53 protein-coding genes, 1 pseudogene and 1 riboswitch are annotated in these 52,341 nt (G+C 61.7%); of the genes and pseudogenes, 35 read left to right on the forward strand and 19 right to left on the reverse strand.

Annotated features, from left to right (window positions below; translation table 11 throughout):
- The coding region (locus tag BZK31_RS15580; protein ID WP_083183904.1) for an AraC family transcriptional regulator at nucleotides 1–852 on the reverse strand (852 nt) is incomplete at its 3' end.
- Between the two features lie 208 nt (nucleotides 853–1,060).
- The gene (locus BZK31_RS29475; RefSeq protein ID WP_157900750.1) at nucleotides 1,061–1,234 is read right to left on the reverse strand and encodes a hypothetical protein; all 174 of its coding nucleotides are present in this window, start codon (nucleotides 1,232–1,234) and stop codon (nucleotides 1,061–1,063) included.
- Here BZK31_RS29475 and BZK31_RS15585 point away from each other — a divergent pair.
- The 8 genes from BZK31_RS15585 (at nucleotide 1,227) to otnI (ending at nucleotide 10,337) form a co-directional block, all read left to right on the forward strand.
- Nucleotides 1,227–2,534 (forward strand): ABC transporter substrate-binding protein, encoded by a 1,308-nt coding sequence (locus tag BZK31_RS15585; protein WP_083183855.1) that lies wholly within the window; start codon nucleotides 1,227–1,229, stop codon nucleotides 2,532–2,534. The genes BZK31_RS29475 and BZK31_RS15585 overlap by 8 nt on opposite strands.
- A gap of 42 nt (nucleotides 2,535–2,576) precedes the next feature.
- Complete coding sequence (locus BZK31_RS15590) at nucleotides 2,577–3,350, forward strand: L-iditol 2-dehydrogenase (RefSeq protein WP_083183856.1); 774 nt, start codon at nucleotides 2,577–2,579, stop codon at nucleotides 3,348–3,350.
- A 105-nt stretch (nucleotides 3,351–3,455) separates the two neighbouring features.
- Entirely contained in the window at nucleotides 3,456–4,277 is an 822-nt protein-coding gene (locus tag BZK31_RS15595; protein ID WP_083183857.1) for a DeoR/GlpR family DNA-binding transcription regulator, read from the forward strand.
- Between the two features lie 791 nt (nucleotides 4,278–5,068).
- On the forward strand, nucleotides 5,069–5,974 hold the full coding sequence (gene ltnD, locus BZK31_RS15600) for an L-threonate dehydrogenase (protein ID WP_083183858.1): 906 nt from the start codon (nucleotides 5,069–5,071) through the stop codon (nucleotides 5,972–5,974).
- Between the two features lie 10 nt (nucleotides 5,975–5,984).
- A complete protein-coding gene (gene otnK, locus BZK31_RS15605) occupies nucleotides 5,985–7,274 on the forward strand; it encodes a 3-oxo-tetronate kinase (RefSeq protein WP_083183859.1) in 1,290 nt (429 codons plus the stop codon).
- Nucleotides 7,274–7,912 (forward strand): 3-oxo-tetronate 4-phosphate decarboxylase, encoded by a 639-nt coding sequence (otnC, locus tag BZK31_RS15610; protein ID WP_083183860.1) that lies wholly within the window; start codon nucleotides 7,274–7,276, stop codon nucleotides 7,910–7,912. The genes otnK and otnC overlap by 1 nt, the downstream gene beginning before the upstream one ends.
- Nucleotides 7,913–8,074: 162 nt before the next feature.
- Nucleotides 8,075–9,532 carry a GntT/GntP/DsdX family permease gene (locus BZK31_RS15615; RefSeq protein ID WP_083183861.1) on the forward strand — a complete coding sequence of 486 codons (1,458 nt, stop codon included), beginning with the start codon at nucleotides 8,075–8,077 and terminating at the stop codon, nucleotides 9,530–9,532.
- 22 nt (nucleotides 9,533–9,554) lie between these two features.
- Nucleotides 9,555–10,337: a 2-oxo-tetronate isomerase gene (otnI, locus tag BZK31_RS15620; protein WP_083183862.1), complete on the forward strand. Its 783-nt coding sequence runs from the start codon at nucleotides 9,555–9,557 to the stop codon at nucleotides 10,335–10,337.
- Nucleotides 10,338–10,420: 83 nt separating this feature from the next.
- Here the strand turns inward: otnI and BZK31_RS15625 are convergent, their stop codons facing one another.
- Nucleotides 10,421–10,816, reverse strand: coding sequence for an acyl-CoA thioesterase (locus BZK31_RS15625; RefSeq protein ID WP_083183863.1), 396 nt, complete (start codon nucleotides 10,814–10,816; stop codon nucleotides 10,421–10,423).
- Nucleotides 10,817–11,093: 277 nt separating this feature from the next.
- Nucleotides 11,094–11,204: riboswitch (S-adenosyl-L-homocysteine riboswitch) on the forward strand.
- Nucleotides 11,205–11,227: 23 nt separating this feature from the next.
- Between BZK31_RS15625 and ahcY the strand changes: the two genes are divergently transcribed.
- From ahcY to rhlE2, 3 genes are all read left to right on the forward strand, one after another.
- A complete protein-coding gene (gene ahcY, locus BZK31_RS15630; RefSeq protein ID WP_083183864.1) occupies nucleotides 11,228–12,637 on the forward strand; it encodes an adenosylhomocysteinase in 1,410 nt (469 codons plus the stop codon).
- A 181-nt stretch (nucleotides 12,638–12,818) separates the two neighbouring features.
- The gene (gene metF / locus BZK31_RS15635; RefSeq protein ID WP_279628806.1) at nucleotides 12,819–13,679 is read left to right on the forward strand and encodes a methylenetetrahydrofolate reductase [NAD(P)H]; all 861 of its coding nucleotides are present in this window, start codon (nucleotides 12,819–12,821) and stop codon (nucleotides 13,677–13,679) included.
- A gap of 312 nt (nucleotides 13,680–13,991) precedes the next feature.
- Nucleotides 13,992–15,887 (forward strand): RNA helicase RhlE2, encoded by a 1,896-nt coding sequence (gene rhlE2, locus BZK31_RS15640; protein WP_083183866.1) that lies wholly within the window; start codon nucleotides 13,992–13,994, stop codon nucleotides 15,885–15,887.
- A 599-nt stretch (nucleotides 15,888–16,486) separates the two neighbouring features.
- Here rhlE2 and BZK31_RS15645 read toward each other — a convergent pair.
- The 3 genes from BZK31_RS15645 to BZK31_RS15655 form a co-directional block, all read right to left on the reverse strand.
- The gene (locus BZK31_RS15645; RefSeq protein WP_083183867.1) at nucleotides 16,487–17,065 is read right to left on the reverse strand and encodes a YceI family protein; all 579 of its coding nucleotides are present in this window, start codon (nucleotides 17,063–17,065) and stop codon (nucleotides 16,487–16,489) included.
- A 27-nt stretch (nucleotides 17,066–17,092) separates the two neighbouring features.
- Nucleotides 17,093–17,641: a cytochrome b gene (locus BZK31_RS15650; protein WP_083183868.1), complete on the reverse strand. Its 549-nt coding sequence runs from the start codon at nucleotides 17,639–17,641 to the stop codon at nucleotides 17,093–17,095.
- Between the two features lie 383 nt (nucleotides 17,642–18,024).
- The gene (locus BZK31_RS15655; protein ID WP_083183869.1) at nucleotides 18,025–19,911 is read right to left on the reverse strand and encodes a flavin monoamine oxidase family protein; all 1,887 of its coding nucleotides are present in this window, start codon (nucleotides 19,909–19,911) and stop codon (nucleotides 18,025–18,027) included.
- Nucleotides 19,912–20,121: 210 nt separating this feature from the next.
- On the opposite strand from BZK31_RS15655, the gene BZK31_RS15660 reads away from it, so the two are divergent.
- Both BZK31_RS15660 and BZK31_RS15665 read left to right on the forward strand, forming a co-directional pair.
- Nucleotides 20,122–21,528 (forward strand): adenosylmethionine--8-amino-7-oxononanoate transaminase, encoded by a 1,407-nt coding sequence (locus tag BZK31_RS15660; protein ID WP_083183870.1) that lies wholly within the window; start codon nucleotides 20,122–20,124, stop codon nucleotides 21,526–21,528.
- Between the two features lie 219 nt (nucleotides 21,529–21,747).
- The gene (locus BZK31_RS15665) at nucleotides 21,748–22,467 is read left to right on the forward strand and encodes a 16S rRNA (uracil(1498)-N(3))-methyltransferase (protein ID WP_083183871.1); all 720 of its coding nucleotides are present in this window, start codon (nucleotides 21,748–21,750) and stop codon (nucleotides 22,465–22,467) included.
- 47 nt (nucleotides 22,468–22,514) lie between these two features.
- Here the strand turns inward: BZK31_RS15665 and BZK31_RS15670 are convergent, their stop codons facing one another.
- The 3 genes and pseudogenes from BZK31_RS15670 to trhA form a co-directional block, all read right to left on the reverse strand.
- Nucleotides 22,515–22,802 carry an XRE family transcriptional regulator gene (locus BZK31_RS15670; RefSeq protein WP_083183872.1) on the reverse strand — a complete coding sequence of 96 codons (288 nt, stop codon included), beginning with the start codon at nucleotides 22,800–22,802 and terminating at the stop codon, nucleotides 22,515–22,517.
- Nucleotides 22,799–23,155 (reverse strand): annotated as a pseudogene (locus tag BZK31_RS15675) (type II toxin-antitoxin system RelE/ParE family toxin). Before BZK31_RS15675 ends, BZK31_RS15670 begins: the two are co-directional and overlap by 4 nt.
- Nucleotides 23,156–23,253: 98 nt before the next feature.
- Nucleotides 23,254–23,868, reverse strand: coding sequence for a PAQR family membrane homeostasis protein TrhA (gene trhA, locus BZK31_RS15680; protein ID WP_083183873.1), 615 nt, complete (start codon nucleotides 23,866–23,868; stop codon nucleotides 23,254–23,256).
- A gap of 154 nt (nucleotides 23,869–24,022) precedes the next feature.
- Here trhA and BZK31_RS15685 point away from each other — a divergent pair, with 154 nt between their 5' ends.
- Entirely contained in the window at nucleotides 24,023–24,949 is a 927-nt protein-coding gene (locus BZK31_RS15685; RefSeq protein WP_083183905.1) for a LysR family transcriptional regulator, read from the forward strand.
- 41 nt (nucleotides 24,950–24,990) lie between these two features.
- Here BZK31_RS15685 and madM read toward each other — a convergent pair whose 3' ends face one another.
- From madM to mdcA, 9 genes are all read right to left on the reverse strand, one after another.
- Nucleotides 24,991–25,755 carry a malonate transporter subunit MadM gene (gene madM / locus BZK31_RS15690; protein ID WP_083183874.1) on the reverse strand — a complete coding sequence of 255 codons (765 nt, stop codon included), beginning with the start codon at nucleotides 25,753–25,755 and terminating at the stop codon, nucleotides 24,991–24,993.
- 1 nt (nucleotide 25,756) lies between these two features.
- Nucleotides 25,757–26,173 (reverse strand): malonate transporter subunit MadL, encoded by a 417-nt coding sequence (gene madL / locus BZK31_RS15695; protein WP_083183875.1) that lies wholly within the window; start codon nucleotides 26,171–26,173, stop codon nucleotides 25,757–25,759.
- A gap of 69 nt (nucleotides 26,174–26,242) precedes the next feature.
- Nucleotides 26,243–27,178 (reverse strand): malonate decarboxylase subunit epsilon, encoded by a 936-nt coding sequence (mdcH, locus tag BZK31_RS15700; protein ID WP_083183876.1) that lies wholly within the window; start codon nucleotides 27,176–27,178, stop codon nucleotides 26,243–26,245.
- Complete coding sequence (locus tag BZK31_RS15705; protein WP_083183877.1) at nucleotides 27,175–27,813, reverse strand: malonate decarboxylase holo-ACP synthase; 639 nt, start codon at nucleotides 27,811–27,813, stop codon at nucleotides 27,175–27,177. The genes mdcH and BZK31_RS15705 overlap by 4 nt, the downstream gene beginning before the upstream one ends.
- Complete coding sequence (gene mdcE / locus BZK31_RS15710; RefSeq protein ID WP_083183878.1) at nucleotides 27,807–28,607, reverse strand: biotin-independent malonate decarboxylase subunit gamma; 801 nt, start codon at nucleotides 28,605–28,607, stop codon at nucleotides 27,807–27,809. Before mdcE ends, BZK31_RS15705 begins: the two co-directional genes overlap by 7 nt.
- Nucleotides 28,604–29,455 (reverse strand): biotin-independent malonate decarboxylase subunit beta, encoded by an 852-nt coding sequence (locus tag BZK31_RS15715; protein WP_083183879.1) that lies wholly within the window; start codon nucleotides 29,453–29,455, stop codon nucleotides 28,604–28,606. The genes mdcE and BZK31_RS15715 overlap by 4 nt, the downstream gene beginning before the upstream one ends.
- Entirely contained in the window at nucleotides 29,448–29,747 is a 300-nt protein-coding gene (locus BZK31_RS15720; protein ID WP_029244352.1) for a malonate decarboxylase subunit delta, read from the reverse strand. Before BZK31_RS15720 ends, BZK31_RS15715 begins: the two co-directional genes overlap by 8 nt.
- 1 nt (nucleotide 29,748) lies before the next feature.
- On the reverse strand, nucleotides 29,749–30,636 hold the full coding sequence (locus BZK31_RS15725) for a triphosphoribosyl-dephospho-CoA synthase (RefSeq protein WP_083183880.1): 888 nt from the start codon (nucleotides 30,634–30,636) through the stop codon (nucleotides 29,749–29,751).
- Nucleotides 30,636–32,312: a malonate decarboxylase subunit alpha gene (gene mdcA / locus BZK31_RS15730; protein WP_083183881.1), complete on the reverse strand. Its 1,677-nt coding sequence runs from the start codon at nucleotides 32,310–32,312 to the stop codon at nucleotides 30,636–30,638. Before mdcA ends, BZK31_RS15725 begins: the two co-directional genes overlap by 1 nt.
- Nucleotides 32,313–32,571: 259 nt before the next feature.
- Here mdcA and BZK31_RS15735 point away from each other — a divergent pair, with 259 nt between their 5' ends.
- On the forward strand, nucleotides 32,572–32,961 hold the full coding sequence (locus tag BZK31_RS15735; protein ID WP_083183882.1) for a PAAR domain-containing protein: 390 nt from the start codon (nucleotides 32,572–32,574) through the stop codon (nucleotides 32,959–32,961).
- An 83-nt stretch (nucleotides 32,962–33,044) separates the two neighbouring features.
- Here the strand turns inward: BZK31_RS15735 and BZK31_RS15740 are convergent, their stop codons facing one another.
- The gene (locus BZK31_RS15740) at nucleotides 33,045–33,824 is read right to left on the reverse strand and encodes a ParA family protein (RefSeq protein ID WP_083183883.1); all 780 of its coding nucleotides are present in this window, start codon (nucleotides 33,822–33,824) and stop codon (nucleotides 33,045–33,047) included.
- A gap of 331 nt (nucleotides 33,825–34,155) precedes the next feature.
- On the opposite strand from BZK31_RS15740, the gene BZK31_RS15745 reads away from it, so the two are divergent.
- Genes BZK31_RS15745 through BZK31_RS15840 form a run of 20 tightly spaced genes read left to right on the forward strand, consistent with a single transcriptional unit; the run spans nucleotide 34,156 to nucleotide 52,163 of the window.
- The gene (locus BZK31_RS15745) at nucleotides 34,156–34,875 is read left to right on the forward strand and encodes a beta-ketoacyl synthase chain length factor (protein WP_083183884.1); all 720 of its coding nucleotides are present in this window, start codon (nucleotides 34,156–34,158) and stop codon (nucleotides 34,873–34,875) included.
- Entirely contained in the window at nucleotides 34,851–35,663 is an 813-nt protein-coding gene (locus BZK31_RS15750) for a lysophospholipid acyltransferase family protein (RefSeq protein WP_083183885.1), read from the forward strand. Before BZK31_RS15745 ends, BZK31_RS15750 begins: the two co-directional genes overlap by 25 nt.
- Nucleotides 35,638–35,898 carry a phosphopantetheine-binding protein gene (locus tag BZK31_RS15755; protein ID WP_083183886.1) on the forward strand — a complete coding sequence of 87 codons (261 nt, stop codon included), beginning with the start codon at nucleotides 35,638–35,640 and terminating at the stop codon, nucleotides 35,896–35,898. The genes BZK31_RS15750 and BZK31_RS15755 overlap by 26 nt, the downstream gene beginning before the upstream one ends.
- 9 nt (nucleotides 35,899–35,907) lie before the next feature.
- Complete coding sequence (locus BZK31_RS15760) at nucleotides 35,908–36,162, forward strand: acyl carrier protein (protein ID WP_083183887.1); 255 nt, start codon at nucleotides 35,908–35,910, stop codon at nucleotides 36,160–36,162.
- Nucleotides 36,159–36,704, forward strand: a complete 546-nt coding sequence (locus tag BZK31_RS15765) for a COG4648 family protein (protein WP_083183888.1) — start codon at nucleotides 36,159–36,161, stop codon at nucleotides 36,702–36,704. Before BZK31_RS15760 ends, BZK31_RS15765 begins: the two co-directional genes overlap by 4 nt.
- A gap of 10 nt (nucleotides 36,705–36,714) precedes the next feature.
- Entirely contained in the window at nucleotides 36,715–38,397 is a 1,683-nt protein-coding gene (locus tag BZK31_RS15770; protein ID WP_167377990.1) for an acyl-CoA synthetase family protein, read from the forward strand.
- Nucleotides 38,390–39,124 carry a glycosyltransferase family 2 protein gene (locus tag BZK31_RS15775; RefSeq protein ID WP_083183890.1) on the forward strand — a complete coding sequence of 245 codons (735 nt, stop codon included), beginning with the start codon at nucleotides 38,390–38,392 and terminating at the stop codon, nucleotides 39,122–39,124. The genes BZK31_RS15770 and BZK31_RS15775 overlap by 8 nt, the downstream gene beginning before the upstream one ends.
- On the forward strand, nucleotides 39,121–40,068 hold the full coding sequence (locus BZK31_RS15780) for an LpxL/LpxP family acyltransferase (RefSeq protein WP_083183891.1): 948 nt from the start codon (nucleotides 39,121–39,123) through the stop codon (nucleotides 40,066–40,068). Before BZK31_RS15775 ends, BZK31_RS15780 begins: the two co-directional genes overlap by 4 nt.
- On the forward strand, nucleotides 40,049–41,596 hold the full coding sequence (locus BZK31_RS15785) for an HAL/PAL/TAL family ammonia-lyase (protein WP_083183892.1): 1,548 nt from the start codon (nucleotides 40,049–40,051) through the stop codon (nucleotides 41,594–41,596). The genes BZK31_RS15780 and BZK31_RS15785 overlap by 20 nt, the downstream gene beginning before the upstream one ends.
- A complete protein-coding gene (locus BZK31_RS15790; RefSeq protein ID WP_083183893.1) occupies nucleotides 41,586–42,011 on the forward strand; it encodes an acyl-CoA thioesterase in 426 nt (141 codons plus the stop codon). The genes BZK31_RS15785 and BZK31_RS15790 overlap by 11 nt, the downstream gene beginning before the upstream one ends.
- Nucleotides 42,008–42,622, forward strand: a complete 615-nt coding sequence (locus BZK31_RS15795; protein ID WP_083183894.1) for an outer membrane lipoprotein carrier protein LolA — start codon at nucleotides 42,008–42,010, stop codon at nucleotides 42,620–42,622. The genes BZK31_RS15790 and BZK31_RS15795 overlap by 4 nt, the downstream gene beginning before the upstream one ends.
- Nucleotides 42,606–44,954 (forward strand): MMPL family transporter, encoded by a 2,349-nt coding sequence (locus BZK31_RS15800; RefSeq protein WP_167377992.1) that lies wholly within the window; start codon nucleotides 42,606–42,608, stop codon nucleotides 44,952–44,954. The genes BZK31_RS15795 and BZK31_RS15800 overlap by 17 nt, the downstream gene beginning before the upstream one ends.
- A complete protein-coding gene (locus BZK31_RS15805) occupies nucleotides 44,951–46,123 on the forward strand; it encodes a cation:proton antiporter (protein ID WP_083183896.1) in 1,173 nt (390 codons plus the stop codon). Before BZK31_RS15800 ends, BZK31_RS15805 begins: the two co-directional genes overlap by 4 nt.
- The gene (locus BZK31_RS15810) at nucleotides 46,110–47,357 is read left to right on the forward strand and encodes an NAD(P)/FAD-dependent oxidoreductase (RefSeq protein WP_083183897.1); all 1,248 of its coding nucleotides are present in this window, start codon (nucleotides 46,110–46,112) and stop codon (nucleotides 47,355–47,357) included. Before BZK31_RS15805 ends, BZK31_RS15810 begins: the two co-directional genes overlap by 14 nt.
- On the forward strand, nucleotides 47,354–48,088 hold the full coding sequence (locus BZK31_RS15815) for a class I SAM-dependent methyltransferase (protein ID WP_083183898.1): 735 nt from the start codon (nucleotides 47,354–47,356) through the stop codon (nucleotides 48,086–48,088). Before BZK31_RS15810 ends, BZK31_RS15815 begins: the two co-directional genes overlap by 4 nt.
- Nucleotides 48,085–48,567, forward strand: a complete 483-nt coding sequence (locus BZK31_RS15820; RefSeq protein WP_083183899.1) for a hypothetical protein — start codon at nucleotides 48,085–48,087, stop codon at nucleotides 48,565–48,567. The genes BZK31_RS15815 and BZK31_RS15820 overlap by 4 nt, the downstream gene beginning before the upstream one ends.
- Nucleotides 48,564–49,760: a beta-ketoacyl-[acyl-carrier-protein] synthase family protein gene (locus tag BZK31_RS15825; protein ID WP_083183900.1), complete on the forward strand. Its 1,197-nt coding sequence runs from the start codon at nucleotides 48,564–48,566 to the stop codon at nucleotides 49,758–49,760. Before BZK31_RS15820 ends, BZK31_RS15825 begins: the two co-directional genes overlap by 4 nt.
- Complete coding sequence (locus tag BZK31_RS15830) at nucleotides 49,757–50,212, forward strand: hotdog family protein (protein ID WP_083183901.1); 456 nt, start codon at nucleotides 49,757–49,759, stop codon at nucleotides 50,210–50,212. The genes BZK31_RS15825 and BZK31_RS15830 overlap by 4 nt, the downstream gene beginning before the upstream one ends.
- Nucleotides 50,209–50,937, forward strand: coding sequence for a 3-oxoacyl-ACP reductase FabG (gene fabG / locus BZK31_RS15835; RefSeq protein ID WP_083183902.1), 729 nt, complete (start codon nucleotides 50,209–50,211; stop codon nucleotides 50,935–50,937). The genes BZK31_RS15830 and fabG overlap by 4 nt, the downstream gene beginning before the upstream one ends.
- Complete coding sequence (locus BZK31_RS15840) at nucleotides 50,937–52,163, forward strand: beta-ketoacyl-ACP synthase (RefSeq protein WP_083183903.1); 1,227 nt, start codon at nucleotides 50,937–50,939, stop codon at nucleotides 52,161–52,163. Before fabG ends, BZK31_RS15840 begins: the two co-directional genes overlap by 1 nt.
- Nucleotides 52,164–52,341 lie beyond the last annotated feature (178 nt).

The raw sequence follows: 52,341 nt of genomic DNA on the forward strand, positions 1-52,341 counted from the left end.
TTCAACACGAAAGTGTCGGTTGAAATTGGATAGATTGGCGTAACCGACCTCGAAACAGATGTCCGACACCGACATGTCGGACTGCAACAGCAGTCGGCAGGCGCGCTGAATCCTCAGTTTGCGCATCAGATCGATGAAACCGTGACCGGTAATACGCTTGAAAAAGCGCGAAAAACCGGGATCTGTCATGTCCAGACGTCGGGCAATCACTGACAGGCGAATATCGTTGGTCAGCTCGGTTAGCAAATAGTCGAACGCTTTATTGATGCGCTCGGAACTGCGGGCATCCAGCGTCGGCGCGTAACAACTGCTGGCGAGCAGGTGCGCTTCCTGCGCCGGGGCTTTCAGCAGTGTGTTGATCAGTTGCAGAAACAGGATCAGCCGCTCCAACCCTTGCGCAGCACCGATGCTTTCCAGCAATCGGGCTGCCTGCACGGCGCTGGCTCCCGTGAATTCAAGGCCACGACGCGCCTGCTCGAACAACCGCTGCAGTTCGCCCAGCTCCGGCAGCGTATTGCGCAACGCGAGCAGGGCCGCGCCATCGAACTGCAACACCACGTCACGCCCACGCAAATGCTCTCCCGGCACCACATCACCTATCCAGTCATGGGGCAGGTCGGGCCCGATCAGCGCCACATGGCCTGCGCCGAACTCACCAATGTAGTCGCCCGCGACCAGCTTGCCGCTGCCGTGCCGGATCAGGTGAATCTCGAATTCGGGATGATGATTCCAGCGCGCCAGATCGTAGGGATAGTCGTGCTCGTACCAGCGAAAGCACTGATCAGGCTCGGGAAGAATGACTTCCAGTTCCGCAGGACGCTGCTCGAAAAGAGCTGCTCGGCTGTCAGGCATCGGATGCCCCTTTTTTTGTTTTGGGTGCTTCTTGTTGTAGGCGCCTCTTGCTGCCAAGGGCGCTTCGCAGGCGCTCAACATACGCCGTCCCGCCCCCGACCCGCTAGCAGTGAGAACGCCCGGCGCTGATACTTTTTTGATTTCAGACGACTGGAGTGCCTGCGGTTAAAAAAGTATCGGTCGGGGATTCACCCTGCGTTTGTCCGGGTCATTGCCGACTGCTGTAATCCATCCGTCCCCATGGCTGCGGCATGGACAGGTTCACGAGCAGGCTCAGTTCCACATAGCGCCCATCGAGGGCCGTTCTCCAGCCATGGTCAACAACAAAAATAACAGCTCCCGTCGTTACCCGGCGCGGAGTGGAGAGCACGACGATGAACATTCACAACGCGCTTTTGCTGTCCGCTGGTCTTTCCTTCGCACTGGTCAGCCACGCGGCTGAAACGGTGACCATCGCCACCGTGAACAACGGCGACATGATCCGCATGCAGCGGCTATCAAAACTGTTCGAACAACAGCACCCCGACGTGAAGCTCAATTGGGTGGTGCTGGAAGAAAACGTCCTGCGTCAGCGCCTGACCACCGACATCGCGACCCAGGGCGGTCAGTTCGATGTGCTGACCATCGGCACTTATGAAACGCCGCTGTGGGGCGCCAAACAGTGGCTGGAGCCGATTTCCGGATTGCCGCCCGAATACGACCTGCAAGACATCTTCCCCGCCGTGCGTCAGGGCCTTTCGGTCAACAATACGCTGTACGCCCTGCCGTTCTATGGCGAAAGCACCATCACGTACTACCGCACAGACCTGTTCAAGCAGGCCGGCCTGAGCATGCCGGAACACCCGATCTGGACCCAACTGGGCGAATTTGCCGCAAAGCTGCATCAGCCGGACAAAGGCCTGTATGGCATGTGCCTGCGTGGCAAGGCTGACTGGGGCGAAAACATTGCGTTGCTCAGCACCATGGCGAATGCATTCGGCGCACGCTGGTTCGATGAGCAGTGGAAGCCGCAACTGACCAGCCCGGAGTGGACCAAGGCTGCGAATTTCTACGTGGACACCCTGAAAAAATACGGCCCGCCCGGGGTGACCAGCAATGGCTTCAACGAAACGCTGGCCTTGTTCAACAGTGGCAAATGCGCGCTGTGGGTGGACGCCAGCGTGGCGGGTTCCTTTACAACCGACAAGGAGCAAAGCCGGGTTGTCGACAGCGTCGGCTTTGCACCGGCGCCGACCGAAGCGACTGACAAGGGTTCTTCCTGGCTGTACGCATGGTCGCTGGCAATCCCGGTTTCCTCCAGGCACAAAGATGCCGCCAAGGCGTTCATCACCTGGGCGACGTCGAAGGAATACATCCAGTTGGTCACCGAGAAGGACGGCATCAGCAACGTCCCGCCAGGCACTCGCGCCTCGACCTACAGCGATGCCTATCTGCAGGCGGCGCCGTTCGCCAAAGTGACCCTGCAAATGATGCAGCACGCAGACCCGGCGCAACCATCCGCCCAGCCGGTGCCCTACGTCGGCATCCAGTACGTGACCATTCCGGAGTTTCAGGCCATCGGCACCTCGGTCGGCAAACTGTTCACCGCCGCCCTGACCGGCCAGACCTCGGTCGAGCAGACCCTCGCCGCCGCGCAGGCCGTGACTGAACGGGAGATGAAGCGCGCCGGGTATCCGAAGTAATCCGCAGCCCCTTCGACACACTTTAAAGATGGATCACGACTCATGAAAAGACTGGAAGGTAAAAGCGCGCTGATCACCGGATCGGCCCGCGGTATCGGGCGCACCTTTGCGCAGGCGTACATCCGGGAAAGCGCGACGGTGGCCATCGCGGATATCAATCTGGAACGCGCGCAGGCCACCGCCAACGAACTGGGACCGAACGCCTATGCGGTCAAAATGGACGTGACCGATCAGGCCTCCATCGATCAGGCAATTGCGGCAGTGGTGACACAGACGGGCAAGCTGGACATCCTGATCAACAACGCCGCGATGTTCGATCTGGCGCCTATTGTCGACATCACCCGCGAGAGCTTCGAGCGTTTGTTCTCGATCAATGTCGCCGGCACGCTGTTTACCCTGCAAGCCGCAGCCCGACAGATGATCGCTCAGGGGCACGGCGGCAAGATCATCAACATGGCCAGTCAGGCAGGCCGCCGAGGTGAAGCGCTGGTGGCGGTGTATTGCGCGACTAAAGCGGCAGTCATCAGCCTGACCCAATCGGCCGGTCTGGACCTTATCAAGCATCACATCAACGTCAACGCCATCGCACCCGGCGTGGTGGATGGCGAACACTGGGATGGCGTCGATGCGATGTTCGCCCGCTACGAAAACCGGCCGCTGGGCGAGAAGAAAAAGCTGGTCGGCGAACAGGTGCCGTTCGGTCGCATGGGCACGGCGGACGACCTGACCGGCATGGCAATCTTTCTCGCCTCGGCGGACAGCGAATACGTGGTGGCGCAGACCTACAACGTCGATGGAGGCAACTGGATGAGCTGATCCTGTGAACAAAAGCCGGTCGCCACTTCCATTGATGGGGCGATTGGCTAAGATGCCCGGACCGCACGTTGTGATCCGCGGCATCACCGAAGCACAGGAGCTGCAATGTCCACCGAAGAGGAGCTCGCCATTTCCGGCGGCACACCGATGATCCCCGATCAGCGCCGGGAACTGATGCTGCGCCAGTTACGCAAGCATCAGGTGCTCAGCGTGCATCAGTTGATGGAGATGTTCGACTGCTCGCACATGACCATCCGCCGTGACATCGCGTTGCTGGAACAGGAAGGGCGCGCCTATTCGGTAACCGGCGGCGTGCGTATCGCAAGCCAGGTGCACAGCGAACCCAGTCATCAGTCCAAGGCCGTGGTGGAACTGCCGCACAAGCAGGGCATGGCACGGTTGGCGGCGAGTCTGCTGCATCCGGACATGACGATCTATCTGGATGCCGGCACCAGCACGCTGGAAATCGTGCCGCACATCGTTGCGTTGTCGGGCATGACGGTGGTGACCAATGATTTCGGTGTGGTGAATGCACTGGCCGATGCGGGGCATGTGGATGTGATTCACACCGGCGGCCTGCTCGACCACCCGAACCGTTCGAGCGTCGGCGGGCTGGCGGCCGCTACATTGCGGCAACTGGCGACGGACGTGGCGTTCATGTCCACCAGCTCATGGGACCTGCAACGCGGCACCACCACACCATCGGCCCTGAAAGTCGAAGTCAAGCAGGCGGCCATGCAGTCAGCCTCGCAGACCGTGCTGGTCGCGACCAGCTCCAAATACGGCACCTTCGGCATGTACAAGGTGGCCGGGCTCGATCAGTTCGACACCATCATCACCGATGCCGCCTTGGCCGAAGCCGCCGCCGACGGCATCCGAAAACAGCGCATCGAACTGCTGCTCGCCCCGGTTGGCGGCAAGCGCTAGGCCCTTTTATTCACTGAAGATGCTGCGCCTGATCCACCGCCTTCGCGAGCGAGCTCGCTCCTACTTGTCGTACTCAGGTGCAGGCCTGTGGGAGTGAGCCAACTTTATTCAACTACCCCTTCGATAGACCTTTTTCGCGGACAAGTTGGCTCCCACGAGCACATGCCTGTGGACCTCTGTTGGAGTGGACAAGTCAGCCCCCACGGGTACGTGCCTGACCGGTGGACCGCTGTGGGAGTGGACTTGTCCACGAAGAGGTCTGTTCAGACCCCGTACTCCGCAAGCTCGCCCTCACTGGTCACCGCACCATCCGTGGGAGTGAGCTTGCTGTCTTTGACTACTCCTTGGATAGACCTTCTTCGCGGACAAGTTGGCTCCCACGAGCACATGCCTGTGGACCTCTGTTGGAGTGGACAAGTCAGCCCCCACGGGTACGTGCCTGACCGGTGGACCGCTGTGGGAGTGGACTTGTCCACGAAGAGGTCTGTTCAGACCCCGTACTCCGCAAGCTCGCCCTCACTGGTCACCGCACCATCCGTGGGAGTGAGCTTGCTCACGAATGGGCCCGTATATTCACTGAAGATGCAGCGCCTGCTCCACCGCCTTCGCGAGCGCGCTCACTCCCGCTTTTCCCCAACCCAATCAAAAAAACCCTACAATGTTAATTTATGTGAAAAATAAAAATACTTCACATTATTTACTCATTGATTCACTGTCCGATTCACAGATCAGAACAATAACGTCCGAAAGCCAGCGTCACAGGCCCGGACACTGACTTTGAGGATTACTGCATGAACACTAAGAATGTTGGCGTCATCGGCCTGGGTGCGATGGGTCTGGGCATTGCCCGTTCGTTGCTGCGCAGCGGTTTCAATGTGCATGCCTGCGACGTGCGCACCAGCGTGACCGAGGCGTTCGCGCAGGAAGGTGGTGTTGCATGTGAATCCCCGGCCGCCATGGCGGCTGCCTGTGATGTGATCATCACCGTGGTGGTCAACGCCGAGCAGACTGAAACCGTGCTGTTCGGCGAGAACGGCGCAATCGCCGCGCTGCGTCCCGGCAGCCTGGTGATCGGTTGCGCCACTGTCGCGCCGACGTTCGCGGTCGAGCTGGGCGAGCGTCTGGCCGCACAACATCTTCTGTACCTCGATGCCCCGATCTCCGGCGGCGCAGCCAAGGCCGCTTCCGGCCAGATGACCATGATGACTTCCGGCCCGGCCGAGTCGTACGCCAAGGCAGAAGCGATCCTCAACGGTATGGCCGGCAAGGTCTATCGCCTGGGCGACGTTCACGGCCTGGGCTCGAAAGTCAAAATCATCAACCAGTTGCTCGCCGGCGTGCACATTGCCGCAAGCGCCGAAGCCATGGCGCTGGGCCTGCGCGAAGGGGTCGATGCCGACGCCCTGTACGAAGTGATCACCAACAGCGCCGGTAACTCGTGGATGTTCGAGAACCGCGTGCCGCACATCCTCAACGCCGACTACACGCCGCTGTCGGCCGTCGACATCTTCGTCAAGGACCTGGGCCTGGTGCTGGATACCGCCCGCAGCAGCAAATTCCCGCTGCCACTTTCGGCCACCGCCCACCAGATGTTCATGCAGGCCTCCAGCGCCGGGTTCGGCCGCGAGGATGACTCCGCCGTGATCAAGATTTTCCCGGGCATCGAACTGCCGAAAGCCAAGACCGATAAAGCCTGAGGAGCCTTTGATGAGCCTGAATGACTCTCGCCCGCTGTTGGGCTGCATTGCCGACGATTTCACCGGCGCGACCGACCTGGCCAACATGCTGGTACGCGGCGGCATGCGTACCGTGCAGAGCATTGGTATTCCCAGCGCTGAAATGGCTGCCGGTCTGAATGCCGATGCCATCGTCATCGCCCTCAAGTCGCGCACCACGCCTTCGGCTGACGCTGTCGCCGAATCGCTGGCCGCGCTGGAATGGCTGCGCGAACGTGGCTGCGAGCAGATTTTCTTCAAATACTGCTCGACCTTCGACTCCACCGCCGCGGGCAACATCGGCCAGGTGAGCGAAGCGCTGATGGAACAACTGGGCAGCGACTTCACTCTGGCCTGCCCGGCGTTCCCGGAAAACGGCCGCACGATTTTCCGGGGCCATCTGTTCGTGCAGGATCAGCTGCTCAGCGAATCGGGCATGCAGAATCACCCGCTGACGCCAATGACCGACGCCAATCTGGTCCGCGTGCTGCAAGCGCAGACCATTCAAAAGGTCGGCCTGCTGCGCTATGACACTGTCGCCAAAGGCGTCGACAGCGTGCGCAGCAAGATTGCCGAACTGCGTGCCGAAGGCGTGAGCATGGCGATTGCCGATGCGCTGTCCGATGCCGATCTGTACACACTAGGTGAAGCCTGCGCCGATCTGCCGCTGCTGACCGGCGGCTCGGGTCTGGCGCTCGGCCTGCCAGGCAATTTCCGCAAGGCGGGCAAGCTGCGTGACATCGACGCAGCCAGGCAAATCAAGGTCGACGGCGGTGAAGTCGTGCTGGCGGGCAGTGCATCGGTCGCCACCAACGGTCAGGTCGCGGCCTGGCTGGAAGGCAACCGCCCTGCCCTGCGCATCAACCCGCTGGATCTGGCGGCTGGCAAGCCGGTCGTGGAACAAGCCATTGCGTTCGCCAAAGACGCTGGGCAAACCGTGCTGATCTACGCGACCAGCACGCCGGACGAAGTCAAAACGGTGCAGAAGACGTTGGGTGTCGAACGCTCCGGCGCGATGGTCGAAGACGCGCTGGGCCAGATAGCCAAAGGGCTGCTGGACGCAGGCGTACGACGCTTCGTGGTCGCAGGCGGTGAAACCTCCGGCGCAGTGGTTCAGGCGCTTGGCGTGCAATTGCTGCAGATCGGCGCTCAGATCGATCCGGGCGTGCCTGCCACGTTCAGCCACGGTCAGCAACCGCTGGCAATGGCGCTGAAATCCGGCAACTTCGGCGCACGCGATTTCTTCGCCAAGGCCCTCAAGCAACTGGCGGGGGACGTTTGATGATCGACGAAAACGCGCTGCGTCAGGAAATCTGCGATGTCGGCCGATTGCTGTATGGCCGTGGCTACACGGTCGGCAGCGCAGGCAACATCAGCGCCCGTCTCGACGATGGCTGGCTGATCACACCCACCGACGCCTGCCTGGGCCGCATGGACCCGGCCGATATCGCCAAGGTCAATCTGGCGGGCGAATGGGTGTCCGGCAGCAAGCCGTCCAAAACCCTGGCGCTGCACCGTGAAGTCTACGACCGCAACCCGGAGGTCGGCGGCGTGGTGCACACCCACTCCACGCATCTGGTGGCGCTGACCCTCGCGGGCGTGTGGCGTGAAGACGACATTCTGCCGCCGCTGACGCCCTATCAGGTCATGAAAGTCGGGCACATTCCGCTGATTGCCTACGAGCGTCCCGGCTCGCCCAAAGTGGCCGAGCAGGTCGCGCAACTGGCCAACAGCGTGCGCGGCGTGATGCTGGAGCGTCTTGGCCCAGTGGTCTGGGAAAGCTCGGTCGCCAAGGCCTGCTACGCCCTGGAAGAACTCGAGGAAACGGCGCGCCTGTGGCTGATGACGAATCCCAAACCTGCACCGCTGGCACCTGAGGCTCTGGAAGAACTGCGGCAGGTGTTCGGCGCCGATTGGTAACCGAAACCCATTGATCGGGAGGCGCGTCGCGCCTCTTGGCCAACCCCGGCGTGGCCGGAAAACAATAACAACAGGAATCGAGAGCATGACTTACCCACACCCCGCTTTTGTTCGGATTCGCTCGCTGTCACCCATCGTCTCTTTTAATGGGAGCGCGCAGGCATGACGCCAATCATGTTGATGGCCATCGCCGGTGCGGGCATCGCACTGCTGTTGTTTCTGGTCCTGAAGTACAAATTCCAGCCCTTCGTCGCACTGATGCTGGTAAGCATCATCGTGGCGCTGGTTGCGGGCGTTAAGCCTGCCGATCTGGTCGCCACGATTGAAGGCGGCATGGGCAAGACCCTCGGCCACATTGCGATCATCATTGCCTTGGGCGCGATGATCGGACGCATCATCGAACTCTCCGGGGGTGCCGAGGCACTGGCCAGAACCCTGATTGACCGCTTCGGCAACAAGCGCACGCCACTGGCGCTGACGGTTGCCGGTTTCATGGTTGGTATTCCGGTGTTCTTCGAAGTCGGCGTGATCATCCTCATGCCGCTGGCCTATGGTGTGGCGCGTGCCGCCCGCAAACCGCTGATGATCTTCGCCCTGCCGATGTGTGCGGCCTTGCTGGCAGTACACGCTTTTCTGCCGCCGCATCCGGGCGCTGTCGCAGCCGCCAGCCAGTTGGGCGCAGACCTGGGTCGCGTGCTGATGCTGGGCATTCCGATTGTTGCCGTGTTGTGCGTGATCGGTTATTTCGTGGCCGGGCGCATGACCCGCAAAACCTACCCGATGACCGATGATATCCGCGCCGAAGTCTATGGCCCGCACGTCACTAATGAAGACCTGGAAGCCTGGGCGCGCAACGATTATTCGAACGTGCGCGAAGCCACCGAAACCCGCACCCTGGGCGCCGAGGAAAGCGCGAGCAGTCTGGCGAGCAAGCTGCCGCCTGCGCCCGCACCGGGTTTCGGCCTGATCATCGCCCTGATTCTGCTGCCCATCGTGTTGATCCTGATGGGCACGCTGGCGACCACCCTGCTGCCCGCCGACTCCACATTACGCGCCATCCTGACCGTACTGGGCGCGCCGCTGGTTGCGCTGTTGATCGACACCCTGTTGTGCGCCTGGCTGCTGGGTTCGCGCCGTGGCTGGAGCCGCACGCAGGTTTCCGACGTGATCGGCTCGGCACTGCCGGGTGTGGCGATGGTGATTCTGATCGCCGGTGCCGGTGGTGTGTTCGGCAAGGTGCTGGTCGACACCGGTATCGGCGCGGTCGTCTCCGAGGCGCTGCGCAACACGGGCCTGCCGGTGCTGGCGCTGGGCTTTTTACTGACCCTGCTGCTGCGCGCCGTGCAAGGTTCGACCACGGTTGCGCTGGTAACCACCGCAGGCATTCTCAGCCCCCTGATCGCGACCCTGGACCTGAGCGCCAACCACCTGGCCCTGCTGTGTCTGGCCATGGGCGGTGGCGGTCTGGCGATGTCGCACATCAATGACGCCGGTTACTGGATGTTCACCAAGCTGGCAGGCCTGAACGTCGCCGACGGCTTGCGCACCTGGACCGTACTGGTCACGCTGCTGGGCACACTGGGCTTCGTGATTACCCTGCTGCTTTGGCCATTCGTCTGACCCTTTGAAGACTGGAGTTAACATGCCTCGTTTCGCCGCCAACCTCAGCATGCTCTACCCGCAGCATGACTTCCTTGAGCGCTTTGCCGCAGCCGCCGCCGACGGTTTCGGCGCGGTCGAGTACCTGTTTCCCTATGCCTGGACGCCACAGGAACTCAAGCAGCGCCTGAGCGACAACGGCCTGGTGCAGGCGCTGTTCAATGCGCCACCGGGCGACTGGGATGCGGGCGAACGAGGCATTGCCACGCTGCCGGGTCGCGAAGCTGAATTTCGCAGCGGCATCGAGCGCGCGCTGGAGTACGCACAGGTGCTGGGCAATGACCGGGTTCACGTGATGGCGGGCTTGCTGCCCAGCGAAGACCTGCGTGAGCGTCATCAGGCGGTCTATCTGGAGAACCTGGCGTTCGCGGCCGAGCAGGCCAGGGCCGCTGGCGTCACGATACTGATCGAACCGATCAACACGCGTGACATGCCGGGTTTCTTCCTCAACCGCCAGGATCAGGCGCAGGAGATCTGCAAGCAAGTGGGCGCGGACAACCTGAAAGTGCAGTTCGATTGCTATCACTGCCAGATTGTCGAAGGCGACCTGACCAGCAAGCTGCGTCGTGATTTTGCCGGGATCGGCCATATCCAGATCGCTGGCGTGCCGGATCGCAACGAGCCGGACCTGGGTGAACTCAACTACCAACACCTGTTCGACGTCATCGACGAGCTGGGCTATCAGGGCTGGATAGGCTGCGAGTACCGCCCCAAGGGTGACACCAGCCAGGGGCTGGCGTGGTTGCGTCAGTTACAGGGCAAGTAAAACCACCTGAGCGTGTGCACAGGCCCCCGGGAGGCTCTGCGTCCCGGTCGGCTCTGATCAAGCGTTCGCTCAGGATGAGAAACTCACTCCGGAATATCGAACTGATCCTTGATGTAGCGAATTTCCGTGCGGCCGTGCGGTGCAGGCTGGCCATCCTCGCCCAGATTGACGAACACCATCTTCTCGACGGTCAGAATACTCTTGCGGGTGATCTTGTTGCGGACCTGGCACTTGAGAGTGATCGAGGTGCGGCCAAACTCGGTGGCGGTGATCCCCAGCTCGATGATGTCGCCCTGGCGCGAAGCGCTGACGAAGTTGATCTCGGAAATGTACTTGGTCACCACACGCTGATTGCCCAGTTGAACGATGGCGTAAATGGCCGCTTCTTCATCGATCCAGCGCAACAGGCTGCCGCCGAACAGGGTGCCGTTGGGATTGAGGTCTTCAGGCTTGACCCACTTGCGGGTATGGAAATTCATGTTCACTCCTGAGCGTCTTCGATAAGAGAACCGCATCATGGCAGAGCCAGCCGCTCGCGCCCATGCCCGCGCCCATTGTGACTGTGTATCGTGACGATTGACGCACTGCGACCGGCTCATTTTGATAGAAGCCGTAAGCGCCTGAGGCCCAAGCACTTATCGCCAGACGCCGACCCAGACGCTCGCAAACCGACAGAAAGTCTTGGGAAGAATCGCCAGCGCGGCTATACTGCCAACCGTTTCAAACGGCCATCCACGCTGATGCCGTTCCCGCCACCTGTCCGAGGGGCGCTGCAGCAGGTTTTCCCTGTCAGGCTCGGATGGGGCGTTGTTTGACCGGTCGATGCTCGATCGGCAAGCCTTAAACGCACAACGGCGCCCATTCGCATTTTTATGGAATGGAGACTCTCAATGAGTGCTGTAATCACGCCCGCAGAATTTAACGATTTCAAGGTTGCCGACATTTCCCTGGCAGCCTGGGGCCGTCGCGAAACCATCATCGCCGAATCCGAAATGCCAGCCCTGATGGGTCTGCGCCGCAAGTATGCCGGTGAGCAGCCTTTGAAAGGCGCGAAGATCCTCGGCTGCATCCACATGACCATCCAGACTGCCGTGCTGATCGAAACCCTGGTTGCCCTGGGTGCCGAAGTGCGCTGGTCGTCGTGCAACATTTTCTCCACTCAGGACCAGGCCGCTGCCGCAATCGCCGCTGCCGGCATCCCTGTGTTCGCCTGGAAAGGCGAGACCGAAGAAGAGTACGAGTGGTGCATCGAGCAGACCATCCTGAAGGACGGTCAGCCATGGGATGCCAACATGATCCTCGACGACGGCGGCGACCTGACCGAGATCATCCACAAGAAATACCCGGCGATGCTGGACAAGATCCACGGCGTCACCGAGGAAACCACCACCGGCGTACACCGCCTGCTGGACATGCTGGCCAAGGGCGAGCTGAAAATCCCGGCCATCAACGTCAACGACTCGGTGACCAAGAGCAAGAACGACAACAAGTACGGCTGCCGCCACAGCCTGAACGACGCCATCAAGCGCGGCACCGACCACTTGCTGTCCGGCAAGCAGGCGCTGGTGATCGGCTACGGTGACGTGGGCAAGGGCTCGGCCCAGTCCCTGCGTCAGGAAGGCATGATCGTCAAAGTGACCGAAGTCGACCCGATCTGCGCGATGCAAGCGTGCATGGACGGTTTCGAACTGGTCTCCCCGTTCATCGACGGCGAAAACGACGGCACCGAAGCCTGCATCGACAAGGCTCTGCTGGGCAAGATCGACCTGATCGTCACCACCACCGGTAACGTCAACGTCTGCGACGCCAACATGCTCAAGGCGTTGAAAAAGCGTGCCGTGGTCTGCAACATCGGTCACTTCGACAACGAAATCGACACTGCCTTCATGCGCAAGAACTGGGCGTGGGAAGAAGTGAAGCCACAGGTTCACAAAATCCATCGCACCGGTCCTGGCGCATTCGACGCCCAGAACGATGACTACCTGATCCTGCTGGCCGAAGGCCGTCTGGTGAACCTGGGCAACGCCACTGGTCACCCAAGCCGCATCATGGACGGTTCGTTCGCCAACCAGGTTCTGGCGCAGATCTTCCTGTTCGAGCAGAAGTACGCCGATCTGTCGCCAGCCAAGAAGGCCGAGCGTCTGACCGTTGAAGTGCTGCCGAAGAAACTCGACGAAGAAGTGGCCCTGGAAATGGTCCGCGGTTTCGGCGGCGTCGTGACCAAACTGACCAAGACACAGGCCGATTACATCGGTGTGACCGTCGAAGGTCCGTTCAAGCCACACGCCTACCGTTACTGATTGATCTGTGTGAGCGTGCGCGGCGTTTCTGACGCTGCGCACACGCTCGCAGCAGTCAATGAACTGTAGGAGCGGACTTGTCCGCGAAGGCATTTGATCTGTCACCCGTCTTTCGTTGATAGGCAGATTTCTTCGCGGACCAGTCCGCCCCCACACTCTGCGACCTCCCGTTCGCTTCAAGATGAGATCGGCCTCCATGAGCCAAGAACGTCGCTACAGCTTCGAGTTCTTCCCCACCAAGACCGATGCTGGACATGAAAAGCTGCTGACCGTTGCGCGTCAGCTGGCAAGCTACAATCCGGATTTTTTCTCCTGCACCTATGGTGCCGGTGGTTCGACCCGCGACCGCACGCTCAACACCGTGCTGCAGCTGGAGAACGAAGTCAAAGTGCCTGCCGCCCCGCACTTGTCGTGTGTCGGTGACAGCAAGGCTGACTTGCGCAGCCTGCTGAGCCAGTACAAGGAAGCCGGCATCAAGCGTATCGTTGCGCTGCGCGGCGACCTGCCTTCCGGCATGGGCATGGCCAGCGGCGAACTGCGTCACGCCAATGATCTGGTCAGTTTCATTCGCGAAGAGACCGGCAGCCACTTCCACATTGAAGTCGCCGCCTACCCGGAAATGCACCCGCAGGCGCGCAATTTCGAAGACGACCTCAAGCACTTCGTCAACAAGGCCAATGCCGGTGCCGACAGTGCGATCACCCAATACTTCTTCAACGCCGACAGTTATTTCTACTTTGTCGAGCGCGTGCAGAAGATGGGCGTGAACATCCCTATCGTGCCGGGCATCATGCCAATCACCAACTACAGCAAGCTGGCGCGCTTCTCCGATGCCTGTGGTGCGGAAATCCCGCGCTGGATCCGCAAGCAGCTGGAAGCGTATGGCGATGACGTGCAAAGCATTCAGTCGTTCGGCGAAGACGTCATCACTGAAATGTGCGAGCGCCTGCTCCAGGGCGGCGCACCCGGCCTGCACTTCTACACCCTGAATCAGGCGGATCCGAGCCTGGCAGTCTGGAACAACCTCAAACTGCCACGCTGACAGCCGCTGCAATACCGCGATTTCCCTGACAATTTCCGGGAGATCGCGGCGCACTACACCGTTGGGCAGCAGGAAAGCAGCGTATTGCGCTCGCTCTGTTATACTCCAGCCTTCCCGCCAGGCTTACGCCCGGACGCTCGGTCTTGCAATCGTCACCTCGCTCACGCCAACAGCACACTTTCCAACAGGTGCAGGCGTCACGAGATGAACTTAAGACCCCGCAGGACCGGACGGGATCGCGTTGTCTTTACACGCCATTCGCGCCAGGCAAGACATCCCTTGAGCTTAAGCTCCAACAGAACAGGATTACTCATGTCCTTTGCTTCCCTCGGTCTCTCCGAGGCTCTAGTCCGCGCCATCGAGGCAGCGGGCTACACCCAGCCTACTCCGGTGCAACAGCGGGCCATTCCCGCCGTGTTGCAAGGTCGCGACCTGATGGTTGCGGCACAGACAGGTACTGGTAAAACCGGCGGCTTCGCCCTCCCTATTCTGGAGCGGCTGTTTCCCAATGGTGTTCCGGACAAATCCCAGCGTCATGGCCCGCGCCAACCCCGCGTGCTGGTCCTGACCCCGACCCGCGAACTGGCCGCACAGGTGCATGAGAGCTTCAAGATCTATGCCCGCGACCTGAAGTTCGTCAGCGCCTGTATCTTCGGCGGCGTCGGCATGAACCCACAGGTTCAAGCCATGTCCCGTGGTGTGGACGTACTGGTAGCCTGCCCCGGCCGCCTGCTTGACCTGGCCGGACAAGGCAGCGTCGACCTGTCCCACGTTGAAATCCTGGTGCTCGATGAAGCAGACCGGATGCTCGACATGGGCTTCGTCCATGACGTCAAGAAAGTGCTGGCCCGCTTGCCTGCCAAGCGCCAGAACCTGCTGTTCTCGGCCACCTTTTCCAATGACATCACCGCGTTGGCCGGCAAACTGCTGCATAACCCCGAGCGCATCGAAGTCACGCCGCCGAACACCACGGTCGAGCGTATCGAGCAACGGGTGTTCCGCCTGGCCGCCAACCACAAGCGTTCGCTGCTGGCGCACCTGATCACCGTTGGCGCCTGGGAACAAGTGCTGGTGTTCACTCGCACCAAGCACGGCGCCAACCGTCTGGCCGAGTACCTGGACAAGCACGGCCTTGCTGCCGTCGCGATCCACGGCAACAAGAGCCAGAACGCCCGAACCAAAGCGCTGGCCGACTTCAAGGCCGGCGATGTGCGCATCATGGTCGCTACCGATATCGCCGCACGCGGTCTGGATATCGACCAGTTGCCACACGTGGTCAACTTCGAATTGCCGAACGTCGATGAAGACTACGTTCACCGCATCGGTCGTACCGGCCGTGCAGGTCGCTCGGGTGAAGCCATCTCGCTGGTCGCTCCGGACGAAGAAAAGCTGCTCAAAAGTATCGAGCGCATGACCAAACAGAAGATCCCTGACGGCGATCTGATGGGCTTCGACATCACTGCAGTCGAGGCCGAAAAGCCTGAAGTGCGTGAGCGTCCCGATGTGCGTAATCCACGTGGCGCACGTCCTGCCCGTGGTGATGGCGACAAGAACAACGGCGGTCGTCGCGACAAGGGAAAGGATAAAGGCAAGGAAAAACCAGCCGCAGCGGCCGCCAATGGCGAGCGCCCTGCCCGCCCGCCACGCGAAAAAAAACCTCGTGAAGGCACGCCTCGCGGCGAACAACGTGCTTCGCAGGCTGCGGCACCACGCCCGCAGTCGGACCGTGCACCGGACGAGTTTCTGGATGACGAAGTGGACAACTTCGGCAACCGCGCCGACTACGTGAGTCCGTATCAGGGCAAAGGCCAGAACCGTGGCCGTCGTCCTGGCGCGGCCACCGGCGCAGCACCAGCCGCAGGTGGCGCGGCGCGTCCTGCCAATCCGGGTCGCACCGGTGGCGGCGCACGCACAGGTTCCGGCACTGGCGCACCCAAGCGCAACGGTGCTGGCGCAGGCACGGGCTCAGCACCACGCTCGCGTGACGGCCAAGCACCGCGCAACCGTCGCCCGGCCCGTGATGATCGCGCCCCACGCGAACCTCAGGAGCCGGTGGTTCGCAGCCAGCGCGATGGTCAACCACAGCCCAAGATCGTGCACAAGGAATCGAAGATCGACCGTTTCCCGTCTGCCGAGCAACTGGACCAGTTGCCAACGCGTCCGCGCGGTGAAAAACCGGCCCTGCTGACCCGCAATCGCGATAGCTGACAGCCGCTGTAAACACAAGACGCCCCGACCTGTTCGGGGCGTCTTTGTTTGTAGCCCAGCATAGAAAAATCTGGACACCATCAGGTTCTGGCAAACGCTTGTAGGAGTGGACTTGTCCACGAAAGCGGTCGCCAGGCTCTGCATCCTTATCGCGTGTACCTCTTTCGCAGACGAGTCCGCTCCCACTGGCTGGCGCATCACCCGTGGGAGTGGACTTGTCCACAAAGCAACGCATCAGACACTGCCGATGGAGAGACTGTGCACATCTCTTCGCGGACGAGTCCGCTCCCACTGACTGGCGCATACCCCTTAGGAGTGGACTTGTCCACGAAAGCAACGCATCAGGCGCTGCCGATGGAGAGACTATGCACATCTCTTCGCGGACGAGTCCGCTCCCACTGACTGCCGCATACCCTGTGGGAGTGGACTTGTCCACGAAAGCGATATGTCAGGCGCTGCCGATGGAGAGGCTGTGCACATCTTTTCGCGGACGAGTCCGCTCCTACTGTGAGCCTCCACTGGCCGTGACTTCTCTATCTGGAAGGCCACACACGAAAACGCCGACCCAAGGGTCGGCGTTTTTTCGTTCAGGCGAACGCTTACTTCTTCTGTACGCCTTCGAAGGTGATGTCCAGGTCCAGCGTCTGCGACGTCGGGCCAGGGCCTTTGATGCCGAAGTCGTTCAGGTTGAGCGTCGAGGTGCCGTTGAAGCCGGCACGGTAGCCGCCCCACGGATCCTTGCCTTCGCCGTTGAACGTAGCCTTGATAACGATTGGCTTGGTCACGCCGTGCAGGGTCAGGTCGCCGGTCACGTCGGCAGTCTTCTCGCCGGTGGACTTGATGCTGGTAGAAACGAACTTGGCTTCCGGGTATTTACCGGCGTCCAGGAAGTCCTTGCTGAGGATGTGCTTGTCACGCTCGGCATGGTTGGTGAACAGGCTGGCGGTCTTCAGTTCGACAGCGATCTTGCTGGCTTCAGGCTTGGCAGCGTCGAAGCTGAACGTGCCGTCCCAGTCCTTGAACGTACCGTGGATGAAGCTGTAGCCCAGGTGGCTGATCTTGAAGTCAACGAAAGCGTGCTGACCTTCCTTGTCGATAACATAGTCGGCTGCCATTGCCTGACCGGCGGACAACAGTGCGGTACCCAGAGCCAGAGCGGCGAGAGACTTCTTCAACATGCTTTTATTCCCGTTTTGGTTGAACAATCAATGACGACCCAGCATACGTTTGAGGGTCACATCGCGATCGATGAAGTGGTGTTTCAGTGCAGCCAGGCCATGGAGCCCCGCGAAAATCACGAGGGTCCAGGCCAGATACAGGTGAATCCAGCCGGCATTTTCCGCCTGTCCCGGAAGGCCCGAAACCAGCGCAGGTATCTCGAACAGACCGAACACTGGAATCCCCACGCCATCGGCGGTGGAGATGAGGTAACCGGCAAACATCACGGCAAACAGCGCAACGTACAGAAACAGATGACCGAACGCGGCCCCGATGCGTGTCATACGACTGTAGCTCGACAACGGCGGCGGAGGCGGACTGAGCAGACGCCAGACCACGCGAATCAGCATGATCGCAAACAGGGTGATGCCAATGCTCTTGTGCAGATCAGGCCCGGCCTTGCGCCAGGTATCGTAGTAATCCAGCCCGACCATCCAGAGCCCCAGTGCGAACAAGCCAAACACTACAACGGCTACACCCCAGTGCAGCACCATGCTGATCAGACCGTAGCGAGAGGATGAGTTACGTAGCTGCATTGCCAATACCTTGTCAGAAGTGTTACCAGACTAGCTTTTTATCTATCGAATGAAAGCGCAAAATTTCGCTTTGATGCATCGAAGAACATGATTGATCGCTGACCGGGACTTAGCCCTTTCTCGATCCGCCAAATCCTTCATGTGCCCGCAACGAGGCGTGAAAGCCTGTCAGGACGACGCAAGGCTGACCTTGCCTCATCAGCATCCCGATAATTTCAGTTCTGTAACACTTTGCCGGGACCGTCGGCCGTCCGGTGCCGATGAACGGCATCATTGCGTCCCGCAGGACCGTTCTGCCACAGGCCCCACACAAAGAACGAATACGACGCGCACAAAAAAAGGGGCGCGGTTTACACCGTGCCCCTTCGCTCGACGATTGCCCGTCAGTTCTTGACGTCAGTTGGTGCCGTGTCGGTGGCAGCCTTGGCCGGGGCCTTTTGAGCGTCATCGGTCTTGGCCGGAGCCTTTTTCACAGGTTCCTTTTTTGCCGGCTCTTTCTTGACCGGTTCTTTCTTCGCAGGCTCCTTCTTGGCCGGCTCCTTGTGCTGAGTCTTCTTCGCCGGTTCAGCCTTGGCTGCAGGCTTCTTGGCAGGCTCTGCCTTCACAGGCGGCGCAACCACAGGGACGACGGCCGGAGCGACGGGAACCGGCGCGGGCGCGGGTGCAGGTTCTGGAGCCTTCTCGACCGGTGCTGGCGCGGGTGCCGGAGCGTCCGAGCCGCCGAACCAGCGCGAGAAGAAGCCTTTTTGCTCAGCTTGCGGCTTGGCGGACTCAGCAGGCTCGGCCGGTTTATCGGATGAACCACCAAACAGATTGCTGAAGAAGTTGCCTTCCGATTTCTGCGGCGCGGGTGCCGGTGCCTTCGGTGGAGCCACCTTGACCGGCTCGAACGATTTGCCTGCCGCCAGATCCTGAACCTGACCGGCCGCACGCTGACCGCTGCGCAATGCACCTTCCAGCGTGCCCGGGTACAAGGTGTCGGTGTGCTCACCGGCAAAGGCTACGCGCTGGATCGGCCTTTCCCACAAGCGCCAGTACTTGCTGATCTGGCCGGGACCGAAAGCCAGGTATGAACCGCCGGTCGACGGATCGACGCTGTAGCGACGGATCTCGTAGCCGGTGTAGGCGCCGCGGGCTTCGGGGTAGAACGCGTGCAGACGGATCAGCACCTGATCGACCAGTTGCTTGTCACCGAACGCCTGCATGATGCGGGCATTGTCGCCGGACAGGTTGATGACGACGTTGGCGCCGCCCTTGAGCGCAGGCTCGATCCACAGCATGCCCAGACCGGTGTTGCTGAACACCTCACCCGACATGCGCGCCTTGCTGTCCCAGACCGGGGTCTTGAACTTGAGCATGATCTGGTCGCGCCAGCCGTAATTGGTGCTCTTGATCGCGCCCATGTGCTGGGCATCCAGCGCAGGCGTCATCTGAATCTTGCTCAGCGAACGCAGCGGCACGGCCATGACGACGTAATCGGCGGTGTAGCTGGTTGCACCGGCCTTGATCGTGACGTGGTCCTTGTCCTGAATGACCGCAGAAACCGGCGAGTTGGTCTTGATGGTTTTCAGCTGTTTGACGAAGGCCTGAGCCAGCACCGCACTGCCGCCGGGCAGACGCGAGGCGCGCAGATCGCGCTCGTCCACCGAACGATAGACGCTGGACTGCTGGGCGAAATACAACAGCGACAGGCGCGAAGGCTCATCGTAGCGTGTACGGATCTGCTGATTGATCAGCTGACGCGCCGTGGCAGGCAGGCTCAGGCGATCCAGCCAGTTGGCGACGTTGATCTGGTCCAGCGCAAACAATGTGCTGTTGGCTGCCGGATTTTCCGGGTCGGTGATCGAGCGGGCCAGGTTGTCCAGCGTCTCGTTGTAACGCTTGATGGCGTCGGCCGTAGCGGGTTGCTTGACCGCCAGATCCGCCTGGGTGAAATGCACACCATCGATCAGGTAGCTGGGCGTGCGCACGAACTCGGGCGCAGGCACCGTCGCCAGTTTGAACGTGTCCAGATAGCGATTGAGCACCGGCTGTGCCTTGGTGTTGCCGATCCACTCGCTGGTGGCCAGGCCCGAGCGTCCGCCCAGACCCGGCTTGGCTTCCAGCAGCGTGACCTGCCAGCCTTTGACTTGCAGTTCGTAAGCCGCCGTCAGGCCTGCCATGCCGCCGCCGACGACGATTGCAGTTCGTTGTTTTTCATCGGCGAGCGTCGAAACGCTGACCAGCCCTGTCACTATCAGCGCACACGCGCGCAGCCACCCAGAAAGCATTCCGTGAACTCCGAAAAAACAAGGGGAAGGTTGGGCCAGTCAGCCCGGAACATCGAATAGCGAGGTAGGATACGCGAGCCATCAGATAGCCGCCAGCAACGTCCGTTGCGCCTTAAAGTTGGATGAAAGGTTGTGACACAGCCGGGCATTGCATAGGCTTGCGCGATTGTTCGTCCTCGCCTTGAGCGAGTCGCTACCCGGAGATTGCAAATGGGCCTGAATGACCAGTGGATGCAACGTGACCTCAAGGTCCTGTGGCACCCCTGCACCCAGATGAAAGACCACGAAAACCTGCCGCTCATACCCATCAAGCGCGGCGAAGGCGTGTGGCTCGAAGACTTCGAAGGCAAGCGCTACCTGGACGCCGTCAGCTCCTGGTGGGTCAACGTGTTCGGACACGCCAACCCGCGCATCAATCAGCGCATCAAGGATCAGGTCGATCAACTGGAGCACGTTATCCTCGCCGGTTTCAGTCACCAGCCAGTGATCGAGCTGTCGGAGCGTCTGGTGAAGCTCACGCCTGAGGGCCTGACTCGCTGCTTCTACGCCGATAACGGTTCATCCTGCATCGAAGTGGCGTTGAAAATGAGCTTTCATTACTGGCTCAACCGCGGCCAGCCCGACAAAAAGCGCTTTGTGACCCTGACCAACAGCTACCACGGCGAAACCATGGCTGCGATGTCGGTGGGCGACGTGCCGCTGTTCACCGAAACCTACAAGGCGCTGCTGCTGGACACCCTCAAGGTGCCGAGCCCTGACTGCTATCACCGGCCCGAGGGCATGAGTTGGGAAGAACACTCGCGCAACATGTTCGCCGCTATGGAGCAGACCCTGGCCGAACACCACGCCAGTGTTGCCGCCGTAATCGTCGAGCCCCTGATTCAGGGCGCGGGCGGCATGCGCATGTATCACCCGATCTACCTCAAATTGCTGCGCGAGGCGTGTGATCGCTACGGCGTGCACCTGATTCATGACGAGATTGCCGTGGGCTTCGGTCGTACCGGCACGATGTTCGCGTGTGAGCAGGCAGGCATTCGCCCGGATTTTCTATGCCTGTCCAAGGCGCTGACCGGGGGCTACCTGCCGCTGGCCGCCTGCCTGACGACCGACGACGTCTACGACGCCTTCTACGATGACTACCCGACGCTGCGAGCCTTTCTGCATTCGCACAGCTACACGGGCAATCCGCTGGCCTGCGCGGCGGCGCTGGCGACACTGGATATTTTCGAGCAGGACAACGTCATCGAGAACAACAAGGCGCTGGCGCAACGCATGGCCACCGCCACCGCCCACCTGGCCGATCACCCCCATGTCGCGGAAGTGCGCCAGACCGGCATGGCGATTGCCATCGAGATGGTTCAGGACAAAGCCAGCAAGACCGCTTATCCATGGCAGGAACGCCGTGGCATGAAGGTTTTCCAGCACGCCCTTGAACGCGGCGCGTTACTCAGGCCACTGGGCAGCGTGGTGTACTTTCTGCCGCCCTACGTGATCACGCCGGAACAGATCGACTTTCTCGCGCAGGTCGCCAGCGAAGGCATCGACATCGCCACGCGCAGCAGCATCAGTGTGGCGGTGCGTGAGAATTTCCATCCGGACTTCAGGGATCCGGGCTGAGCTGGCGATAAAAGACCGACGCCATCGCGGACGAGTCCGCTCCCACTTTGGAACGCATACTTCGTGGGAGTCCGCTCCCACTTCGGACCGCATGGAACGCATACTTCGTGGGGGTCCGCTCCCACTTTGGAACGCATGGAACGCATACTTCGTGGGAGCGGACTTGTCCGCGAAGGCGATCTCAAGACAAACACATCCGTACGCCTACAGAGAAACACCATGAGACTGTCCCGCTTTTTCACCGACACGCCCCTGAGCCTTGGCGAGCACGAACTGCCCGAAGCCCAGGCGCACTACATCAGTCGCGTACTGCGCATGACCGAAGGCGATGCCCTGCAACTCTTCGACGGTTCCGGCAGCGAGTTTCGCGGCACCTTGCTGGAAGTCGGCAAGAAGCGTGTGCGGGTTCAACTGGATGAGCAATTTGCCGGTCAGGTAGAGTCGGGACTGCGCATTCATCTGGGTCAAGGGCTGTCCCGTGGTGAGCGCATGGATTGGGCGATTCAGAAAGCTACCGAACTGGGCGTCAGCGAAATCACGCCGATCGTCAGCGAGCGCTGTGAAGTGCGCCTAAAGGATGAACGTGCGGAAAAGCGTCAGGCGCATTGGCAACAGATTGCGATCAGCGCCTGCGAACAATGCGGCCGCTCCGTGGTGCCGGTGATCCATCCGCCCATGCCCTTGGCCGACTGGCTGAAACAGACCGACGCCGACCTGAAACTGGTCCTGCACCCCGTCGCCGAACCCCTGACCAGCCACGAAAAACCGGCAAGCCTGGCCTTCCTCATCGGCCCGGAAGGCGGCTTGAACGACACCGAAGTCGATCAGGCCAAAAACGCCAGCTTCCACGCCGCCCGCCTCGGCCCACGCGTCCTGCGCACCGAAACCGCCCCGGTTGTAGCACTTAGTGTGGCGCAGCAATTGTGGGGGGATTTCTAGCCAAGCCGGCAGTGCCCAGGCGCTGGGAACGTGCAGGTCTGCAACACTTAAACGTGAGCTTCGTCCCACTCGGGCACGAGGCGTACCTCAACCCTTTGTCCGAGCGCGCGAGCAGCGCTGGCCAGCGTAGCCAGCGTCATCCCGGCGTCGTTCTGGTCCAGAGCCCTGTCGACGGCCGAACGACTTGCTTGCATGCGTTCAGCCAACGCCTTCTTGCTCACTTTTTGACGCTTCATGGTCTCGATCACACGCTTGAGAGCAGCAGCAGACACTTCTTCAGCGAGACTTTGCTCAGCAAGAAAGTCATCGAAATCGGAACCTATATGCTTGTTCATGACTTGTTACTCTCTAATTGCGCTTTGCGTCGCTTGGCCGTCGCCAGATCAGACGCAGGGGTCTTGTCACTCTTCTTGATGAAGCCATGAAGCAAGACCATTGTGTTTCCCGAAAGCGTGAACAGCGCTCGGGCTATCGTATTTTTTAAATCGGTTCTGACCTCCCAAAGATCAGCCTCCATCTTTCTGACCACCTGCATTCCGATGGGCCAGCCAAACTGCACTGTCATGATGTCGGTACCAATGGCCTTACGGTCATCTCGGGGTAATTCGGCAAGCCATTCTCATACGGGTTCATTACCTGCCTCCGTGCAGAAAAAGCTGACGTTTAGAGTCGGGGGCTTTTTGCTCATGCGCCACCCGTACCAAAATAGGTTCACCTATCAACGCTCAATTGTCCGATGGTAAGTGAGGACTCATTCCGTCATCTGTTGTTACGCGTGACCCCGGTTCAAAGCACATAAAAGCAGATCGCCACAAAGTGCATCAGGCTGCCGCCGATCACGAACAGGTGCCAGATGCCGTGCCAGTGGCGGATGTGGTCGTAGGCGAAGAAGAGGATGCCGACGGTGTAGAGGATGCCGCCGCCTGCCAGCCAGATGAAGCCAGCCATCCCGAGCGCTGCCAGCAGCGGCTTGATGGCGACCAGGACGATCCAGCCCATCACGGCGTAGATCACGATGGAGAGTATTCGGGCTTCGGAGCGAGGTTTGATTTCCTGCAGGATGCCGATCAGCGCCAGCGCCCAGACAATACCGAACAGGGTCCAGCCCCATGCGCCGCGCAGGGTCACGAGGCAGAACGGTGTGTAACTGCCCGCGATCATCAAGTAGATCGAGAAGTGATCGACCTTCTGCATGATCGATTTCGGACGCCCTTTGACACTGTGGTAAACCGTCGAGACGCTGTACAGCGTGACCAGACAGACGCCGTAAATGGCCATGCTGACCACCTTCCAGACATCGCCATGCAGACTCGCCATGACCAGCAGCCAGATCGCTCCGATGGCTGCCAGCACTGCGCCGACCAGATGAGACCAGGCGTTGAATTTTTCTCCGTAGTACATCCGCGTATTACCTTGTTTTACCGAAGACGTTGATTGCAGAGGCTCCCGGTTATTGAAACAAAGTGCAACACGTCTGTCCGTGACAGCGATTTCAGGCAGCCAACGCTGGATGAGTTGTGCACAATCCATCCACCTCAATAACAAACGCCACGCCATGCAGATCGATGACGAACTCACGCTCAAGAAACTGGAAATCTTCCTGGCCTTCATGCGCACCGGCAATCTGGCTCGCGCCGCCGCGGAGTTGCAGACCAGCAACGTCAGTGTGCATCGCGCCATTCATTCACTGGAAAGCGCCCTGCGCTGCCCGCTGTTCAAGCACGAAGGCCGCAATCTGACCCCGCTGGAAAGTGCTTACGTACTGGAAGAGCGGGCGCAGAAGCTGGTTCAGGAGGTGCTGACCACGGTGGAGATGACGCGTCAGGCCGCCGGTTTCTCGGCAGCGCGGTTCCGGCTCGGGGCGTTGTACTCACTGACGGTCAAGACCGTGCCGCAGTTGATCATGGGCCTGAAGATCCGCCGCAGCGAGCTGAATATCGACCTGATTCTGGGTTCGAACATCGACCTGCTGTACAAGCTCAAAAACATGGAAGTGGACGCGATGCTGGTGTCGCTGGACGAGAGCACCAACGACCCGGACTGTGAGCACCTGGCGCTGTTTTCCGACGATATCTTTCTCGCCGTGCCCACCGACTCGCCGTTCGCCGGGCACAGTGAAGTGGATCTGAGCGACCTGCGCGAAGCGACATTCATCACCCTCACCCAAGGCTTCGCCACGCATCGCGACGGCATCCGGGTGTTCGAACAGGCGGGTTTCGAGCCCAAGGTGGCGATGCAGGTCAACGACATCTTCACGCTGCTGAGCATGGTCAGCTCCGGGGTCGGCTATGCGCTGTTGCCCGGGCGTATTGCAGCGGTCTATGAAAACCGCGTGCGGCTGATCCGGCTGCAGCAGCGCTACCGGATGCAGCAACACATCGGCATGGTGTTTCTCAAGTCCAAGGAGCGCGATCCCAATCTGCTGGCGCTGGTAGCGGAATGCCGAATGTACGCAAACCGGTTGCTCGAGCAGGCGACCTGAGCGCTGCGCGTCAATGGCGTGCAGAAGCCCGGATTCAATCGTTAGCCAACGATGCCACGTACGATGAAGTACAGCACCGAAGGCCCGAGCAGACAGCCCAGTCCGGTGTGAAAAGTGGCGGTCAACGCGCCGTAAGGCACAAGACGCCGATCCGTTGCCGCAAGCCCGGCCGTCACGCCACTGACCGTCCCGGCCAGACCGCCGAACACCATTGCCGAGCGCGGATTGTCCAGCCCCATCCAGCGCGCCGCCATTGGTGTGCCGACCATCACCAGAATCGCCTTGATCAGGCCAGTCGCAATCGACAGCGCCATGACGTCGGAGGAGGCCCCAAGCGCCGCGCCGGTCACCGGACCAACGATATAGGTCACAGCCCCCGCGCCGATGGTGGTCATGCTGATTGCATCCCGATAGCCGAACAGCCAGGCAATGCTCGCGCCGACGATGAACGGCACAATGGTGCCCAGCAGCAAAGCAACCGCGCCGATCATCCCGGCCTTGCGCGCTTCGGTGGCCTGGACTTCGAACGCCGTGGCGACGATGGCGAAATCACGCAGCATCGCCCCCCCCATCAAACCGATCCCGGAGAACAGCGCCATGTCGGCCAGACCTTTCTGGCCGCCGGTGAGCGTGCCGCCCACCCAGGCGAGGATAAGGCCGATGACAATGGCGATGGCCGAACCGTGCACCCGACCGAACGTCAGCCGTTTGGACAGCACCACCGACACCCACATGATGACGCCGACGAACGCGAATGCGGTGATCAGACCGTTGTGTTCAAGCCCCTTTTCGATGAGATCCCACATGTCAGCGTCCTCCTGCCGGGGTGACATCCGGTGTCAGCAGCGACTCTTCCCTGGGCAGCGGTTCGCCCCGGTTGGTGCGGCTGATGACTGCGATGGTGCAGGCGCACAACACGACCGAACCGATGGCCGCAAGCACTGCCACCGGGCCGCCTTTAAGAGCCGTGACGACGTTCTGTTGCGCTGCCATGGCGACCACCACCGGAATGTACATCGCGCCCCAGAAGCCGACGCCCATTTCACAGTCCTTGGTCATGCCGCCGTGTTTCTGCATCCAGAGACGAGCGCAAATCAGCAGGATCATGGCGATGCCGACCCCGCCGACGTTGGATTTGACGCCCAGCAGGACACCGAGCATGTCGCCGAGAATGACCCCGACCAGGGTGCAAATAGCGAGTAGAGCCACACCGTAGATAATCATTGTTGTTATTCCTCTGTTTGCATTGCTGAAGTTGTTGTTTTTGTCCTTCGTAGCAGCTGCACGGCGTTTCTATGGGGTGCGTGATCCCTCCTCTCGCGATAGCGCGACCAGACTGTCCAGACGCGCCGCCTGAAAGGCCACGGCCGTTCCCTGTTCGAATACACGGCGCGCCAGCCCGGTCAGCACGGCACCGGGCGGCAGTTCGATCTGCAGACGCACGCCACGCTCATAGGCGGTTTCCACGGTGCTGCGCCAGTCGATGACGCGGCACATGTTGAAGGCCAGGTCGTCGCGCAACTTTTCAACATCTAGCACCGGGCGCGCCGTGCTGCCGCTCAGGTAGCGCACGCTCGGCTTGTTGATCCGGACCCTGGCGAAGGCATCGGCCAGCGTCTGTGCGGGCTTTTCCAGCAGCGAGCAGTGCGACGGCACGCTGACCGCCAGACGCTTGATGGCGGCTGCACCCGCAGACCTGGCCAGCCGTCCGACCTGAAGCATCGCCTCGGTACTGCCCGCAATGACCAACTGATTGTCGGCATTGATGTTGGCGAGAAAGACCGGCGTTTCGGCACTGTGGACCTGAGCGATCATCGCTTCGACCTGTGCCTGATCCAGCCCGATGAGCGCCGTCATACCATAGCCTTCCGGGTAGGCGTCTTGCATCAGTTCGCCGCGCAGGGCCACCAGACGCAGCGCATCTTCGAAATCCAGTGCGTTGCTGATCACCGCCGCCGGATAGGCACCGATGGAAAGCCCGGCGACGTAATCAGGTGTACAGCCATGCGCCTGCAACAGCCGGGCGCAGGCCACCCCGGCGATCAGCAGACAGAGTTGAACGGCACGCGTCGATTGCAGCGCCTGGGCGGTATCCAGCGTCATGACGTCCTCACCCAGTACCGATGAGGCCTGATTCAGGCAATCACTCGTGACCGGTTCGCCCGGCAGACGATGCAGCATGTTTGCCTGTTGCGCGCCCTGGCCGGGAAACACCCAAAAGCGGCTCATGCGCACACCTCGGCCGGTTGCCAGGGATTCACAACCAGCCTGGCTCCGCTGGCGCTCTTGAGCAGAACCCTGGCCGATGGCCGAGCCCACTCGCGCAGCGCAACGGCGCCCTGTTCCAGTTGCAACTGAACGTCGACGCGGCACACCGAGGTTTCCAGCGCCTCCACCAGCTCAGCGGCAAAGTGTCGATCCATGAACTGTGGCGTGCGCAGGATCAAATCCAGATCACTGTCCTGGTGCAGTGCGCCAAACCCGCTGGCCAGTTCGAACCCGGCACTACCGCCGACGCCCCAGTTCAACGCCAACGAATCCATGACCGGGCGGACCTGACGCAAGGCCCGTAGCGCAGGCCAGTCATGCACGCCCGCGTCGACCTCATTCACCAGTTGCTCCGGACTGACCCGGCGCGTTATGTCAGCGCTGGACATGATCGCCGCATAACGCTGTTCACGAGCACGACCGCGCAGCCCCACTGCAACCTGGCCCGCCGCAACATTCTGACGCCGCACCACCACCGGCCGACAGGCAAGCACGCCTTCGACGGCCCAGCGGGGCGCGTCGTCGGGCAAAGCGGACAGCGGCATGCCCCACAACAAATCGTGGGGCAGCACTGCCGATGCTTCGCTGCTCACCATTGCGCCCGCAGAAGTTCGCGGACCCTGGCCGACGCCGCGCGATTGCTCGCACCAAGGCGGCTGCTCAGGTCGTTGCCGGTCGCCCGAACGTCCTTGATCGCACTGCTGAGCACATTACGCACCTGCGTCAGGTCTTCTGCGCCCGGCTGCTCGATCTGACTGACCGACAGGATTTCCCACAGCAGCCCGAGGCTGGCGTAATTGTCGATGTCGTAGGCCATCGGCGGTATCGTCGACGCAAGCTTTTCCAGCTCCTCGACGCTGCGCAGCGTGACACGGGCTGCCGACGCCTTGCCCATGGCATGGACCATCACGCCCGGATCACGCAACGCGATCAGCCGATTGGCCTGGTAGCCGTGCGCCAGAAAAGCCCCGGACATGGCTTTGCCGACCAGCAGGCCGATCACCGGATGGCCCGCCAGCCGAGCCCGCGCATAGCTGTCCACCGCACCTGCCAGCGCCTGATGAATGCCCAACGCTTCTTCGCGGCGGCCATAGGCCTGGCTCGGTACATCGACGATGGCGATCAACGCTCGCTTTTCGTCGCGGTGCCGATCCTGCTCGATGGCGTCGTCCACCGCACTGGCAAGCCCCCAGCCCTCCAGCAGGCCGACTTCGCCTTGGCGCGCCCGAGGAAAGCGGTTGTCCGGATCGGTCACTACCGCCAGAAAGCGCACCGGCTGATCGCCCAGCACCCCGTCGGCCACTTTAAGCGAGGCTGGCAGACCGACGACCGGCGTCGCCCCGGCGCTCAGCGCGTTGAACCAGTTCAAACCCCGTTGTTGAGCACTCATGAGCGGGCTCCTTGAAAGAGGGTACGCACGGCCTGTGGATCGATCTGCGACTCGGTCTGCAGATTCGCCAGGCGTTCCAGAAACAGCGCGTGTCGGCTGCTGCGATGCTGCGCAGGCACACCCTGTATGAGCCAGTCACTGACCTGTTGCCTGATGGCCGCCACGTCGTCGGCGGCGAAACCGTCTACCAGATCGCTGGCGAAGCGCTGCTCGCCACCGGTCAGGCTCCAGATGAAGGGCCGATCGCGGGAATCGTATTCTTCGATGCCGGCTTCCTGTTCGATCACTTGCGGACCGTTCAGACCCAGGCGAGCTTCCTGGGTCACCAACAGATAACTGCACAGCCCGGCCGCGATAGACATCCCGCCAAAACAGCCAACGCTGCCGGCCACTACACCGATGACCGGCTGGTACTGGCGCAGATCGACGATTGCGGCATGAATCTCGGCAATGGCCGCCAGACCCAGATTGGCTTCCTGTAAACGCACGCCACCGGTTTCCAGCAGCACGATGGCGGCGGTCGGAATGCCATTGCGGTTGTCCTCGGCAGCCAGCTCCAGTGCGCCGGCCATTTTCGCGCCGCCCACCTCACCCATGCTGCCGCCCTGAAATGCGCCTTCGATGGCCGCGATGACCACCGGCAGACCCTCGACCGTGCCCTTGGCGACCACCACGCCGTCATCGGCCTGAGGCACGACGCCCTGCCGAGCCAACCAGGGCGACATGACGCGGTCGAACGGGTCGATCAATTCGCGAAAGGTGCCAGCATCCAGCAAGGCACGGGCGCGCTGACGGGCACCCAATTCGATAAAGCTGTGCTGACTCAACAAGCGTGCGGTATCAGTCATGGCCGACCTCCTCGAAGCCCTGCTCCATGCGCAGCCGCACCACGCCTGGCGTCGCGCCGAAGTCGTGAATGTCGATGCTGAGTGCAGGCGGGGTCTGGCCGTCGAACATGCGCTCGAACAGGTGCTTCCAACGCAACGAGGCGCCGTTGACCGAGGTCACTACTTCGATTGTCAGCTTGCCCGGCTGTCCGGGTTCCAGCAGCACTTCCAGATCGCCGGAGCCGACACAGCCCACCAGCGCACGGCCCTTGGGCGGCTGGCCAGCGGGGAATTCAAAAGACAGGGTTTCCATATCAGGCACTCCTCGGTGCAAGACTCGATACAAGGCCGAGCGCAGACTCAAGACCATCGATAAACAGGCAGGCGGCCAGCAGATCAGCTGCACCACCGGGCGAAGCGTTGAGCGCCAGCAATTGCTGATCGAGTTCATGCAGCGCACGACGCCCCGCCAGACTGGCGCTGCCACCGGCGTCCAGCACGCGCTGCGCGCCCTGTTGCATGGCCTGCAAGCCCTCAAGCCCGGCGCGGTAGAGCACGCAGGTGTCGGCAAGCGTGGTCATGATGGCCAGCAACGCATCCAGACGTGCGTTCTGCTCGCCACTGCTGGCGGCGCGGCTGCGGTGCAACTGCGGCAGCGCGACCTTCATCACGGCGGGAAAGCCCTGTTGCGCCTGCTCGCGAGCGCCCATTGCGCCGTAGCGTCTGGCGACCACGCTGCCGTGGCTGTTGGTGGCGACGAGCTGACGATCTTCGATCAGCGCCAGTCGTGCCGCACGCTGACAAACCGCATCTGGCGTGCAGTCGTCGGCGTTCAGGGCAGCGGCGGTCACCAGCAGCCCTAACGCCCAGATGGCACCACGATGGGTGTTCACTCCGCCTGTGGTCAGCAACATCGCTGCTTCACCTTCCCGTCCCAGGCGACCCAGTTCTTCGCGCAACGGTTGGCCAATGGACTTGAACTGCGCAGCGGCCTCGGCCATCAGTTTGAACGTTGGCCACAGCGACAGCGCCGAGGCATGCATGAGCCCCAGGTGCAGATCGGTATGCGCGCCGTTGCCGCGTCGATCGACCAGCGCGGGCTTGGGCGACAGATTGACCTCGTCCATCAGCGCATCGACGGCCAGATCGGCCAGTCGCTCGGCCAGAGAAACGGGTTGCGGTGTCCGTTGAAGTGCACTCATCACCAGCTCCTGAATTTGGCAGGCGGGTTGTAGAGGCCACCGGACCACTCGACCAGATCACTGATACTTTTGGCGGCGAGCAATTCACGGCTGGCGTCGGTGCGGCGGATGCCAAGGTCTTCGGGCAGTGCGATCAGGCCTTCGCGGCGCATGCGGGCGGTGTCCTTGGGGTTGTGGCGCAAGCCGATGGCGGTCACCCCGGCGACGGCGGCGATCATCGCCTGACGCTCTTCCAGGTTGCGCGCCTTGTAGAGGTAGGCGATGCCCTCCTCAGTCAGCAAGTGCGTCACGTCATCCCCGTAAATCATGATCGGAGCCAGCGGCATGCCGCTCTTGCGGGCAACCTCCACGGCGTCGAGCGTTTCGACGAAGGTCGGTTTGCCGCCTTCCTGGAACGTTTCGACCATCTGCACCACCAGCTTCTTGCCGCGCTCCAGATAGGCGGCGGGCCCGTCATCGTTCTGCTGACGCATGTCCAGCCAGGCGGGAGTCGCATGGCGGCGGCCTCGCGGGTCGTGACCCATGTTCGGCGCGCCACCGAAGCCTGCCAGACGGCCGCGAGTGACGGTGGAGGAATGCCCATCGCCATCGACCTGCAAGGTCGCGCCGATGAACAGGTCCACCGCGTACTGACCGGCAAGCTGGCACAGTTGCCGGTTGGAACGCAGCGAACCGTCACGCCCGGTGAAGAACACGTCGGGGCGTGCGGCGATGTAGTTTTCCATACCCAGTTCGGTGCCGAAGCAATGCACGCTCTCGACCCAGCCGCTTTCAATGGCCGGGATCAGGGTCGGGTGCGGATTGAGCGTCCAGTTGCGGCAGATCTTGCCTTTCAAACCCAGCGACTCGCCGTAGGTCGGCAGAATCAGTTCGATGGCGGCGGTGTTGAAACCGATACCATGGTTGAGCGACTGGACGTTGTGCTTCTCGTAGATACCGCGAATCGCCATCATCGCCATCAGCACGTGCACCGGCTTGATATGGCGCGGATCGCGGGTGAACAGTGGCTCGATATAGAACGGTTTGTCGGCCACCACCACGAAATCCACCCACGAGGCCGGAATGTCCACGCGTGGCAAGTCGGTGACGTCCTCAACCAGTTGATTGACCTGCACGATGACGATGCCGTCACTGAAGGCGGCCGGTTCGATCAATGCTGGCGTGTCTTCGGTGCTGGGGCCGGTGTAGATATTGCCCGCCTTGTCCGCCATGAAACCGGCGGCCAGCACCACATTGGGAATCAGATCGACCACCAGTCGCGAATACAGCTCGATGTAGGTGTGAATCGCGCCGATTTCCAGCAGACCGTCTTCCAGCAACTGGCTGATGCGCAGGCTTTGCGTACCGGCGAAAGAGAAATCCAGCTTGCGGGCGATGCCCTGCTCGAACAGGTCCAGGTGCTCGGCGCGCCCGACGCTTGGCATGATCATGTGCAAGTCGTGCACCTTGGCCGGGTCGATTTTGGCGAGGGACCGGGACAGAAAGTCGGCCTGTTTCTGGTTGTTGCCCTCGAGCACGACCCGGTCACCGGACACCAACAGGGCCTCCAGCGCCGCAACGATGTTGTCGGTCGGCAGCACCACGCCGTCGGCCAGGGCCCGCACCTGTTCGAGCCGCCGCTGCTTCTCGGTACGGCGACGCGTCCAGCGCGCGTCGGGGGAAGTTGTTGTTGTCATGATCGCTCCACGATTTCGCTGTCGTGGGACACCTTAGGAGCGTTCGGGACAGGGCATCAATCAAGCAACCAGCTCAATCATTACGCCTGGAGTAACGATTGCGTGCTTAACGGCTGTGCGCGAGTTGCGGTCTGCAACATGCCTGAAACCCCCTGCCGAATTTACTGTAAGAACCGTCTCTAACGACCATTCGGGCCGGCCGAGACGACGATTTGTGCCTAGCCTTCGGACTTCCACCAGCCCAACAGGAGTCAGTGCCATGCCATACATAGTCAGGGAAGGCGATCTCACCACGCGCGGCGGACGGGTATTGAATACATCGTCCAGCGAAGTGATCGAACGGCGTCGGGTGGCCCGCATGGGTGATCCGGTCTGGTGCCCGGCGTGCAGCCGCGTGGGCTTCATCGCTCAGGGCAATCCGACCTATATCGACGAACGTGTGGCGGTCGCCACTCACGGCCAGACGGTGCAGTGCGGCTGCGAGCCGGGCAGCAATCGGCTCAGCGCGTCACAGACAAGTACCCAGGCCGACATGGACGCCGCCATCGACATCCCGCCAGATCTGGCCGAAACCGCCCGCCTGCACGCCGAAAGCCTGACTCGCACATTTCAGGACGGCAACGGCCCGCCACTTGGTCATACCGTGTGAGTAACCCGCCTGACACCTGTCCATCCGCAGAGCGCCGGGCGCTCTGCCTCGGCTCATCGTAACGAAAAGACAGAGCCTGGGGATCAGGCATGGGCATTGGTTTCCAGATGATGATGCAGGTCCACGAATTGCTGGGTCAGCTTGTGCCGTGGATCGAGATGGACCAGCGGCAGGTTGGCCTGATGGGATTCGCGCATTTTCACCGACGCGTTCAGGTAGACGGGCAACACCGGCAGCCCTTCTGCAATCAGTTCGTCGAGTATCTGCTGCGGCAGACTGGCTCGCGGCTGAAACTGATTGACGATGATGCCTTCCACTTCCAGGTCTTCGTTGTGGTCCTCTTTAAGCTCTTCTATTTCCCGCAACAGCCCATACAGCGCCTGACGGGAGAAGCTGTCGCAGTCGAAGGGGATCAACACCCGATCAGCCGCGATCAATGCAGAAACCGCATAGAAGTTGAGCGCCGGAGGTGTATCCAGATAAATCCGCTCGTAGTCTTCACTCAGTTCATCCAGCAATTTTCGCAGCTTGTTGATCTTGTGCTTGGCCTCGAGCTTGGGCTGAAGGTCAGCCAGCTCGGCAGTGGCGGTCACCACATGGAGGTTATCAAACGGCGTTTCATAGATATCGACATGGTTCTTCTTGCCGAAGGGCGTCGAAGACAGGGTCTGCTTGAAGAACTCGGCGATCCCCATGGGGATGTCGTTGCCGGCAAGGCCGGTGAGGTATTGGGTCGAGTTCGCCTGAGCATCGAGGTCGATCAACAGGGTCCGGTAGCCTTCGTTAGCGCTGACTGCAGCCAGATTGCAGGCAATGCTCGATTTGCCGACACCACCTTTCTGATTGAATACCACGCGACGCATGCTTTGAATTCCTTGAAAGATTAAGAAACGACGGGAACGACCGATAAAGACTTTGCAAGTGGTCGAGTCTAGGCAATGCATATGACAACGGCGAGCTTATCGCAAAAACAGCGCAGGTCGGCACTGCGTTTCAGCCTGTACAGCCAAGCGTCAGCTCTCCGTTTCGTTACTTGAAAACCCGCTTTTGTAAAGGCTTTATAAGTAACAAAGTTGCTAGTGATGATCCCCATCGGGATAATGCGCCCACTCTGTCAAATTACCGCACCCAGACTGATACCGTCCTGGTATCGAAGTAGCGAGAAACAGGCCCGCAGGGGCGGGAAGAGAAGTTTTGATCACGTTCAACATTGCACAATGGCGCGCCTGGGCACCTGGCCTGGCGAGCGCGGACGAGTGGGAGCAATGGAGCCGCAATCCCACGCTGTTGCAAGACAGCGACGACGCACCGGACGTGTCTTTTCTCCCCGCGATGCAACGCAGACGGCTGGGCCGCATGGCGCGCATGGCGTTTGCGGTCGGCTGGCCATTGAGCGAAGGCTACGAGCGCATGCCTCTGGTGTTCGTCTCGCGTCACGGTGAAACGCCCCGTACTTTTGACATTCTGCGCGATCTTGCCGCGAACGAGCCGGTATCGCCGACCCAATTCAGCCTCTCGGTACACAACGCCGTAATCGGCCTGTGGTCGATCCTGCGCGGTGAGACCAGTGAAATGACTGCGCTGGCGGCGGCAGGCGACGGCCTGGAATACGGCGCGTTCGAAGCGGCGGCGTTGCTGGCTGAAGGCGCTCCGGCGGTACTGCTGGTAGTGACCGAAGAGCAACCTCCGCAGGCCTACGCCAAGTGGATCGATGACGTGCCCTTCCCTTATGCGGTCGGCTTGTTGCTGACACGCGGCACCGAATGGCAACTGACCCTGAACACCGACACGCAAGGCGCGCAACGCACACAGTGGCCGCACGCCCTGAATCTGCTGCAAGCCCTGCACACCGAACAGTCCTCCTGCCTGCATCCGTGGAACGACCGATTATGGACCTGGCAACGCAGCCCTTGAACAAACGCCGCGACGCCTATTACTGGCGTCTGCTGGCGACCGGGTTCAGCTTTGCCCTGTTCGGGTTGAGCGGCCTGTGCCTGCGCCTGTTCGTCTTTCCATTGCTCGGTTGCCTGCCGGGCAGTGTCGCCAGTCATCAACGGCGTGCGCGACGCACCATCAGCCGCCTGTTCTGGCGCTTCATCCGAATCATGGCGCGGCTGGGGGTACTGACCTACGAAGTGCGAGGAGCCGAAAAACTCGGCCGCCCCGGCCAGATGATCATCGCCAACCACCCGTCACTGATCGATGTGGTGTTTCTGATCGGTCTGGTGCGCGACGCCAATTGCGTGGTCAAGCGCAGCCTGTGGGAGAACCCGTTCACCCGTGGACCGGTGCGTTCCACGGGTTACATCAGCAACGACGGCAGCATGGACATGCTCGATGCGGCGGTCGAACGCCTGCAGACCGGCCAGACGCTGATCATTTTTCCCGAGGGCACACGCACCCGGCCCGGCCAGCCACCGGCCTTTCATCGGGGAGCGGCCGCCATTGCCTTGCGCGGAGCGCGCATGATCACCCCGGTGACCATCACCGTCAGCCCGACCACCCTGACCAAAGCCGAGCCCTGGTACCGCATCCCGCTGCGCCGCGTGCATTTCACCCTGCATGTCGGTGCCGATATCGACCCGACCGTGTTCAGTGCGCTGGGCCCGCCACCTCTGGCGTCCCGCAAGCTCAACGATTACCTGCATGACTACTTCATCAAGGAGCTCGCCATAGATGAGCGATCTACACCTGGACATTAAATTGCTGATCATCGATGCCCTTGGCCTCGAAGACATCACCCCGCAAGACATCGGCAATGACCAGACGCTCTTCGGCGAAGGCCTTGGACTGGATTCGGTCGACGCACTGGAACTGGGCCTGGCCATCCAGAAGCGCTACGGCATCAAGATCGATGCCGACGCCAAGGACACCCGTAACCACTTCGCCAGCGTTGACAGCCTTGTGGCGTTTGTCAGCGCCAGACAGCCGGTCTGAGGATTGAACATGCAAACCCGTGAAGACATCTTCGAAACGCTGCGTTCGGCCATGGTCGAGTTGTTCGAACTGGAGCCGGAACGAGTGGTTCCAGAGGCCAATCTCTATCAAGACCTTGAAATCGATAGCATCGACGCCGTGGACCTGATTGATCACATCAAGCGCAATACCGGCAAGAAAATCGCTGCGGAAGAATTCAAGTCCGTCAGAACCGTCAACGATGTGGTCGAGGCCGTCTACCGACTGGTCAACGCGGCCGAATGAAACGGCTGGTAGGCCTGATCCTGCTGCTGGCCGGCGTGCTTTATCCATTTGCCGTCTATTGGGGCATCGAGCATTTCGCGCCTTGGCAATTTGCCTTGCTGCTGGGAAGCCTGTGGCTGGCGCGGATCCTGACCGGCGAACGCCAGCCTGGCAGTCTGGCCATGGCGGTGGTCGCGCTGGCGTTTTGCGTGGTGTTGGGAGTGCTCGACAGCCACGCGATGCTGCGTTGGTACCCCGTACTGGTCAGTGGATTCATGCTGGGACTGTTCGGCTCGAGCCTGATTTACGGTCCGCCGATCGTCGAGCGCATGGCGCGCATCAATCGGCCTGAACTGCCTGAGTCCGGCATCCGCTACACCCGGCGAGTCACCCAGATCTGGTGCGTGTTCTTCCTGAGCAACGGGCTGGTGGCCACGGCCCTAACGTTGTGGGCCCCGCTGTCGTGGTGGACGCTCTACACCGGCCTGATTTCCTATGGACTGATGGGCCTGCTCTTCGCAGGCGAACTGATCGTCCGCCTGCGCGTGCGGGGCGGCACATGAAATGGATTGCATGAACTGGTTAAACCTGGAAAACCTGCTGCTCGACGCTGATGCGGATCGACGACTGACCACGGCTCCCGAACTGAACCATGCCCGATGGCGTGAACAGGCGCTGAGCGTGGCAGCCGGCCTGCAAGCGCGTGGCACCCGACAAATCGCCGTACACCTTGAAGACGCTGCCGAGCTGGCCGTCGCCCTGTTCGGTGCCTGGCGCGCTGACGTGCGTGTATTGCTGCCCGCCGACCTGCAAGGGCAGACACGCCAGCGCTGGGCCGACCACGTCGATCTGTGGCTGACGGACCTGCCAGGTGATACGTCGCTCGACGAACTGCACGCCTTGCCGCTGACGCCGAGCGCACTGGATCTGGACGAATGTCGCCTGAGCCTGTGCACCTCGGGCTCCAGTGGTGAGCCGAAACTGATCGAAAAACGCCTGCGCCATCTGGCCAGCGAAGTTACCGCGCTGGAACAGCTGTGGGGCGCAGACCTGGGCCCGGCGTGCATGATCGGCAGCGTCGCCACCCAGCACATTTATGGCCTGCTGTTCCGCTTGCTATGGCCGTTATGCGCCGGGCGTTCGTTCGTGCGTCGCCAGTTGCCCTTTGCCGAAGACCTGCAGCGCGCCAGCCGTGAACACCCGTCTTTCGCCTGGGTCGCCAGCCCGGCGCTGCTCAAGCGCATGGGCGACAATCTCGACTGGACCAGCCTGCGTCCGGTGCGTCGGGTGTTTTCCTCAGGAGGCGCGCTGCCAAACGATGCCGCACGCAGCCTGAACGACCGGCTGGGACAATGGCCGACTGAAATCTTCGGCAGCTCGGAAACCGGCGGAATTGCCTGGCGTCAGGGCGAACACCGCTGGCAGCCCTTCGATGGTGTAGAACTGACGCTGGGCGATGACGGTGCGCTGTGCGTCGGCTCGCCCTACCTGCCAACCGGCCATGTCGAGCACACCGCCGACGCTGCGCGCCTCGATCACGATGGACACTTCGAGTTGCTGGGCAGGCTGGACCGCATCGTCAAGCTCGAGGAGAAACGCATTTCGCTGCCGCTTATCGAGCAGGCGCTCATGGCCCACCCTTGGGTCCGGGAAGCCCGATTGGGCGTGGTTCGGGAGAATCGTGCCTCACTCGGCGCGCTGCTGGTGCTGACTGACAGCGGCCTGATTGCACTTCGCACACAAGGACGACGTGCGTTGACCGAGGCGCTGCGCCAACACCTGCGCCCCCACTGCGAGACGCTTGCGCTGCCTCGCCGCTGGCGGCTGCTGCGACAGCTGCCGCTCAATGCGCAGGACAAGCTGCCGCAGGCCGATGTCGAGGCGCGGCTGCTGACCGAGCGCCCGAAACTGCCGGAGTTGCTCGATCAGCAGACTATCGATGATCAGGTGCAACTGACCTTGATGGTGCCGCCTGATCTGGCGTATTTCAGCGGACATTTCCCCACAGCCCCCGTGTTGCCGGGCGTGGTGCAGGTGGATTGGGCGATGAAACTGGGCCAGCGTTTGCTGGACCTGCCGCCGCGATTCGCGGGCATGGAAGTGCTTAAGTTTCAGCAACTGGTGCGTCCTGGCGACCGCCTCAGGCTGACACTGCGTTTCGACGCGCAACGCGGCAAGCTGCATTTCGCCTTTCACAACAGCGACGACGCGCCCTGCTCCAGCGGCCGGATCGTGCTGGAGGCAAGACATGCATAACCCTTGCGCGATCATTCCGGTGTTCGATCACGAGCTGGCGGTGCCCCATGTGGTCAAAGCCCTGCGCGAGGCCGGACTGCCCTGCGTACTGGTGGACGACGCCAGCAGTCCCGGTTGTGCAGCGGTGTTGCGGCAACTGGCGCAGGCCGAACAGGTTTATCTGGTGCATCTGCCGGTCAATCAGGGCAAGGGCGGCGCGGTGATGAGCGGTTTCCGCGAGGCGGCACGACTGGGCTTCAGCCATGCCCTGCAGGTCGACGCCGATGGACAGCATGATCTGAGCGACATCCCGGCCTTTATCGAGCAGTCGCGTCGGCATCCCGAGGCGCTGATCTGCGGTTACCCGCAATACGACGAGAGCGTTCCGAAAGGCCGTCTGTATGCGCGTTACCTGACCCACGTCTGGGTCTGGATCAACACCCTGTCATTGCAGATTCGCGATTCGATGTGCGGCTTTCGGGTTTATCCGCTGGCACCGGTGCTGAAGTTGATGGACAGCGCGCGGATCGGCAAGCGCATGGATTTCGATTCGGAAATCCTCGTGCGCCTGTCCTGGCGCAGGCAGGCCATACGCTGGCTGCCGACCCGCGTTCATTACCCGCAGGACGGCCTGTCGCACTTTCGCCTGTTTCACGACAATGCCTTGATCTCGGCAATGCACACCCGACTGTTCTTCGGCATGCTGGTCCGCCTGCCGGTCATCCTCTGGCGACGGTGGCGGGCATGAGCGCGAAACGACCGAGCGGGCAGCATTGGGCCAATCAAGAAGAGCGCGGCAGTTTCCTGCTCATGAAACTCACCGCGTGGGGCGTCAGGCTGCTGGGGCGACGCCTGTTGACGCCTGTACTGTACGGCATCGTGCTGTATTTCTTCCTGTTCGGTCGCCGCGCCCGCCACAGCATCCACGAGTATCAGCAGCATCTGGCGCAGTGGAGTGACCGGCCTGAACTGCGTCCGACCACACGGCGCGTGTTCGGTCAGTTCATGGCCTTCGCCGATGCGTTACTCGACAAGCTCGACGTGTGGAACGGCAGGCTGGGCATCGATCAGATCGAGATCATCGACAAGGCGCTGCTGCGGCAGAACCTGCGCGGCAGCCGCGGCCAGTTACTGGTCGGTGCGCACCTGGGCAACCTTGAAGTATGTCGCGCGCTGGCCGAACTGGGCGAAAAGGTCACCATGAACGTGCTGGTGCACACCAAGCACGCCGAACGTTTCAATCGTCTGCTGGGCGAAGCCGGTGCCACCCATCTGCGCCTGATCCAGGTCAGCGAACTGGACCCGGCGATCATGCTGCAACTGAGCCAGCGCATCGACGAAGGCGAATGGCTGGCCATCGCCGGGGATCGTGTCGCGCTGCATGGCGGGCGCAACGTGCGGGTCGATTTTCTCGGCCAGCCTGCGGCGTTCCCGCAAGGGCCGTGGCTGCTCGGCGGGCTGCTCAAGTGCCCGGTCAATCTGTTTTTCTGCCTCAAGGGTCCGCAAGGCTATCGCGTGATTCTCGAACCGTTCGCCGACGCCATCGAATGGCGGCGCAGCGACCGTGCGCAAGTCATCGAGCATTGGGCCGGGCTTTACGCTCAACGTCTGGGCCACTACTGCCTGGAAGCGCCACAGCAGTGGTTCAATTTCTACCCATTCTGGAAATCCGATGACTCATCAAGCTGCTGACACGATCACCTTCGGCGAACGGGCGTTGCGCATCGAAGACGTGCTGGCTCTGGCCAATCGCCAGGCACCTACGGTCTTGCAGGACGACGAAGCGTTCCGTGAGCGGATCGCCAAGGGCGCACGCTTTCTGGATTCTCTACTGGACAAGGAAGGCGTGATCTATGGCGTAACCACCGGTTATGGCGATTCCTGTGTGGTCGCGGTGCCGCTGGAACATGTCGAGGCGCTGCCGCGCCATCTGTACACCTTTCATGGCTGCGGGCTGGGCAAGCTGCTGGATGCACAGGCGACCCGCGCCGTGCTCGCTGCGCGTTTGCAGTCGCTGTGTCAGGGCGTTTCCGGGGTCCGCATCGAACTGCTCGAGCGCCTGCAAGCGTTCATCGATCAGGACATCCTGCCGCTGATTCCGGAAGAAGGCTCGGTGGGTGCCAGCGGCGACCTGACGCCCCTGTCCTACGTCGCCGCGACGCTGTCGGGCGAACGCGAAGTCATGTTCCGTGGCGAGCGCCGTCAGGCCAGTGACGTGCATCGCGAACTGGACTGGACGCCTCTTGTGCTGCGGCCCAAGGAAGCGCTGGCGCTGATGAATGGCACTGCGGTGATGACCGGGCTGGCCTGCCTGGCCTTCTCGCGGGCTGACTACCTGCTGCAACTGGCGACGCGCATTACGGCCATGAACGTGGTTGCGCTGCAAGGCAACCCGGAGCATTTCGACGAGCGTCTGTTCGCTGCCAAACCCCATCCGGGCCAGACTCAGGTGGCGGCGTGGCTGCGTCAGGACCTGGCCATCCAAGCCCCGACCGCTGCACTGCACCGCCTGCAAGACCGCTATTCACTGCGATGCGCGCCGCATGTGCTGGGGGTGTTGGCCGACAGTCTGAACTGGCTGCGCTCGTTCATCGAGATCGAACTCAACAGCGCCAACGACAACCCGATCATCGACGCCGAAGCCGAACGCGTGCTGCATGGCGGACACTTCTATGGCGGGCACATCGCCTTTGCCATGGACAGCCTGAAAACGCTGGTCGCCAATGTCGCGGACCTGCTGGACCGGCAACTGGCACTGCTGGTCGACGAGCGCTATAACCACGGTCTGCCGAGCAACCTGTCGGGCGCCAGCGCCGAGCGGGCCATGCTCAACCATGGCTTCAAGGCCGTGCAGATCGGTGCCAGCGCCTGGACTGCCGAAGCATTGAAAAACACCCTGCCGGCCAGCGTGTTCTCGCGCTCCACCGAGTGCCACAACCAGGACAAGGTCAGCATGGGCACCATCGCGGCGCGGGATGCGATTCGGGTGCTGGAGCTGACCGAACAGGTCGCCGCCGCCACGCTGATCGCCGCCAATCAGGGGCTCTGGCTGCGCAGCAAGACCGCCGACGCCCGCCCGTTGCCGCCAGCGCTGGCATCGATGCATGAACAGTTGAGCCGAGACTTTGCCCCGGTCATCGAAGATCGGGCACGGGAGGCGGAATTGCGCCTGTGCCTGAAACACATCGCCAACCGCCACTGGAGGTTGCATGCGCAGTAAGGGCTTTCTGCACGTTGACAGCGAAGTCGTGGTGCCGTTTTTCGATGTCGACATGATGAACATCGTCTGGCACGGGCATTACATCAAATACCTGGAAGTGGCGCGCTGCGCGTTGCTCGATCACATCGGGCATAACTACATGCAGATGCTCGAATCCGGGTATGGTTGGCCGGTGATCGATGTCCAGCTGCGTTACGTGCGCAGCGCCGTGTTCGGCCAGAAGCTGAATGTGCGCGCCGATCTGGTGGAATGGGAGAACCGGCTGAAGATCAACTACCTGATCACCGACGCTGTCACCGGTGAGCGTATGACCCGCGCCAGCACGGTTCAGGTGGCGGTCGACAGCCAGACTCACGAGATGCAACTGGCCTCGCCCAGGGTCTTCATCGATGCCGTAGAGAGAGCCTTGCCATGAGCCGTCCGTTTCGAGCGTTATGCATGCTGGGTCTGCTGTGCCTGTCGTCACTGGCGCACGCCTTCGATCTGCAACAGCTAAGCGAGCAATTGGCCAGACCTGCCGTGGTACAGGGTCGCTTCATTCAGGAAAAACACCTGCGCGCCCTGCCGCAGCCCTTGCTCAGCAAAGGCCGCTTCGTGCTGGCAAAGGACGCCGGACTGCTCTGGCTGCTGGAAACGCCGCTGAAACAGGACTACCGCATCAACGCGGCCGGCATTGCCCGGCGTGAAACCGAAGGCGGCACCAGCGTCTGGAAACCGGTGCCCACCAAGAACGCCGGGGCCGAGCAGAATCGGCTGTTCCTTGCCGTCCTGCAAGGCGACAGCAGCGGTCTGCAACGCGATTTCGACCTGCAACTCAAGGGCGACGCCAACGCCTGGCACCTCACGCTGACGCCACGTTCGCTGTTGCTGCAACAGGTGTTCAAACAGATCAGCATCGATGGCGGCGAGCTGGTGCAGCGCATCGAGCTGCTGGAAACCCAAGGCGACAGCACCGTCCTGAAGATGATCGACAGCACCAGCGCGACCGCCCTGACCGATGCCCAGCGCAATGACTTCGCGAACTGAGCGCTTGTTGCCACGTCTGTTCCTGCTGATGCTGGCGGGCGTGCTGGCACTGGCGGGCTGGCAGTGGCATGAGCGCTCGCCGCTGTCGGCCAACCTTATGGAACTGGTGCCCGGCACTGCGGCGGATGCGCTGGTCACGAGTGCCGAACAACGGATTCAGGAGCCCCTCAACCGGGAAATGCTGGTGCTGGTGGGTCACGCCGACCGGCAGCAGGCCATACAGCTGGCGCGCACCCTGGCCGAGCAATGGCAGGCCAGCGGGCTGTTCGAAAAGGTTCAGTGGACGCTGCAAGCCGATCTGCCTGCGTTACGCCAGCAACTGCTGCAGGGGCGGATCGCGATGCTCCCGGCAGCGGACCGTGCGCAACTGAGCGACGACCCACAGGGCTTCATCGATCAGCGTGTGCAAACCCTGTTCGACCCGTTCGCCGGTTTCAGTCTGGTGCCGGGGCAGGACGACTGGCTGGGTTTGACGGGACGCATTCAGAACGGCCTGCCCAGGCAAGGCTCGGTCGAACCGGATCTGGCCAGCGGCGCGCTGATCGCCGACGCCGACGGCAAGAGCTGGGTGCTGCTGCGCTCGCGCACCGGCAACGATGCTTTCGACATGCACCTGCCTGGTCAGGTCGCCAACCTGCTCGCCCTGGCCCGCCAACAGGCCGACCAGGCCGGTGGGCAGTTGCTGGCCGCCAGCGGACTGCTGTACGCGGCCGACGGTCAGAAACAGGCCAGCCGGGAAATCACCTGGGTCGGTGGCGGCGCGACGGTCGGCATTCTGTTGCTGCTGTTACTGGCGTTTCGACGCTGGAGCGTGCTGCTGGCGTTCGTGCCGGTGCTGGTCGGCATGCTGTTCGGCGCCGTGGCCTGCGTGGCGGTGTTTGGCAGCATGCATGTGATGACGCTGGTGCTGGGCTCCAGCCTGATCGGCGTGGCCGTCGATTACCCACTGCATTACCTGTCCAAGAGCTGGAGCCTCAAGCCCTGGCGCAGTTGGCCCGCCCTGCGTTTGACTTTGCCCGGCCTGAGCCTGAGCCTGATCACCAGTTGCATCGGCTACCTGGCGCTGGCCTGGACACCGTTCCCGGCCCTGACCCAGATTGCCGTGTTCTCGGCCGCCGGGCTGGTCGGCGCGTACTTGACTGCGGTGTGCCTGTTGCCCGCTCTGCTGGCCAGGGTCGAGATTCAGCCCGCGCAATGGCCGCTCAGGCTCGCGCAGCAAATGCTCGATTGCCGCGCCGCGCTGCTGCAACGCGTCAGCACGCCGATTCTACTGGTGCTGTTGCTAGCGTTCTGCGGCGGCGGCCTGTGGCATCTGACCACCAAAAACGACATTCGCCAGTGGGTGGCGGCCCCTCAGTCGCTGACCGACGAGGCGCAGGCCATCGCACGAATCACCGGCTATCAGCCCACCAGCCAGTTCTTCCTGGTGCGCGGCAAGGACCAGCAGCAGTTGCTGGACCGGCAGTCGGCGCTGACGCAGCGTCTGGATCAGCTGGTCAGCATGGACAAGCTGCAGGGCTATATGGCGATCAATCAATTGGTGGATTCCCCCGCCGAGCAACAGGCGACCCGCGCCTCCCTGGCCAGACTCAGCCAGCACTGGCAGCCGCTGGTGCAGCTCGGGGTTCCGGCCAGCGCGTTGCAGGCAGAACTGGCCCGCCTGCAGGCGTTGCCGACCCAAGACATCGACCAGGCGCTGCAAGGTCCGCTCGCCGAACCCTGGCGCACGTTGTGGCTGGGGCAAAGCGAAGACGGCGTGGCCAGCATGGTGAGCCTGCGCGGGCTGAACAGCACGGCGTTGTTGCGTGTGCAGGCCACCGGGCTGGACGGCGTGCAACTGGTGGATCGGCTGGGCGACCTCAACGGTGTGTTTGCCAGGACACAGGTGAGCGCGGCCGAACTGAAACTGCTTTCGTGCGTATTGATCGTGCTCTTGCTGGTCATCCCGTTCGGCATCGGCGGTGCCCTGCGCATCGTCGCCCTGCCGCTGCTGGCCGCACTGTGCAGCCTTGCGAGTCTGGGCTGGCTCGGTCAGCCGCTGACGCTGTTCAGCCTGTTCGGCCTGCTGCTGGTCACTGCGATCAGCGTCGATTACGCCATCCTGATGCGCGAACAAATCGGCGGTGCCGCCGTCAGCCTGCTCGGTACGTTACTGGCAGCGGTCACCACCTGGCTGTCGTTCGGGCTGCTGGCGATTTCCGGCACCCCGGCCATCAGCAATTTCGGACTGTCGGTCAGCCTCGGGCTGGCATTCAGCTTCATGCTCGCGCCGTGGGCCAGCCCGCGTCATGCCGCGCATCGACCCGCCAACCCGACGGAGCCGCACGCATGATGGTTCTGGCCTTCTGGATCATGGCGCTGGCTCTGTTCGCGCTGGCGACGTGGGTCGGCCAGCGGCTGGGCCTGATCCCGATTGTCAGCCAGTTGCTGCTGGCCACCTTCGGCCTGCCGTTGTTGATGCTGATGTGGATTGAACCTCACTGGCAACTGAGCGGGGCGCAACTGGTTTCGCCAGTCTGGCTCAAGAGCCTCTACGGACTGGCGTTTGCCGTGGTGCTGGGGCAGATACTCAGTGAAGTGATCGACGTGAAGCTCGACCGGCAAAGCCTGAAGATCGCCCTTCCAGGTTTTTTCGTGCCGTTTCTGGCCGGATTGGCCTGCGCGTTTTGGCTGTTGCCCGAGCAGGCCTGGATCAGTTCACTGGCGATTGGTCTGGTGTTCGCGATCACGGCCATTCCGGTCCTTTACCTGTACCTGCACCACATCGATTACCCGCCAGTTGCTACGCGCCGTCTGGTGCAGACCGCCATTCTCATCGACCTGACCTGCTGGAGCCTGTTCGCGCTCGCTCAGGGCACACTGCATTTCAGCAGCCTGCTGTGGCCCTTGCTCGGTGCCTGCGTGCCGTTGCTGTTTCACGTGCTGCGCCTGCGCCAGCCGCTGCTTTACAGCCTGACGTTCTTCGTCCTGCTGATGGTGGCCGAACACTACCGGCTCAATGCGTTGGTGTTCGGCATTGGCTATCTGCTGTGCATGTCGCGGCTGGGTAAGGCCTGGGTGCCGCCGCTGGGCGCGACCACATTGCGTTTTATCCAGAACCGACTGGCGATCCCGCTGCTGCTGACCTTCGGCATCGTGCAGATCGACGTGCACAGCGCGCTGGGCGAAATGAGCTGGCTGCAACTGGGTGCGCTGATCGTGCTGCCCATCGTCAGCAAGTTGCTCGGCAGCTGGATCGGCTTGCGCTGGGCTGCGCCTTCGTTCGCCGGGGCCAGCCGCTGGCGTGAAAGCGTCCTGTTGAACATTCGCGGCCTGAGTGAAATCGTGTTTCTCAACCTGCTGTTGCAGCAACACCTGATCAGCCCGGCGCTGTACTTCGCCTTGATGCTGATGGGCCTGATTGCGACACTCATGCCGGCACTGACCCGAATGGGCCGCCTGCCGTTGCGCGAAGCCCCTTCAATCGACAAACCGAAAAGGAACACCTGTGCTCACCACTGACAAGGAAATTCGCCAGGTCGTCGTCATCGGTGCCGGTCCGGCCGGTTCGATTGCTGCCGCTTTGCTCAAACGCCAAGGCCACGATGTGTTGATCGTCGAGCGCCAGGTGTTCCCACGTTTTTCCATCGGCGAAAGCCTGCTTTGTCATTGCCTGGACTTCGTCGAAGAAGCCGGGATGCTCGAAGCGGTCCAGGCCGCCGGATTCCAGCAGAAAAACGGCGCGGCCTTTGCCCGTGGCGAGCAGTACAGCGATTTCGACTTCGGTGACACGTTCAGCAATGGCAAGCCGACCACGTTCCAGGTGCAGCGCGCCGAGTTCGACGCACTGCTGGCCGATCAGGCCGCGCTACAGGGCGTTGAGATCCGCTACCAGCAGGAAATCATCAGCGCCGACTTCGACGCTGAGCAGCCGGTTCTGCGCGTGAGGCGTGAAGACGGCAGCGAATACTGCGTGCAGGCCACCTTTGTGCTGGACGCCAGTGGCTACGGCCGGGTGCTGCCGCGCTTGCTGGATCTCGAAGCACCGTCCGGGTTTCCGGTCCGCAAGGCGGTGTTCACCCACATCGAAGATCACATTGAAAGCCCGCCTTTCGACCGCCACAAGATTCTGGTCAGCATCCACCCGCAGCACAGCGATGTGTGGTTCTGGACGATACCGTTCAGCAACGGCCGCTGCTCGCTGGGTGTCGTGGCATCGGCCGAGCGTTTCGCCGGCAAGCCCGACGACCTGGACGCCTGCCTGCGCGCATTCGTCGATGAAACCCCGCAACTGAATTCGCTGCTGAAGAACGTCGTCTGGGACACCCCGGCGCGCACCATAGGCGGCTATTCGGCCAATGTGAAAACGCTGCACGGCAAGGGCTTCGCGCTGCTGGGCAACGCGGCAGAGTTTCTCGATCCGGTGTTTTCCTCAGGCGTGACCATCGCCATGCGCTCGGCCAGCATGGCTGCGGGCGTACTGAATCGGCAGTTGCGAGGCGAGGACGTGGACTGGGAAGCCGATTTCGCCCATCCGCTCAAACGCGGCGTCGATACTTTCCGCGCCTACGTCGAAGGCTGGTACGACGACACGTTCCAGAACGTCATTTTCTTCAAGGGCGGTACGCCCGATATACGCCGCATGATCAGCGCAATCCTTGCCGGATACGCTTGGGACGAGCGCAACCCGTTCGTCAGCGAGCCCAAGCGACGCCTGCGGATGCTCTCGGAAATCTGCACGAGCGGTGATTCATGAACGGTCCCTTCCTGAGCGACAGCTATGTTGAGGAAACCCGCTTCGGCCTATGGTTTCTGCGCAGCCAGACCTGGCAATACCGGGTACTGCGCGTCGCAATCGATGATTTGTGCAGCCTGTTCACCGATCCCCTGCCGACCGCGCCGGTATTGCTGGACGCGGGCTGCGGGCAGGGCAAGTCGTTCCGCCACCTGAGCAAGGTTTTCCGTCCGGCGAAGCTGCTCGGCGTCGATGCCGACCCGGACAGCCTGACCCGCAGCCGCGAAGAAGCGGTGGCACTGGGCATCGAGGTCGATCTGATCGGCAGCGATTGCGCAGCCCTGCAGTTGCCCGACGCGAGCGTCGACCTGCTGTTCTGCCACCAGACGTTCCATCATCTGGTCGAGCAGGAGCAGGCACTGGCCGAGTTCTATCGCGTACTGAAACCGGGCGGTTATCTGTTGTTCGCCGAGTCGACCGAGGCGTACATCGATACCTGGGTGATTCGCTGGCTGTTCCGTCATCCCATGCACGTTCAGAAAAGCGCGGCGCAGTATCTGGACATGATTCGCCGACAGGGATTTGAGTTCGACGCCCGCCATGTCTCCTACCCCTACCTGTGGTGGAGTCGTGCGACGGATTTCGGCCTGCTGGAGGCATTGAAGCTGCGCAAGCCCAAGCCGTTCGGACAACGCGAGGAAACCCTGATCAACGTGGTGGCGCGCAAGCCGCTGCGGAGTGAGGCGCCATGATTCGCGCCCTGTTGTTGTCCCTGTTGCTGCTCAGCGGGTGCGTCAGCCAGACACCTCTGCCGACCACCGCGCCCACGCTGCAATTGCCGATGCAGTTGCACATCGAACGGCGTCAGAACGATCAGCGCCAGGACTGGCTATTGATCATCCAGCGCGAAAACGCTGGCCTGCGCTGGTCGATGATGGACCCGCTGGGCATTCCGCAAGCCCGGCAATTGCTGATCGACGGCAAGTGGCAAGCCGACGGCCTGTTGCCGCCCAACCCGGAGGCTCGCGAGCTGTTCGCTGCGCTGATGTTCGCCATGACCCCGGATCTTGAACTGAACGACCGCTACCCCACGGCCTATCGTCAGGGCATGCAGCGGCGTCTGGAAAATCGCTGGCTGGTCGAATATCAATCCGCCAACGCCTTCACCGTCCGCCTCAAGGAAGGTTTGAGCTATAAAGTCACCCCGTTGAACAGCGAGACCGCACCATGACCGCCCACCTCAACGCGCTGGGCCTGATCTGCGCCCTGGGCAACGGCCAGGAAGAAGTGTCGCGCAGGCTGTTCGCCGCCGACAGCAGCGGTATGGTCATGGAGTCCGGCTGGGTCCCGGAGCGCGCCTTGCCGGTGGGTGCAGTCAAGGATGCATTGCCGCCGATTCCTGCGTCGATGGCACCGCACCGCAGCCGTAACAATCAGCTGCTACTGGCCGCTGCCCTGCAGATCGACGACGACATTCGTCAGGCCATTGATCGCTACGGCCCTGCGCGCATCGGAGTGATCATCGGCACTAGCACGTCAGGCATCGATGAAGCCAGCCATTGCATGGTCGGCTGGCTGCGCGACCGGACCTTTCCCGAGCATTACGACTATCAGCAGCAGGAACTGGGCGCACCGGCGAGTTTCCTGGCCAGTTGGCTGCAACTCACGGGCCCGGCCTACGTGATTTCCACGGCCTGCACTTCCAGCGCAAGGGCCCTGCTCAGCGCACGACGCGCGCTGGACATGGGGCTGTGCGACGCGGTGCTGTGCGGTGGCGTGGACAGTCTGTGCAAGTTGACCCTCAACGGCTTCTCGGCCCTCGAAGCCATGTCGCCGCAGCTGTGCAATCCGTTATCCAGCAACCGCAACGGCATCAACATCGGTGAAGCTGCGGTGCTGTTCCTGATGACCCGCGAAGCCAGCGGCGAGCGTTCGATCGCGCTGCTGGGTGCCGGGGCCAGTTGCGACGCCCACCATATTTCAGCCCCAGAACCCACAGGCCGCGGCGCGCGCGATGCGATGCTGCAAGCGTTACGCAATGCCGGACTGACATCGGACCAGATCGGTTACCTGAACCTGCACGGCACGGCGACCCCGCACAACGACGCGATGGAAAGTCTGGCGGTGCAGACGGTATTCCCGGAAGGCGTGCCGTGCTCATCGACCAAACCGTTGAGTGGCCACACCCTGGGCGCGGCCGGTGCGCTGGAGGTCGCTTTCTGCTGGCTGAGCCTGGCGTCCGGCAACACGGAAAACGCCCTGCCGCCTCATGTATGGGACGGCGCGGCCGATCCCTTGCTGCCCGTGTTGCAACTGACCGGCGCAGGGTCACGCCTGACCTCGGCCGCTGCCCGCAACATGATGAGCAATTCCTTTGCCTTTGGAGGCAACAACATCAGCCTGATTATCGGAGAAGCACCATGATCGCCTGGCCGCTCGCCGAACTCATTCCTCACGCTGGCGACATGATCCTCATCGATCAGGTACTGGCTTTTGACGACGAACAGATCCAGACGCGCCTGACCGTGCGCGCCGACGGAATATTCAATGAACCTGACGGCAGCCTGCCCGCCTGGGTGGGCGTGGAGCTCATGGCCCAGAGCGTGGCGGCGTTCGCCGGTTGTCAGGCACGCAGCAAGGGCGAGCCGGTCAAGCTGGGCTTTCTGCTCGGCAGCCGCAAGTTCGACTGCGATGTTTCGCACTTTCCGGCAGGCAGCGAGCTGCATATCCATGCCGTACGCTCTCTGCAGGACGACAGTGGCATGGGCGTGTTCGAATGCCGCCTGACAGGCGTGAACATCAACGCCTTCGCTCGCCTCAACGTCTACTGCCCCCCGAACACTGCTGACTACATGGCTGAAGGAGCCCCGGCATGACTGATTCAATCCTGGTCACCGGCTCGAGCCGAGGCATTGGCCGCGCAATTGCCTTGCGTCTGGCCCGCGCCGGATATGACCTGATCCTGCATTGCCGCACCGGGCGCAGCGAAGCCGAAGCGGTACAGGCCGAGATCATTGCGCTGGGTCGTCAGGCGCGTGTGCTGCAATTCGACGTCTCGGACCGCGCGGCCTGCAAGGCCATTCTTGAGGAAGATGTGGAAAGCCACGGCGCCTATTACGGCGTGGTGCTCAATGCCGGCCTGACCCGTGACGGCGCCTTTCCGGCACTCAGCGATGACGACTGGGATCAGGTGCTGCGCACCAATCTGGACGGGTTCTATAACGTGCTGCACCCGCTGACGATGCCGATGATTCGCCGTCGCTCGGCAGGCCGTATCGTGTGCATCACGTCGGTGTCGGGCCTGATCGGCAATCGCGGTCAAGTCAATTACAGCGCATCCAAGGCGGGCCTGATCGGTGCGGCCAAGGCGTTGGCCATCGAACTGGGCAAACGCAAGATCACCGTCAACTGCGTCGCGCCGGGCCTGATCGACACAGCCATGCTCGACGAAAACGTGCCGGTGGATGAATTGATGAAGATGATCCCGGCGCAGCGTATGGGCACCCCCGAAGAAGTGGCAGGCGCGGTTAATTTTCTGATGTCGGCTGAAGCGTCTTACATCACGCGTCAGGTGCTGGCCGTCAACGGAGGACTGTGTTGATGAAACGCGTAGTGGTCACCGGGATGTCTGGCATTACGTCGATAGGCAGCGACTGGGCAAGCATCGAAGCGAACTTCACGGCCAATCGCAGCGGTATCCGCCGCATGGACGAGTGGAACCGCTTTACCGAGCTCAACACGCGGCTGGCCGGGCCTATCGATGACTTTGCCGTGCCCGGACACTGGACGCGCAAGCAGCTGCGCAGCATGGGGCGCGTGTCCCGGCTCGCAGTGGCCGCCTCGGAAAAGGCGCTGATTGACGCCGGGTTGCTGAACGATCCGATCATTCGCGACGGACGCATGGGTACCGCTTGCGGCTCGTCCACGGGCAGCACCGACGAGATCAAGGCATTCGGCAACATGTTGCTCAATTCGGTGGCGGTGGGTTTGAACGCCAACTCCTATGTGCGGATGATGCCGCACACTACCGCTGCCAACATCAGCATCTTCTTTGGCCTGACCGGACGCCTGATCCCGACGTCCAGCGCCTGCACCAGTGGCAGTCAGGGCATCGGCTACGCCTACGAGGCCATCAAGTTCGGCCGCCTGAAACTGATGCTCGCCGGTGGCGCGGAAGAACTGTGCCCCACTGAAGCAATGGTGTTCGACGCGCTGTACGCCACCAGCCTCAAAAACGACGCGCCTCACACGACGCCACGCCCTTACGACACCGGGCGCGATGGTCTGGTCATCGGCGAAGGCGGCGGCATGCTGGTGCTTGAAGAGCTGGAACATGCCCAGGCACGGGGCGCGCATATCTATGCCGAGATCGTCGGTTTCGGCAGTAACGCCGATGGCGCGCACAGCACCCGGCCAGAGCAGATCACCATGCGCCGCGCCATGCAGCTGGCGCTGGAAGACGCCAATCTGCCGCCCGAGGCGATCGGCTATGTGAACGGCCACGGCACTGCCACGGAGCAGGGCGACATCGCTGAAACGCTGGCGACCAGCAGCCTGTTCGGTTCACGTATGCCGCTCAGCTCGCAGAAAAGCTACCTGGGGCACACACTGGGTGCCTGCGGTGCACTGGAGTCTTGGTTCAGCATCGAAATGCTCAACAATGATCGATACATCCATACCCTGAACCTGGATGAGATTGATCCACAGTGTGGCGATCTTGACTACATCGTTGGCGAACCCCGGCGAATAAGCAACGAATATGTCATGAACAACAACTTTGCCTTTGGCGGCGTCAATACATCGCTGATCTTCAAGCGCTGGGGCTGATGTATTCGCGGACAAGTCCGCTCCCACGGGTGATCTGCACCCGAAAGCTGTTTACCCATCCGACTGCCTCGGGTCAGATCACAGAACCGAATAACACCCGAGACGGCAGCTCGTGGGAGCCGACTTGTCCGCGAAAAAGCCCTCCGCCTCAGTCAACGACCTCTTCGTGGACAAGTCC

The sequence above is a fragment of the Pseudomonas floridensis genome (genome assembly GCF_002087235.1).
Taxonomy (GTDB): Bacteria; Pseudomonadota; Gammaproteobacteria; order Pseudomonadales; family Pseudomonadaceae; genus Aquipseudomonas; species Aquipseudomonas floridensis.

What these genes read in the sequence shown, in the direction of transcription:
- BZK31_RS15585 (WP_083183855.1), top strand. Translation starts at nt 1,227, where the DNA reads ATGAACATTCACAACGCGCTTTTGCTGTCCGCTGGTCTTTCCTTCGCA.
- BZK31_RS29475 (WP_157900750.1), bottom strand. Translation starts at nt 1,234, where the DNA reads ATGTTCATCGTCGTGCTCTCCACTCCGCGCCGGGTAACGACGGGAGCT.
- BZK31_RS15590 (WP_083183856.1), top strand. Translation starts at nt 2,577, where the DNA reads ATGAAAAGACTGGAAGGTAAAAGCGCGCTGATCACCGGATCGGCCCGC.
- BZK31_RS15595 (WP_083183857.1), top strand. Translation starts at nt 3,456, where the DNA reads ATGTCCACCGAAGAGGAGCTCGCCATTTCCGGCGGCACACCGATGATC.
- ltnD (WP_083183858.1), top strand. Translation starts at nt 5,069, where the DNA reads ATGAACACTAAGAATGTTGGCGTCATCGGCCTGGGTGCGATGGGTCTG.
- otnK (WP_083183859.1), top strand. Translation starts at nt 5,985, where the DNA reads ATGAGCCTGAATGACTCTCGCCCGCTGTTGGGCTGCATTGCCGACGAT.
- otnC (WP_083183860.1), top strand. Translation starts at nt 7,274, where the DNA reads ATGATCGACGAAAACGCGCTGCGTCAGGAAATCTGCGATGTCGGCCGA.
- BZK31_RS15615 (WP_083183861.1), top strand. Translation starts at nt 8,075, where the DNA reads ATGACGCCAATCATGTTGATGGCCATCGCCGGTGCGGGCATCGCACTG.
- otnI (WP_083183862.1), top strand. Translation starts at nt 9,555, where the DNA reads ATGCCTCGTTTCGCCGCCAACCTCAGCATGCTCTACCCGCAGCATGAC.
- BZK31_RS15625 (WP_083183863.1), bottom strand. Translation starts at nt 10,816, where the DNA reads ATGAATTTCCATACCCGCAAGTGGGTCAAGCCTGAAGACCTCAATCCC.
- ahcY (WP_083183864.1), top strand. Translation starts at nt 11,228, where the DNA reads ATGAGTGCTGTAATCACGCCCGCAGAATTTAACGATTTCAAGGTTGCC.
- metF (WP_279628806.1), top strand. Translation starts at nt 12,819, where the DNA reads ATGAGATCGGCCTCCATGAGCCAAGAACGTCGCTACAGCTTCGAGTTC.
- rhlE2 (WP_083183866.1), top strand. Translation starts at nt 13,992, where the DNA reads ATGTCCTTTGCTTCCCTCGGTCTCTCCGAGGCTCTAGTCCGCGCCATC.
- BZK31_RS15645 (WP_083183867.1), bottom strand. Translation starts at nt 17,065, where the DNA reads ATGTTGAAGAAGTCTCTCGCCGCTCTGGCTCTGGGTACCGCACTGTTG.
- BZK31_RS15650 (WP_083183868.1), bottom strand. Translation starts at nt 17,641, where the DNA reads ATGCAGCTACGTAACTCATCCTCTCGCTACGGTCTGATCAGCATGGTG.
- BZK31_RS15655 (WP_083183869.1), bottom strand. Translation starts at nt 19,911, where the DNA reads ATGCTTTCTGGGTGGCTGCGCGCGTGTGCGCTGATAGTGACAGGGCTG.
- BZK31_RS15660 (WP_083183870.1), top strand. Translation starts at nt 20,122, where the DNA reads ATGGGCCTGAATGACCAGTGGATGCAACGTGACCTCAAGGTCCTGTGG.
- BZK31_RS15665 (WP_083183871.1), top strand. Translation starts at nt 21,748, where the DNA reads ATGAGACTGTCCCGCTTTTTCACCGACACGCCCCTGAGCCTTGGCGAG.
- BZK31_RS15670 (WP_083183872.1), bottom strand. Translation starts at nt 22,802, where the DNA reads ATGAACAAGCATATAGGTTCCGATTTCGATGACTTTCTTGCTGAGCAA.
- trhA (WP_083183873.1), bottom strand. Translation starts at nt 23,868, where the DNA reads ATGTACTACGGAGAAAAATTCAACGCCTGGTCTCATCTGGTCGGCGCA.
- BZK31_RS15685 (WP_083183905.1), top strand. Translation starts at nt 24,023, where the DNA reads ATGCAGATCGATGACGAACTCACGCTCAAGAAACTGGAAATCTTCCTG.
- madM (WP_083183874.1), bottom strand. Translation starts at nt 25,755, where the DNA reads ATGTGGGATCTCATCGAAAAGGGGCTTGAACACAACGGTCTGATCACC.
- madL (WP_083183875.1), bottom strand. Translation starts at nt 26,173, where the DNA reads ATGATTATCTACGGTGTGGCTCTACTCGCTATTTGCACCCTGGTCGGG.
- mdcH (WP_083183876.1), bottom strand. Translation starts at nt 27,178, where the DNA reads ATGAGCCGCTTTTGGGTGTTTCCCGGCCAGGGCGCGCAACAGGCAAAC.
- BZK31_RS15705 (WP_083183877.1), bottom strand. Translation starts at nt 27,813, where the DNA reads ATGGTGAGCAGCGAAGCATCGGCAGTGCTGCCCCACGATTTGTTGTGG.
- mdcE (WP_083183878.1), bottom strand. Translation starts at nt 28,607, where the DNA reads ATGAGTGCTCAACAACGGGGTTTGAACTGGTTCAACGCGCTGAGCGCC.
- BZK31_RS15715 (WP_083183879.1), bottom strand. Translation starts at nt 29,455, where the DNA reads ATGACTGATACCGCACGCTTGTTGAGTCAGCACAGCTTTATCGAATTG.
- BZK31_RS15720 (WP_029244352.1), bottom strand. Translation starts at nt 29,747, where the DNA reads ATGGAAACCCTGTCTTTTGAATTCCCCGCTGGCCAGCCGCCCAAGGGC.
- BZK31_RS15725 (WP_083183880.1), bottom strand. Translation starts at nt 30,636, where the DNA reads ATGAGTGCACTTCAACGGACACCGCAACCCGTTTCTCTGGCCGAGCGA.
- mdcA (WP_083183881.1), bottom strand. Translation starts at nt 32,312, where the DNA reads ATGACAACAACAACTTCCCCCGACGCGCGCTGGACGCGTCGCCGTACC.
- BZK31_RS15735 (WP_083183882.1), top strand. Translation starts at nt 32,572, where the DNA reads ATGCCATACATAGTCAGGGAAGGCGATCTCACCACGCGCGGCGGACGG.
- BZK31_RS15740 (WP_083183883.1), bottom strand. Translation starts at nt 33,824, where the DNA reads ATGCGTCGCGTGGTATTCAATCAGAAAGGTGGTGTCGGCAAATCGAGC.
- BZK31_RS15750 (WP_083183885.1), top strand. Translation starts at nt 34,851, where the DNA reads ATGGACCTGGCAACGCAGCCCTTGAACAAACGCCGCGACGCCTATTAC.
- BZK31_RS15755 (WP_083183886.1), top strand. Translation starts at nt 35,638, where the DNA reads ATGAGCGATCTACACCTGGACATTAAATTGCTGATCATCGATGCCCTT.
- BZK31_RS15760 (WP_083183887.1), top strand. Translation starts at nt 35,908, where the DNA reads ATGCAAACCCGTGAAGACATCTTCGAAACGCTGCGTTCGGCCATGGTC.
- BZK31_RS15765 (WP_083183888.1), top strand. Translation starts at nt 36,159, where the DNA reads ATGAAACGGCTGGTAGGCCTGATCCTGCTGCTGGCCGGCGTGCTTTAT.
- BZK31_RS15770 (WP_167377990.1), top strand. Translation starts at nt 36,715, where the DNA reads ATGAACTGGTTAAACCTGGAAAACCTGCTGCTCGACGCTGATGCGGAT.
- BZK31_RS15775 (WP_083183890.1), top strand. Translation starts at nt 38,390, where the DNA reads ATGCATAACCCTTGCGCGATCATTCCGGTGTTCGATCACGAGCTGGCG.
- BZK31_RS15780 (WP_083183891.1), top strand. Translation starts at nt 39,121, where the DNA reads ATGAGCGCGAAACGACCGAGCGGGCAGCATTGGGCCAATCAAGAAGAG.
- BZK31_RS15785 (WP_083183892.1), top strand. Translation starts at nt 40,049, where the DNA reads ATGACTCATCAAGCTGCTGACACGATCACCTTCGGCGAACGGGCGTTG.
- BZK31_RS15790 (WP_083183893.1), top strand. Translation starts at nt 41,586, where the DNA reads ATGCGCAGTAAGGGCTTTCTGCACGTTGACAGCGAAGTCGTGGTGCCG.
- BZK31_RS15795 (WP_083183894.1), top strand. Translation starts at nt 42,008, where the DNA reads ATGAGCCGTCCGTTTCGAGCGTTATGCATGCTGGGTCTGCTGTGCCTG.
- BZK31_RS15800 (WP_167377992.1), top strand. Translation starts at nt 42,606, where the DNA reads ATGACTTCGCGAACTGAGCGCTTGTTGCCACGTCTGTTCCTGCTGATG.
- BZK31_RS15805 (WP_083183896.1), top strand. Translation starts at nt 44,951, where the DNA reads ATGATGGTTCTGGCCTTCTGGATCATGGCGCTGGCTCTGTTCGCGCTG.
- BZK31_RS15815 (WP_083183898.1), top strand. Translation starts at nt 47,354, where the DNA reads ATGAACGGTCCCTTCCTGAGCGACAGCTATGTTGAGGAAACCCGCTTC.
- BZK31_RS15820 (WP_083183899.1), top strand. Translation starts at nt 48,085, where the DNA reads ATGATTCGCGCCCTGTTGTTGTCCCTGTTGCTGCTCAGCGGGTGCGTC.
- BZK31_RS15825 (WP_083183900.1), top strand. Translation starts at nt 48,564, where the DNA reads ATGACCGCCCACCTCAACGCGCTGGGCCTGATCTGCGCCCTGGGCAAC.
- BZK31_RS15830 (WP_083183901.1), top strand. Translation starts at nt 49,757, where the DNA reads ATGATCGCCTGGCCGCTCGCCGAACTCATTCCTCACGCTGGCGACATG.
- fabG (WP_083183902.1), top strand. Translation starts at nt 50,209, where the DNA reads ATGACTGATTCAATCCTGGTCACCGGCTCGAGCCGAGGCATTGGCCGC.
- BZK31_RS15840 (WP_083183903.1), top strand. Translation starts at nt 50,937, where the DNA reads ATGAAACGCGTAGTGGTCACCGGGATGTCTGGCATTACGTCGATAGGC.